Source organism: Duganella sp. BJB476, assembly GCF_003416895.1.
GTDB lineage: Bacteria > Pseudomonadota > Gammaproteobacteria > Burkholderiales > Burkholderiaceae_D > Rugamonas.
In genome coordinates this window covers 57672-111891 of sequence record NZ_QVIO01000006.1, presented here as the reverse complement: position 1 = coordinate 111891, position 54220 = coordinate 57672, and the positions used below count along the sequence as shown (strand labels likewise).

Below are 54220 nucleotides of genomic sequence, written 5' to 3'. Positions count from 1 at the left end.
GTGGCTTGCTTATGGTCCATAGCATTCACAGGTCGCCGCGAAGGCGACCCGCCTCCGTGTGATTAGGAACTGATACGCATGTCCCGCTTGAGCTCCATGACTTGTCCGTGCATATAGCTCACCGCGCCGCGCATCTGCGACGACAGTTGCGGGACGTTGATGCAGACCTGCCTGGCCCGCTCCGAGAGCCGTTCCATTTCGCGCATCAGCTTGTGGATGCGCAGCTGATCCTGGGACAGCAACACTTCCTTCGCCGTATCGGATTGCCGGTCCAATCGCTGGATGCTGTCGCGCAGTTCGCCGGGCACGTGGCGCTCGGCGGAACAGGCTTGCGAGGCCTGCCCTATCGCTTGCTCCAATAAATGAAACCGATGTTGGATATCGTTCGCTTGCAGCATGATCTATCCCTCCTCTGTTTTCTCCGGCACAGACGTGCCAAGGAAGTTCGACAGTGGAGGCCGCCGCCGGTTTCGGCGGACGAAACCCTAACCAAGGGAGCGCTGATGCAGATCAGCGCGCGGTCAAATTTAGCCGCCGCAAACCGGCAGCGACATTGCCTGCAATACCTCACCCTTGTCCGTCTGCACGAAGGCGGTGATGCCCAGCCTGCTGGCCGCCGCACCGGCAGGCAGCGCCAGCGTCCGGCTGACGACCGCGCCACCCGACGTCAACGACATCGGCGCCAGCCACTCGCGCACGACGAAATCATGACGCAACAACCGGCCGCTGTTCTCGCCCGCCTTCACCTGGCTGGTCACGCCGTTCTCGACCAACGCGACGAACAGCTTGCCTTCATGCGCCGACTTGGCCGTCACGCTGACCGCCAGTCCGCCCGCACTGGCCGCATCCAGCGTGATGCCGATATCGGCCTGCGCCGCCAAGCCATTGATACGCTTGACCGTATCGACCACACCGCGCGGCCAGCCGCGCTGCTCCTTGCCGCCGACAAAAATCTCCGGCGTGTAGATGGTGCGCGAGCCGGCCAGGTCGCTCAGCCAGTGCTGGCGGTCGGTGTAGGTCTTGCTGGAAAACGGATCTTTCCAGCCGATGTAGTTCCAGTAGTCGACATGCTCGGACAGCACCACCGCCTGCTGCGCCGTCACGCCGTCCGCGCGCAAGCCGCTGACATAACGGTCGGCCGGCGGACAACTGCTGCAGCCCTCGGAGGTGTACAACTCCAGCAAGGCAATGCGATAGGCCGGACTCTGCGCACTGCAGCCGGCGGCCAGCGCCGGCGGAATATTCAGCGCGGCCGCGGCGGCCAGGCTCAGGATTAAATGCTTCACGGCGTCTCCAATGCGATAAGTGATGCACCTTGGTCGCGCCGCCGACGGCAAACTTACAGGCTTTGTAAGGACTTGTGATAAAACCAATAAATATACAGTTTATAAGTTATCCTCCCGGCATGATCAAACATCGACCACGCCACCTGCCGGGATTGCTCATCACCGGATTGCTGCACATAGCAATCATCTACGCATTCATGCAGCGCCAGCATGCCGCCGACACGCCGCGCGCACCGCGTGAAGCGATGCAATGGCTGCTACCGATGGCGCGGCCCGCAACCAAGAGCCTGCCCAAGCCGCAGGTCAAACCCGAGCCTCAGGCCCGGGTCACGCCGACGCCGACGCCGAAAGCTATTACGCCTCCAACAGCCGCCCCAAGCCCGCCCGCAACCGTGCCAACGCCGGCCAGCATCGCCGACGATCCCTTCGCCCAGGCGCCGGCCGCGCAACGCCCACCCAGCGCGAGCGACATCCTGAACCAGGCCAGGCTGGACGTGGGAAAAATAGACAAGGAATTGCGCGCTGCCTATCCCGAGCGCGCCCCGGTGCCGCCGCCGGACAGCAAGCAAGCCCGCCTGGAACGCGGCATCAACGCCGCGCACGAAGCCGTGCCGCCGAAGTGGTACCAGGCCGCAAAAATGATCGAACTGAGCACGCCAGACGGCGAGAACAAAACACGCACCTACAAAATCATCACCGCTATCGTCACCTACTGCATCAACATCCACCCGGACGGCAGGAGGTCATATACCAACTGCCCGCGTTGACTAGCGCTCGGCCTGCCCCAACGGCGCCAGGCGACGCAGGCGCAGCGCCACCATGAACGCCAGGCCCAGGAAGCCGCTCAACACCAGCACCACGCCGGGCCAACCGCTACGTCCCCACATCACGCCGGTGGCCGAACCGACCACGCTGGAACCTAGGTAATAGAAAAACAGATACAGCGCCGACGCCAGCGCCTTGTTGGTGGTGGCGCGCCGCCCCACCCAGCTGCTGGCCATCGAATGCGAGGCGAAGAAGCCGTAGGTGAACAGCGCCACGCCAACGACAATCAACGGCAGCCAGTTCGACAAGGTCAGCAGCAGACCGGCGATCATGATGGTCATCACTGCCCACAGCACGTGGCGCCGGCCGTAGCGGTCAGCCAGCCGCCCCGCCCACACCGAACTGTAAATCCCCAGCAAATACAGGAAGGACACCGCCCCTACCACGCTCTGGCTCAGCCCGAAGGGTGCGCCCAGCAGGCGATACGCGATGTAGTTGTACAGGCTGACGAAACTACCCATCAGCAGGAACGCCAGCGCAAACAGCCAGGGCAAGCCAGGATCGGACAGATGCAGCTTGAAGCCGGCCGGCAAGGTGCGCCAGCCGCCGCTCGCCGGCACGAAATGGCGCGACGCCGGCAACGAACGCCAGAACTCCAGCGCCGCCAGCACACCGGCCGCGCCCACCGCCGCCATCGCCAGCCGCCACGAGAAATGATCGCTCAACACCGAAGTGACCACTCGCCCCGCCATGCCGCCGAAGGCACTGCCGCTGATGTAGAGCCCCATGGACAAGCCCAGCGAGGCCGGCTCGATCTCCTCGCCCAGATAAGCCATGGCGATGGCCGGCATGCCGCCCAGCGCCACGCCCAGCGCGGCGCGCATCAGCAACAGTTGCGGATAGCTCTGGGCAAACGCGCACAAGATCGTCAGCAACGCCGCGATCGCCATCGCCGCCACCATCAGCGGCTTGCGGCCCAGCCGCTCCGACACCGCGCTCGACGCCACCAGCGACACCGCCAGCGCCCCGGTCGACACCGACAACACCATGCTGCTCTGCGCCGCGCTCAGCGCGAACTCATGCGACAGCAAGGGCATCAGCGGCTGCACGCTGTACAGCAAGGCGAAGGCTGAAAAGCCGCCAAAGAACAGCGCCCGATTGCTGCGCTTGAATTCAGGACTGCCGACGGCAATGCGCGGCACTGGACCGGAAGGCGCGGAGATGGCAGGTAATACGGCGGCGCTCAACGACATGGTGGTGCTCTCTTCAGAGGTACGATGTCTTCATCTTAGGATTGCACCGAACCACTGTCCAATATATATTTAAGCCGTTACTCATACCTTAAAAAGATAACAGAGATGGAACTCCGCCACCTGCGCTACTTCGTCGCCGTCGCCGAGGAGCTCAGTTTCACCCGCGCCGCCGAACGCCTGCACATCGGCCAGCCGCCGCTGAGCCACCAGATCCAGATGCTGGAAGCCGAAGTGGGCGCTCAGCTGCTGGAGCGCAGCAAGCGCTGGGTGCGACTGACCGAAGCGGGCAAGCTGTTCCTGGACGACGCCCGCCGCGTGCTGTCGCTGTCCGAGCAGGCGGTGCAGACCGCGCGCCGGGCCGAGCGCGGCGAAGCCGGCGAACTGCGGGTCGGCTTCACCTTCTCCACCCCGCTGACGCCGCTGTTCGCGACCGTGGTCAACCGCTACCGCCAGCGCTATCCGGGCGTGACGCTGACCTTGCGCGAAATGTCGACGGTGCCGCAGATCGACGCCATCGCCGCGCGGGAACTGGATTTGGGATTGGTGCGTCCGCCGGAAGTGGCGGTGACCGATGCGGTCGAGATGACGGTGCTGCGGCACGATCCGCTGACCTTGGTGCTGCCGCTGGGCCATCCCCTGGCAAAGAAGAAGGCGGTCGCCATCAGCGACCTGCAAGGCCTGCCGTTCGTGATGTATCCGAAGACGGCCGGCACCGGGATTTATCCGCAGATTTTCCGGCTGTGCCGAGCCGCCGGCTTCATGCCGACGATAGCGATGGAAGCGAACGAAGCGTCGACCATCATCGGCCTGGTGGCGGCCGGCTGCGGCATCTCGGTGCTGCCCAGCTCGTTCGACATCATCCACATGGGCGGCGTCTGCTATCGCCCGCTGGCCGATCCGGAGGCCAACACTACGCTGCTGCTGGCGCAGCGCAAAGATGAAAGCTCGCCGCTGGTGGCGGCCTTCGTCGCGGTGGCGACGGAGGCTGCTGCGGCTTAACTTAGTTGCTAGTTGTAGTCGGCGTCCAGCTCGGAGCCGGCGTAGTTTTCCAGTTCCGCGAACAGCGTTTTCATCGCCGTGCGGCCCTTGATGTTCTGGATCACCGTGCAGCTGGTGCGATAACTGGCAATACGATCCAGCAGCACCGGGTGATGCTGCACCGGCACCTTGGCCACCAGCGCCGCCCAGCCCTCTTCGTAATCCGGCTTGGACTTGCGCACCGACTTGACGAAGCGTTCGAACTCCTTCTGCCCGGTGCGCGCCACCACACGGCCGCCGCCTTCGATGGCGAAGATGATGGACAGCGCAATCACACCCTCGGCATTGAGGTCGGTATCGCTGACCGGGCCTTCACTGTTGTGACGACGCAGCCAACCGGCCAAGCGCACCACGGCCTGCACTTCCTTGCGCTGCTTGAGCAGCACTTCGTAGCGCTCCATGCCGTTCCAGTTCTGGTTCGGATCGGTCTGGCACAAATCGATGAACAGGTCGCGCAGGCGGCGTGCAGAATACACCGGATCGGTATCGTACTCGCCGACCAGCGCATCCTCCGGCAAGGCCGACAATTCCTTGACCAGGCGGAAGCCGATCTGGAACGCGTGCTCGGCGCCGTGCTCGATCAGGAAGTCCAGCGCCGCGAGGTCGCCCTCGTGCATCAGCGCGTGGTCCAGGCCCAGCGACACCCCGCCCACCGTCAGCTGCAAGGCTTTCTGGATGCCGTCGGCGGTGCGGTCGTTGGTGAACTTCTCGGCCACCATGGCGGTGATGCCGGTCAGTTCATCGGCCAGCGCGTAGGCGGCCTCGTCGTCCGGGTTGGCCGCCAGTTGCTGGATGGCGCGGGTCAGGCGCGGTAAATTTTCTACGACTATTGCTGGCAGCATGTATCAGGATTCCATCACGAGAAAATGCCGGTGCCCAGGCTGCGGCGCGAACCAGGCTTGGCGGCGCTGCGCGTGGACGGTACCTGCTTGCGCAAGCGGTACAGCAATTCCTTGGTGGAGCGCTGCAGGAAGTTCGGCTCGTCGTCCGGGTCGTCGCTGAATTCGGCGTCGGCCAGGTCGGCGCTGTGGCGGAACTCCGGGAACAGCTCGAACAGCGCGCGGTCCCAGCCATCTTCCGAGGCCTGCGCCAGCAGGATCGCCAGCGGAACCACGTCGTTGTCGGACGAAGTCTGGCCGGTCAGGTACGGGCCCTTGGAGATGATCTCGCCGGCCACTTCCAGGATTTCCTTCGGCGCCATCGAGAACAGGATCGCGAACGCGGTCGAACCATGGTCGGTGGCCGAGGCCGCCGCCAGCAGTTCCTTGCGGCGCTCTTCGTCGTCGGTGGAGAACACCACGCCGTGGATGTGCGCGAACAGCGACTCGGCGATGCGCTCCGGATCGTCCTCGATCTGGTCGTCCGGCCAGGTCGCGGCGAAGAAAGCCAGGCTGTCGGCCCAGGCCTTGGCCGGCACCAGCAGGGTCGCCAGCGACATCTTGCCGCCGTCGAAGCCGGCCAGATGCAGCGCCGTCACTTGCGGCGGAATGTTGTTGAGCACTTCCACCACCGCCAGGTCGCCGAACTGGTCGGCCGCCTCGGCGAAAGCTTGTTCGGCGTGGCCCAGCGAACCGGCCAGCACCAGCTCGGTCACTTGCTTGCTCAGCGCCGGCAGATTACTTTTTTCAGTCATGGTTACTCTCCATCCTGATCGAACATCTGGGCGAAGTCGTCGGTCGCCTGGTCTTCGTCGTCGACATCGTCGCCGTCGTCGTTGGCCGACAGCTGCTCCAGCGACTGGTCGTCGTCGTCCCACTTGCGCGGGTTCTTGTACAGGAACGCGGTGATGATGGCCTGGCGCGCCAGGTCCGGCAGGTTCTCTTCCAGCGCCGCGTACATGCGCGCCGCTTCCTCGCCCTTGCACGACGCCATCGCGAACACGCGGCCGGCGTCGCCGAACTCGTAGTCTTCCGCCTCGGCCAGCAAGCCTTTCGGGTTGTTGAACTCCAGGTGGTCGACCAGCGCGAAGGCCAGCATGTTGACGTCTTCGATGCCGCCGCCGCTGGCGTACTCCGACACCAGCGCGGCTATCATGCGCTGGTAGTTCTTGCGGTCGGGAGGGTCGCCCAGGATGCCCTCGATCTGGCCTTCGAGCTCGCGCGATTGATAGGCGAACTCAGGGTGTACTTTTCTAGACATTGCTTGCTTTCTTTTTCTGGTGTGTGGCCGGCTCAGGCCGGTGGCAGCACGGTGCCATGCAGGTTGAACACCGCACGCCACAACTGGTACGCTTCCGCTTCCGGGTCGATGATGATGCGGTGGTTCACGCTCTGGTTGTATTCCTCGCGCTTGACCGGATCGGACAGGATTTCATAAGCCTTGGTGATGGCCTTGAAGCGCGCCTCCGCGCCGGGCGCCTGGTTACGGTCCGGGTGGAAGCGCATCGCCAGCGAGCGGTAAATCTTCTTGATCTCGTCGTCGGTGGCGTTAGGCGCGATACCCAGCGTGTTGTAATAATTTTCCATTTTGGAAACTCCGGGCCGTGATGCCGAACAATTAAAGACGAATTATACCCGTGTAGGCATTGCAATTTCCTCCGAGGGCCGCCGCAATGCAGCATTTCCGCCGCTGTCATAGAGGGGATACGGTAAAATGCCCTTCACTCGAACTTTTGCAAAGCCAACTTTTCAGATGAGCAACGACAAAAACAGCCCAACGCCCGTCCTGACCTCCAATTTCCTGCGCGCCATCGTCGAATCCGACCTGGCGGCCGGCACCCACGTCCGCGAGGGCATGCCGAGCGTGATCACCCGCTTCCCGCCGGAGCCGAACGGCTACCTGCACATCGGCCACGCCAAATCGATCTGCCTGAACTTCGGCCTGGCGCGCGACTACCAGGGCCGCTGCAACCTGCGCTTCGACGACACCAACCCGGCCAAGGAAGAGCAGGAATACGTCGACACCATCATCGACAGCGTCAAATGGCTGGGCTTTGACTACGACTATCCGGCTGCCAACGGCGGCGTCGAGCACCATCTGCACTACGCGTCCGACTACTTCGAGCAGCTGTACGCGATGGCCGAATACCTGATTGAAAAGGGTTTTGCCTACGTCGACAGCCAGTCGGCCGACGAGATGGCGGCCAACCGCGGCAATTTCAACACCCCGGGCAAGAATTCGCCGTTCCGCGACCGTCCGGCCGCCGAATCGCTGCAGATCTTCCGCGACATGAAGGCCGGCAAATATGCCGACGGCCAGCACATCCTGCGCGCCAAGACCAGCGCAGACGCGATGTCGTCGCCGAACATGAACCTGCGCGACCCGGCCATCTATCGCATCCGCCACGCCCACCACGTGCGCACCGGCGACGCCTGGTGCATCTACCCGATGTACGACTACACGCACCCGATCTCGGACGCGCTGGAAAACATCACCCATTCGATCTGCACGCTGGAATTCCAGGACCACCGTCCGTTCTACGACTGGCTGCTGGAAACCCTGTCGGCGGGCGGCTTCTTCAAGCTGCCGGTGCCGCGCCAGTACGAGTTCTCGCGCCTGAACCTGACCTACGTCGTCACCAGCAAGCGCAAGCTGCGCCAGCTGGTGGAAGAAAAGATCGTCGACGGCTGGGACGACCCGCGCATGCCAACCATCGTCGGCCTGCGCCGCCGCGGCTACACGCCGGAAGCGATCAAGCTGTTCTGCGAACGCATCGGCGTGACCAAGGCCGACGGCTGGATCGACATGAGCACGCTCGAAGGCTGCATCCGCGAAGACCTGGACCCGAAGGCGCCGCGCGCCACCGCCGTGCTGCGTCCGTTGAAGCTGATCATCGACAACTACCCTGAAGGCCTGAGCGAGGAATGCAGCTCGCCGGTCCACCCGCACCACCCGGAAATGGGCGTGCGCAGCTTCCCGATCACGCGCGAGCTGTGGATCGAGGAAGAGGACTTCATGGAAGTGCCGAGCAAGGGCTATTTCCGCTACGCGCCGCCGGTCGACGACAAGCCGGGCAGCCGCGTGCGCCTGCGCCACGGCTACGTGACCGAATGCACCGGCTACGACAAGGACGAGAACGGCAAAGTGGTGGCGGTGCACGTCAACTACTTCCCGGATTCGAAATCGGGCACGCCGGGCTCGGACAACTACAAGGTCAAGGGCAATATCCACTGGGTCTCCGCCGCCACCGCGCTGGAAGCCGAAGTGCGCCTGTACGACCGCCTGTTCACCGACGCCAATCCGGACGCCGGCGGCAAGGACTTCATCTCGCTGCTGAACCCGAACGCCAAGGAAGTCATCACCGCCTACCTGGAGCCGGGCATGAGCGCGGCCCAGCCGGACCAGCGCTTCCAGTTCGAGCGCCACGGCTACTTCGTCGCCGACCGCGTCGATTCCACGCCAGGCAAGCCGGTGTTCAACCGCATCGTCACGCTGAAAGACAGCTGGGTCGCCAAGTAAAGCGCAACCGATACGGCAAGTTGCAGGCCCCCGGGCCGGCGCTCTCTCCATTGGAGGCGCCGGCCTTTTTGCATGGCCGCTCATGACAAAACGTCCAGGACAAGTAGCAAATTCACAAATTTACTTGACTAGCATCGCCAAAGTTTCCTATATTCAGCCTCATCCGGTCCCAGGAGTTGCTTCAAGCATTCGATATGGCAGCGTTACTTGCGCAAAAACAACTATTCTCCCCGAGCAAGCCGGTGTGGTGGGCTGGCGTCTTGCTATCGCTGGGGATTAGTGCGCTGTGCTATGTGCTGGTCTACAAAACCATCGAACACGATGCCGCCGAGCGCTTCACGCAGCAGGCCCGCAACGCCCAATACAACATCACCTCGCGCATCAACGCCTACACCGACGTGCTGCGCGGCACCGCCAGCTTCTTCGATGCCAGCGACCGCGTCGACCGCGCCAGCTTCCACCGCTACGTCAACGGACTGGACCTGGCACAACAGTTTCCTGCGCTGGACAACATCAATTTCACCCAGCACGTGACCGATGCCCAGCGCGACGCCTTCGAGCGCGCCGCGGCCCGCAGCGGCGACAGCCAGCCTGACGGCTACCCCAACTTCACCATCAAGCCCGCCGGCCGGCGCGCCGAGTATTCGGTGCTGACCATGATCGAGCCCATCGCCCCTTACCGCAACCGGCTTGGCGTCGACATCGGCGCCAGGGAGCAGGCGGCGCGCGCCATCGCGCTGGCGCGCGACACAGGCAAGCTGATCACTTCGGGCATGCCGATCGAAAACACCCGCAATTCCCAGGGCTGGGCGCTGGCGATGCGCCTGCCGCTCTACCACAAGGACGTGCCGCTTAACGACGTGGCGCAGCGCCGGGCGGCCTACGTCGGCTCGGTGGGCATAGGCTTTAGCGTGCCGCGCCTGGTGCGCGCGGCCATGGACCAGATGCAGGTGCGCGAAGTGCACCTGATGTTGTACGACGATGGCAAGAACGCCGACGGCAGCGTCTCGCCGCTCACCCTGCTGTACGACAACAGCGCCAGCGCGCGGCACACGGCGCACCGCGACGACAAGTTCGCCATCGTGCTGCCGCTGGACTTCAACGGCCGACTATGGTCGGCCCATTTCAGCGCCCCCAAGACGGTCTGGTACAGCCGCTTCGACGCCTTCCTGCCGTGGCTGGCCATGGCTTGCGGCTTTGTCGGCTCGCTGCTGTTCTACCTGCTGTTCCACACGCTGTCGTCGTCGCGCATGCGCGCCATCAAAATGGCCAAGGCCATGACCAAGGAGCTGCGCGACAGCCAGGCCAAGCTGCAACTGTCGCACCACAAGCTGCGCCAGCTGGCGGCCCACGCCGACCAGATCAAGGAGCAGGAACGCAAGCGCATCGCCCGCGAAATCCACGACGACCTGGGCCAGAACCTGCTGGTGCTGCGCATCGAGGCCGACCTGCTGGCCTCGCGCACCCGGCAAAACCACCCGCGCCTGCACGCGCGCGCGCGCAGCACGCTGACCCAGATCGACAGCACCATCAAGAGCGTGCGCCACATCATCAACGACCTGCGGCCGACGGTGCTGGACCTGGGCCTGAACGCCGCGGTGGAATGGCAGATCGCCCAGTTCCGCCAGCGCTCCGGCATGGTCTGCGAACTGATCGAACACCAGAGCGACATCCGCCTCGACGACCGCTGCGCCACCGCTTTCTTCCGCGTGTTGCAGGAATCGCTGAGCAACATCTTGCAGCACGCGCGCGCCAGCCTGGTGCGGGTCGAGCTGCGCCAGGCCGGCGGCATGCTCAGCATGACCATCAGCGACAACGGCGTCGGCATGCGCGAGAGCAGCCGCAACAAGGTCGGCTCCTTCGGCCTGGTCGGCATCGAGGAGCGCATCAGCCTGCTCGGCGGCCATTGCGCCATCACCGGCGGCCACAACGCCGGCACCACGGTATCGATCTCGGTACCGGTCGAGTACGTTCCGCCCCCGACGGCCGACGACCACCAACTCCCCGCCCGCCTGGCGGCCGACGCGCCGGCGTAAACGGCCGCGTCTGGGTCAGCGCATTCCCAATACCGTAGGACGTTCCTGATAAAGCTTGAGAAAAATCAAAGGCCCTTCGCTTACGCTGGGCAAGAATTGCAATTGTTCTATTTTTTCAACCCGCCTCATCAACGCAAAGGAAATGCCATGAACGTCATCAATGCACTGGACCTGGAACCTATCAAAGTCAAGCTGATGCATAAGGAATCCGGCGAAGGCTGGTCGCTGGAACGCGCCAACGCCATCGAAACCGAATATCGCCGTTTCCTGTTCCTGATGAAGCAGTTCCCGAATGAGCAGACCGCACCGTTGGTCGACGTGGATACCTTCTGGCACTACCACATCCTGGACACGATGAAATACGCCGTCGACTGCGACGCCGTGTTCGGCCATTTCCTGCACCACTTCCCGTACATCGGCCTGCGCGGCGAGGACGACCTGGTGGCGCACGAGCGTCTCGGCCATCGCATGCAGGAATTGTATGAGGCGACTTTCGGCGAATCCTATCTGCGCGGCGCGGCGCATCAGGACGTGGCCTACTCGGCAGCGCCGAGCGCAACGGCTTACTCGGCCGCACCGGGTGTGACGGCTTACTCGGCAGCGCCTGCCGTCGCGGCCAAGACCGCTTACTCGGCTGCTCCTGGCGTCGCGGCCAAAACCGCCTACTCTGCTGCCCCAGGCATTTCCGCTAAAACCGCCTACTCGGCTGCCCCAGGTGTGAGCGCCAAGACCGCGTATTCGGCCGCCCCTGGCGTTTCCGCCAAAACCGCGTACTCGGCCGCCCCAGGCGTGAGCGCCAAGACTGCGTACTCAGCCGCTCCCGGCGTGACAGCCTACTCGGCGGCGCCAGGCAAAGTAGCGGAAGGCTTGCAAACGGCCGCCGACGCCGGCGCGATCATCGACCAGGCCCGCGTCGCCAGCTTCTACAGCGACCGTCCGCGCCTTACGCCGTCGGCCTGAGCACTGGCGTTTGCGCCACACACGGCAACGCGAACAGGCGGGCTGCTCAAATAAGTGGCATACTCTGGGGATATTTATGGATGATGGGAGTTCATCATGGCTGTCAATACCGTAGCTTCCAGTACCGCCGTCGTACCACCGACGCCGCCCCGCCAGCCTGAGCCGGTGAAGGCGGCGGACAAACCCGCCGAACGCGTCACGCCGCCGGCCCCGCCGGTGCCGCCGCAAGTGGCAGCCGCGCCGACCGTCAACACCAGCGGCCAGCGCATCGGCACCACCATCAGCACGTCGGCCTGAGCACCAGGCCAACGGCAAGACGAACCAGGCCGCATAAGACAACGGCGCGTGACCGAGAGGTCCGCGCCGTTTTCTTTACGACTGGCCCGTCATCAGGCCGCCATCAATTCGCGCAGTTCGCGAATGCTGAAATCGCTGATCTCGTGCATGCGGATCAGGATGGTCGCGCCGATAGGCAGCGTGTTGTGGCGGATCTTGCTGATGACCGGTGGCGCTACTTCCAGCGCGCGCGACAGGGCTGCATCATTTTTCAGTTGCAACTTCTCGATGATGGCGTCCAGCACGCGATTTGGGTTGTAGGTCGGCGATGCGGTGATTTCTTTGATAGACATAATGTTTTTTAAGTAGGTTCTGGCCGTCTTTGAAAAAAAACGACACATGGGTAAAAAAAATTTTCAGCTCTATTACCAATGAAGCACTACAAAACACAGTCATTTGTGCCGGTTTTTAGTGCTTAGCCGAGATAATACACGTTTACGTTAACGAACGGCCAACTCATCAGACATTTCGGTGAGATTTAGAGAGATTCTACCCCTATTTCTTGTGCTAGGAAGATATTTGTTGCGAGAAAAGGTATAAATATTGGTAAAGTCAGTTGGAACGGCTGATGCCGGCGGCACGGAAACACCATTCAACGGCCATCAAAGCGGCCAGTTGGGCGATAGAGCCTGGGAAGAGAAGTGTGGAAGAACCGAGGAAGTCGATGTCGTGAGAATTGTAGTACCAGCCCAGCTGGCGGCGGATCTCGTCGGGAGTAGGAGGAGGACGGCGGTCGCACTCACGCTGGTGCATATAGGCGCGAACCTGCTCCTTGCTGGGATGGGAAGTGGCTGTCATACCCATGGCTCCTTCGTGAGATGGCTAACAATATCGTATCATGTGCAGACTTGATTGATATAGCTCATAAAAATTGCGTTGCCATTTTGGCACAAACCTCACGGAAACGACTTGCACTAGTGTAATTTCCGCCCCGTCTTTACTTGTTTTTACATACATCCATGACCTACGAAGAATTTCTCGACGAAGTAACGACGCTGCTCCACGAAATCTATGACCTGGACGACGCCGCCGCCATCAAGCTGGTGGTCGACGCCCAGGACGCCGAATATTTCGTCGCCCACGATGACAATGAGGAAATGCGCACGCCGGAACAGGCCCGCAAGGACGCCGTCGCCCTGTACGAAGCCAAGCAGAACAAAGTGCAGACCCAGAAGAAGCAGCAACAGCGCGTGCAGCAGAAGAAGCGTCCGCCGCGCGCCTGATCACCCCTTCAACATCTGCGCCACGGTGGCGTAGCGCAGCCGCACGCCCAGCTCACGCTTGATGCGGCCGTTGCTCAGCCGGCGCGACTCCGACATAAACGACAGCAAGGCCGGCGTCACCACCTTCTGCAACTCGGCGCGCACCAGGCGCGGCGGGCGCGACAGCTGGAAGGCGTCCGCCACCGCATCGAAATACTCCGCCATCTTCATATCGCTATCGTCCACCGCGTGATACACCCGGTTGGGCAAGGCGCGGAACAGTGCGCGCGCGATGATGGCTGCCAGGTCGTCCGCATGGATGTGGTTGGTGTACACGTCCTCGGCCTCGACCAGCGCCGGCGTGCCCGCCTGCAAGCGCTTCAGCGGCAGGCGCTCGGCGGCATAAATCCCCGGCACCCGCAGGATGGACAATTGCGCGCCGGCGCGCCGCGCCCAGCCCCGCAGCACCTCCTCGGCATCCACCCGGCGCAGGGCGCGCGCGTTGCGCGGCGCCACCGGACGGCTCTCGTCAAACAACGCTCCGCCGCAATCTCCGTAGACGCCGGTGGTGCTGACATAAACCAGACGGGCGTGCTCAGGTAAAATGGCGGTCAGATTGCGCGTGCGGCGGTCCAGCGGCCCCTCGGCGGGCGGCGGCGCCAGATGCACGACATGGCTGGCCAGGCCGGCCAGGCGCCGCAAAGTGGCAGGCTGGTCCAGGTCGACCACCAGCGGCACGGCGCCCAGCGCGCGCAATTCGGCGCAGCGCGACGGCTGACTGGTGGTGGCGAACACGCGAAAATACGGACGCAACAGCGGCAGCAGCCGCATGCCGACGTCGCCGCAGCCCACGATCAACAGGCGCGGCAGCTTGAATTTTTGAATAGTAAGTTTTTTCATTGAAGGATTGTATGACGTTTCAAATTACTGTACAGCCCAGCGGCCATCAATTCAGCTGCGAGCAAGACGAAACCGTGCTGGCCGCGGCCATGCGCGCCGGCGTCGGCCTGCCCTATGGCTGCAAGAATGGCGCGTGCAGTTCCTGCAAGGGCAAAGTCATTTCCGGTTCGGTCACGCACAAGGCGCACCAGGAACGTGCGCTGACCAAGGACGAGGAAGCGGCCGGCCAGGCGCTGTTCTGCTGCGCCACCGCCCACAGCGACCTGGTGATCGAGGCGCGCGAAGTGGCCGGCAGCGACGACTACCCGATCCGCAAGATGCCGTCGCGCGTGGCGACGCTGGAAAAACTGGCGCCCGACGTGATCGTCATGACCCTGCAACTGCCGGCCAACGAAACGCTGAAATTCCGCGCCGGCCAGTATATCGAATTCATGCTGCGCGACGGCAAGCGCCGCAGCTACAGCCTGGCTTCGCCGCCGGACCAGGACCAGCCGCTGAGCCTGCACATCCGCCACATGCCGGGCGGCCTGTTCACCGACCAGGTGTTCAGCACCCTGAAGGAACGCGACATCCTGCGCTTCGAAGGCCCGATGGGCACCTTCTTCGTGCGCGAGGACAGCGACAAGCCGATGGTGCTGCTGGCCTCCGGCACCGGCTTCGCGCCGATCAAGGCCATCATCGAGCACCTGCGCGCGCAGGATTCGCAACGTCCGATGACCTTGTACTGGGGCGGCCGCCGCCCACAGGACCTGTACATGGACGCGCTGTGCCGCCAATGGGAAGCCATCCTGCCGAACTTCACCTACGTGCCGGTGATCTCGGCCGCGCTGCCGGAAGACCACTGGAGCGGCCGCACCGGCTTCGTGCACGCCGCCGTCATGGCCGACCTGCCCGACCTGTCCGGCCACCAGGTGTATGCCTGCGGCGCGCCGATCGTGGTCGATTCGGCCAAGCGCGATTTCGTCGCGCAATGCCGTTTGCCGGAGGATGAATTCTACGCCGATGCCTTCACCACCGAAGCCGACATCCACAAGTCCTAAGCCTAAGCATCCATCTCCACCGGGAGCAGACAGGGATGCGGAGTCCCAAGGCTCTGCTCCCTGAAAGCTCAAATGACCGACAGTACCAGCTCCAGCAACGGCTTCAGCGTCCTGCGCCACCGTAACTTCGCCCTCTACCTTTCCGCCCGCACCCTCGCCACCCTGGCGGTCCAGATGCAAAACGTCGCCATCGGCTGGCAAGTCTATGCGATGACCCACAACCTGTTCGACCTCGGCCTGATCGGGCTGGCGCAGTTCGCGCCCTTCCTGCTGCTGATCCTGATCGCCGGCCACGCCGCCGACCGCTACGACCGCCGCAACCTGATCGCGCTGGCGCTCGGTGCGCAGTTGCTGTGCGGGCTGATGCTGCTGGGCTTCACCATCGCCGGCCTGAGCGCCGTGTGGCCGGTGTTTGCCGTGCTGGTGCTGTTTGGCAGCGCGCGCGCCTTCATGGGGCCGGCCACGCAAGCCATCCTGGTCAACCTGGTGCCGGCCGAGAGCTTCAGCAAGGCCGTCGCGCTGAGCTCGTCGAGCTTCCACGTCGCCGTCATCCTCGGCCCCACCCTGGGCGGCCTGTTCTACCTGGCCGGGCCGAAAACGGTTTATATGATTTCCTCGGCGCTGCTGGTGGCCGCGGTGGTGATGATGTCGCTGGTCAAATCGGTCAAGCAGCCCAGCAACCGCGAACCGGCCACCTGGCACACCGTGCTCGAAGGCTTGCGTTTCGTCTGGTCCAAGCCAGTGGTGCTGGGGGCGATCTCGCTCGACCTGTTTGCCGTGCTGTTCGGCGGCGCCACCGCGCTGCTGCCAGCGCTGGCGCACGACGTGCTGCACGTCGGCCCGACCGGCCTCGGCATGCTGCGCACCGCGCCCGGCGCCGGCGCCGCCCTGTGCTCGATCGCGCTGGCCTTCTTCCCGATCACGCGCCGGGTCGGCCTGTGGATGCTGGGCGGCGTCGGCGTGTTCGGCGTCTGCACGCTGGTGCTGGGCGCCACCTCCACCTTCGTCATCGCGCTGGCGGCGCTGTTCCTGATGGGCGCGGGCGACATGATCAGCGTCTACGTGCGGCACCTGCTGGTGCAGTACGAAACGCCGGACGCGATCCGCGGCCGCGTCAGCGCCGTCAATTCGGTGTTCATCGGCGCCTCGAACGAGCTGGGCGAATTTGAATCCGGCCTGACCGCCGGCTGGATGGGCCTGACGCGCGCGGTGTTGTTCGGCGGCGCCGCCACCTTGGCCGTCACCGGCGCCTGGGCCGTGCTGTTCCCCGTCCTGTCGCGCATGGACCGCTTTCCACACGAGGATCAACCATGACTTTACGCATACGCCTGCCTGGCATCATCCACAGCCGCCCTCACCTGAGCCTGGCGGTCTTGCTGGGCGCCCTGGCCGCCCCGCTGCTGCCGAACGCCTGGCCGCTGCTGTCGCGCCTGCTGACGGCGTGGAATATCACCGTCTGGTCCTATCTGTTGTCGATGTGGTGGATGATGGTGCGCGCCGACCAGCACGACATCCACCGCGCCGCCTGCCGCCAGGATGAAAAAGGGCCGGTGATCCTGACCACGCTGTCGCTGGTAATCATGATCAGCCTGGTGGCCATCATCTCGCAGCTGTCCGCGCTGAAAGACGTGCCGCCGGCCGACATGGCCTACCATTACGGCTTCGTGGTGCTGACCCTGACCGGCTCGTGGTTCATGATCGGCACCATGTTCTGCTCGCACTACGCGCACCTGTACTACATCAAGAAAGACGGCGAGAAACCGCTGCAATTCCCCGACCAGGAACTGACGCCGAACTACTGGGACTTCCTGTATTTCTCGTTCACCATCTCGATGGCGGTGCAGACCTCGGACGTGGCCGTGCGCGGCCGCGCCATGCGCCAGGTGGTGCTGGGGCAGTCGGTGCTGTGTTTCTTCTACAACCTGGCGATCCTGGGTTTGTCGATCAACATTGCCGCTTCGCTCATCAATGGTTAGCGACTTAACGGGAACCTAAGGAGAAAAGGAGTAATATTGTTTTGCAGTTCAACAAACAGGAGCAAGCGTATGCAAATCAATATCAATGCCGACAAAACCATCGACCGCCACGCCGGTCTGGATGAACATGTACAAACGGTCGTGAGCAATGCCCTCCACCGCTTCGGCGAGCAGATCACCCGCGTCGAAGTCCACCTGAGCGATAACCTGGTGCAGAAATCGGCCGATGGCGATAACCGCTGCCTGATGGAAGCCCGCGTCACCGGGTATCAACCGATCGCCGTCAGCGATCACGCCGCCACGCTGCACCAGGCCATCGGCGGTTCGGCGGACAAACTCAAGCGCGCCATCGACAGCGCCCTGGGCCGCCTGCATGACAAAGACAAGCGTCACGCCAACGGCGCCGTGCCGGCCGAAGCCGACGCAGACGACACCGAATAATTCTGAAATGGGCGGAGCTAGCGCTGTGCTAGCTCCCGCAAATACTTCAAGCCTTGCAGCGACCGGCTGCCATACCACGACATCATCTCCCCATCGACCAGCAACACCGGCTTGCCGATCTGTTTTTCCAGCGCATCCGCATGGGCTTCCGTGAAGCGATACGGTTCGCTCGACAACAACACCCCGTCCACCTGAGCGATCAATTCCGACGACCATTCGAAGCGCGGATAACGCACCTCGCCCAGGTCCGGCACGCGCCAGCCGATTTCCTCCAGCATGCGCGCGATGTAGGTATCCGGCGAGATTGTCATCCACGGGTCTTGCCAGATGCAGTACAACATCGTCTGCGGCCGGCCCGGCGGCATGGCGCGCAGCAGCGCATATTCCGCCTCGAACGCCGCGCACCAGTCGGCCGCCGCCTGCTCGCGGCAGAACACCCCGCCCATCAGGCGCGCCAGCTCCAGGTTGTCGCGCGGGCGCAGCGGATGGGTGACGACGATGTTCGGAATGAACTCCGCCAACAGCTCGACGGTCGGCTTTTCGTTCTCGTCGATATTGACCACCAAATGGGTCGGCGCCAGCTTGCGGATCTTGTCGATATTCACATCCTTGGTGCCGCCGACCTTGGGGATGGCTTGCACCACCGCGGCCGGATGGATGCAGAAGCCGGTGCGCCCCACCAGTTGCCCGGCCAGTCCCAGGTCGCACAGCAGCTCGGTAATCGACGGCACCAGCGAGACGATGCGCGCGTTCGGATCGGCCCGGTGTGTAGTGCCGATCGCGTCGGTATATTCCATGTTGTCATCCAGTGTGGGCAATGCGACATTGAAGCATCTGCGGATACAACGTGCAACAACTGCGGGCATGAAATTTACACTGGATACAAGGCAGTTCAGCTATGATTACTGTGCTTGCCCATCAGCATCCTGAAAGACCATTTTGAAACAAATCAGCACATTCGGCGCCTCCCGCTACCAGATCAGCGACTTGCAGCTGCTGCGCAACGCCGATGACGACGCCGCCATAGCCAGACTGCTGGCGCCCTGCCCCGTGATGCAACTGGAAGCCGAGCAGGCGGTCACCGATTCCAGCCGCGCCCGCCTCTACATCGTGTTGCGCGGCGCGCTGTCGGTCGCCACCGACACCCGCACCGGCATGGCCGATGGCACCGTCAGCAAGATACTGCCGGGCGAAAGCGTGGGCGAGCAATCGGTGTTGGACGAGGAAGCCAACCTGTCCAGCATCACCGCGCTGGAGCAGAGCGAAGTGCTGGTGATCGAGGCCGACATCGTCTGGAAGCTGATCGACGAATCGAATGTGCTGGCGCGTAACCTGCTGCGGCTGCTGTCCTTCCGCATCCGCGCCGCCAACGCGCAGCTGCGCCGGCGCCAGAAGCTGGGCGAGTTCTACCGCCAGTTGTCGATGATCGACGGCCTGACGGGCTTGTACAACCGCGCCTGGCTCAACGACCTGCTGCCGACCATGATCGCCACCGCACAAGGCTCGCACGCGCCGCTGGCGCTGATCATGATCGACCTCGACCACTTCAAGAAATTCAACGACAGCCACGGCCACCTGGCCGGCGACCAGGCCTTGCGCACGGCCGCGCACGTGCTCAGCAGCGCGCTGCGGCCGACCGATTTCGCGGTCCGCTACGGTGGCGAGGAAATGATGGTGCTGTTGCCGGACACCAGCGACAAGGTCGCGGTGGCGGTGGCCGAGCGCCTGTGCGAACGCATGCAGCAGGCGGTGGTGTTTGCCGACATGCGCGTGGCGCTGCCGCAGATCACGGCCTCATTCGGCGTGGCGACGCTGCAGGCGGGACAGGACGACCATGCGCTGATCGCCGCCGCCGACGGTGCGCTCTACCGCGCCAAGCACCTGGGCCGCAACCGCGTGGCCCATCACGAGCCTACTGGCCTGGTCCAGCCTTGACCGGCGCTGGGTCGGTCTCTGCCGCCGGCTGCGCCTGGTGCGCGGCGGCGAAGTCGGCATAGCCCTTCTGCACCAGCTCGTAAGTCTTGTCGATATTGCTGGCGACATCGCCATTCAGCACCTTCAGCCCGTCCAGCACGCCGCGCGCCTCCTTGAAGCCCTGGTCCACGCCCTTTTTCAGCGTATCCATGAACTTGTTGAGCACCGCATCGCCCTCCTCGCCGGGGTGCTGCTGCTTGAAGGCTTCATAAAACGCGGTCGACAGCGATACAATGCGGCTCGCGGTGCCTTCCGGCGTATTATCCTGCGATACGGCGTTCTGGATGGCGTTGTCGCCGAAATCGTCCTTGAGCGCCTCGTTAATGCCGGTCAGCGCCGTTTTCAGCACCACCGACAACGGATCGTTGGAAGAATTCAGCGAGACCGTCAAGGAAGCTTGTACGATAGACACGTTGAGCTGCGCCTTGGCCTTGGCCTGGACGTTCACATTGCTATCGTCCTTGGCCTGGACCGGCGTCGCGGCTGTTGAACTGCCGGATGTTGCAGTGACGGGAGTGGCCATGATGTGGCTCCTGTTGGAAGATCCTTTAATTATCGGCAGACTTAAGAATAACTGTAGCCCCCTTGACCGCAACTATGACCACACAGACCTTTCTCTGGCACGACTACGAAACCTTTGGCGCCCAGGCGCGCCGCGACCGCCCGGCGCAATTCGCCGCGATCCGCACCGACGCCGACCTGAACGAGATCGGCGATCCCATCATGTTGTATTGCAAACCGGCCAACGATTTCCTGCCGGACCCGCAATCCTGCCTGATCACCGGCATCACGCCGCAGCAATGCCTGGAATGGGGCGTGCCCGAGCACAAGTTCGCCGCCACCATCGAGCAAGCCTTCTCCAAGCCGGGCACCATCGGCGTCGGCTACAACACCATCCGCTTCGACGACGAGATCACCCGCTTCATGTTCTGGCGCAACCTGATCGACCCGTACGCGCGCGAATGGCAAAACCAGTGCGGCCGCTGGGACTTGCTGGACGTGGTGCGCATGACCTACGCGCTGCGCCCGGAAGGCATCGAGTGGCCCATGCGTGAAGACGGTAAGCCCAGCTTCAAGCTGGAGCACCTGGCCAAGGCCAACGGCCTGCTGCACGAGGCGGCGCACGATGCCTTGTCCGACGTCCGCGCCACCATCGCGCTGGCGCGCCTGATCAAGCAGAAGCAGCCGAAGCTGTTCGACTTCTGCCTGGCGCTGCACAAGAAAGACCGCGTGGCCGACGAGATCGGCATGCATGTGGCGCCGCAGCTGCGCGCGCCGTTCCTGCACGTGTCGGGCATGTTCCCGGCCGAGCGCGGCTGCATCGCGCTGGTGTGGCTGCTGGCCACGCATCCGACCAACAAGAATGAAGTGATCGTCTGGGATTGCACCTACGATCCCACCGAACTGTTCACGCTGGACGCCGACACCATCCGCACCCGCATCTTCAGCCGCGCCGACGCGCTGCCGGAAGGCGTGACGCGCCTGCCGGTCAAGAGCATCCACCTGAACAAGTCGCCGATGCTGGTGTCCAACCTGAAGACGCTGTCGCCGGCGATGGCGGCCAAATGGGGCATCGACCTGGAGCAAGGCAAGGCCAACGCCGCGCTGGCCGCAGCCGGCCGCAACATGGATGTGGAATGGGAGCAGGTATTCCACCGTCCGGCCGGCGACGAGCTGGATGTGGACGAGGATCTGTACAACGGCTTCGTCGGCAAGGACGACCGCCGCATGCTGGACACGCTGCGCAAGGAGACGCCGGCCAAGCTGGCCACGTCATCGCCGTCGTTCAGCGATCCGCGCTTGCTGGAATTGCTGTTCCGCTACCGCGCGCGCAACTTCCCGGAGACGCTGTCCGAGGGCGAGATGGAGCATTGGGAACAGCACCGCGCGGCGCGCTTCTACGAAGGCGCCGGCGGTGCGCGCAGCATCGACCAGTTCTTCGGGGAGATCGACCATCTGCAACAGGATGCCGATGAGCGCGCCGAACACATACTGGCCGAGCTGTACGAGTACGTGGAGCTGATCGCTCCAGCGCACTAGGCTGGCTTAAGCGCGATGCTGGTTGATGGCGTCGCGCGTTTCCTGCGCCACGCGGCGCGCGGCGGCCGCGAAGTCTTCAGCGCCCTGCGGCGCCGCGTACAAAATCGCGCGCGACGAGTTGATCATCATGCCGGTGCCGTTGTAGGTCCGGCCCGACTTGACGGTGGCTTCGATATCGCCGCCCTGCGCGCCAATGCCCGGCACCAGCAGCGGCATGTCGCCGACGATCGCCCGTACCTGCGCCAGTTCTTCCGGGAAGGTGGCGCCCACCACCAGCGCGCATTGGCCGTTGGCGTTCCACTTGTCGGCCACCAGGCGCGCCACGTGCTGATACAGCGGCTTGCCGTCGACGTTCAGGAACTGCAGGTCCGAACCGCCGGCGTTGGAAGTGCGGCACAGGATGATGACGCCGCGGTCGCTCCACTCCATGTACGGCTCCACCGAATCCGAACCCATGTAGGGATTGACGGTCACCGCGTCGGCGCCGTAGCGGTCGAACGCTTCGCGCGCGTACTGGCGCGCGGTGGCGCCGATGTCGCCGCGCTTGGCGTCCAGGATCACCGGGATGTGCGGATAATTGTCGCGCACATAGTGGCAGATTTTCTCCAGCTGGTCTTCCGCGCTCAGCGCCGCGAAGTAGGCGATCTGCGGCTTGAACGAGCACGCCAGGTCGGCGGTCGCGTCGATGATCTCGCGGCAAAAGTGGTAGATGCCTTGCGGGTCGTTCTGGAACTGGGCCGGCAGCTTGGCCATGTCCGGATCCAGGCCCACGCACAGCAGGGAGTCGTTGGCCGCCCAGGCGGCAGATAATTTGTTGATGAAAGTCACGACGCACCCTTCGAATTTGTTGCAAACCCTCTATTGTAACGCCCTCGCAGCAGCCTGTTAAAATTTGGCCCTCATTCCTTAGAAAGCGAATTCCTATGAAACTCACGAATAAAGTCGCGATTGTGACCGGCGCCACCCAAGGCATAGGCTTGGCTTGCGCGCAGCGCCTGGTGGCCGAAGGCGCCAAGGTCATGCTGGTCGACATCAAGCCGGAAGGCGCCTCCGCCGCCGCCACGCTGGGCGAGCAGGCCCGCTTCTTCGCCGCCGACGTCAGCCAGAAATGCGATGTCGACGCCCTGGTGGCCGCCACCCTCGCCGAATTCGGCCGCATCGACATCCTGATCAACAACGCCGGCGTCACCCACGCCGCCGATTTCCTTGACCTGACCGAGGACGATTTCGACCGCGTGCTGCGCATCAACCTCAAATCGATGTTCCTGTGCGGCCAGGCGGTCGCGCGCGAGATGGCCAAGCAGCAGAGCGGCTGCATCATCAACATGTCCAGCGTGAACGCCGAACTGGCGATCCCGAACCAGGTGCCGTATGTGGTGTCCAAGGGCGCGATCAACCAGCTGACCAAGGTCATGTCGCTGAACCTGGTCACGCACGGCATCCGCGTCAACGGCATCGGCCCCGGCACCATCCTGACCGAGCTGGCCAAGCAGGCCGTGATGGCCAGCCCGGAAGCGCGCCACACCATCCTGTCGCGCACGCCGATGGGCCGCTGCGGCGAACCGGAGGAAGTGGCCTCGATTGCCGCCTTCCTCGCCAGCGACGACGCCAGCTACATGACCGGCCAGACGCTGTACGTGGACGGCGGCCGGCTGGCCCTGAACTACACGGTGCCGGTGAAATAAAGAGTTATACGCATTATTGATGTCTGGTATCTGAAACAACAATTAGACACATATCTTTGGCGCCCCCATAATTACACCTGTCTCCACTATTCTCCTCCAAGAAAATAGTTTTAAGCCCGCTTTAACCAGCGGGCTTTTTTTTGCCCATTGTCACTACGGCGTCATATTCGCCCCCTATACTGGTCACATCTTCAGTACATGCAACCGATAGGCATGACGGAAGAAAGGTGCACCGGGGTTCCGGTGCACCACTCCCCCTTTTTTGCGCTGCATGGTATTGTCCGGGTCATGATCAAGCTACTCCTCCTGACCAATTCCCACGCCCGACTACGCTACTGGACCGCCATCGTCCTGTACCTGCTGATCCTGATACTCGGCTCGCTGCCCGGCGCCCGCCAGGACATCGGCCAGGTGGCCTCGGGATTGATACTGCATTCCATCGCCTACGCCGGCCTGACCTTCCTGATTTTCACCGGCGGCACCGGCAGCTTGCGGCTACGCGCCGGCAAGGCCGTACTGACCATCGCCCTGATGGGCGCACTCGACGAATTCGTACAAAGTTTCTTCCCCTACCGTCATGGTGCCGTGTCCGACTGGCTGGTCGACTGCAACGCCGCCGTGCTGACGGCGCTCTTCATGTGGGTCCTGTGGACCCGCTATCGCATCCAGCCGTCAAACTGATACTTGCGGCGCGTTCTCCAGGCGCGCCCATCGCCAGCTCCACGTCCAAACGCATCTGCTGCAATTGCTCCGCCTTGGCCACGCGTACCAATTCGTGCAATGAGTGCGTTAATAAATGCCGGCTGCGAGGGTCCGGCCCGTTTCCACAAGTTGAATTAATTAAATCTTCGATAATAGTGTCTGTCACGCGTGTCAACATATCGATATCCTTTAAAGTGATACCCGACAATTATTGCGTGTGAGTAGCACCGTTCAATTGATGTATATCAACCGCGACAGAATGTGGAGGAACAAAACCGAGCAAACGACCTCTGAATCAAAAGGCTGGCCTTTTTGATGATTCGACCGAGGGGAGAATGAAATGAATATGCCAAGAAATTCTATCGTCGCGCTATTTATCCTGACGCTGGCAGCTTGCGCTTCGGACCGCAGCAGCGAACCCGGCGCGAGCAGCAGCACCGGCAGCTACCCGTCCGACGGCAGCAGTCCCGCCACCACCAGCACCACTACCCAGAGCAGCAGCGCCAACCAGAGCAGCACCACCGGCACCATGAGCAGCAGCGGCATGGCCAGCAGCAGCCCCAGCGCCCAGACTTCCTATGGCGTGGTGCAGGCCATCGACCAGATGCAGCGCCAGGATGCGGGCGTGGGCATGGCAGGCGCGGCGGCGGCCGGCGGCAGCGTTGGCATGCCGACCGACAAGGTCTACCGCGTCACCGTGCGCATGGACGACGGCAGCAACCAGATGGTGGTGGTCGACTCCATGCCCAGCTACAAGATCGGCGACCGCGTGCGCTACAACAACGGCACGCTCACCAGCTACTAGTACAGCTGTTCGACCTGGTAGCCGCGCTTCCTGAGCAGCTGCGGCAAGCCGTCGTCGCCCACCAGGTGCAGCAGGCCGACGCCAACAAAGGCGGTCGGCTCCTGCTGCATGATGCGCTCGATATTGTTGGCCATTTCCGGGTTGCGCTTGCCCAGCAGTACCCGGTTCATGAAGCCGGCGGAGATCGTGTCGCCGCTGGTGGCGGACTGCCACGCCGCGCGGATAGCGGGCGCGTCGGCGGCGTTCCAGGCGTCGATCAACGCGGTGGATTTCTTCAGCGATGCGCCGTCGGCCAGGTCGGCCAGGTTCTCCAGCAGATACTGCTCTTGCTGGCGTTCATCCAGCGTATCGAACAGGCTCAGCTGATAATCGGCGCTTTCCAGCTCGCGCACCGCCTTGTCCTGGCTCTTGGCGGCCGCCAGCAGCGCGTATTCGACCGCCTGGCTGCGCTGGAAGCCGTGCACCTCCATCTCGGCGCCGATCAGCAGGTTGGCGATCAGCCAGGGCTTGTACTGCTGCACCGATTGCAGCGACATGCCGGCCCGCGCCAGCGCCTGCACCGTCAGGCGCAGCGCGGCCGGCGACAGATGGCGCTGCACCGTGTCGCCGTCCGGATAGCGGCCATGGCGCGCCAGCGCCAGCTGGAACGGCGCATCCTGGCGGATGTCGAGCTCGATCACCAGCGCCTTGGAATCGAGCAGCGCGCGCGACGCCACCGGGTCCAGCGGATAGAAACCATCCTTGCCGACATGGATGGTGCCGAACAAATAGCTGGTCTTGCCATCATGCGTAACCCGATACAGCTGGCCTCGGTGCACGACCGAACCAGGCTCGCTCAGCCCGGCGGCAAACAAGGCCTGGCAGCAAGCCAGCAATATCGTAAATAGAATGGCAATTTTCTTTGGCATGAGTTTTCCCCGCGATAGCAGGCATGCCATCGAAAGAATGAAAATTTAATAAGGGAGTAGTAATGCGATGCGCTTTACTGTTTCCTATGGTAAATCAGGAAAATGCGCGGCGAAGTATTTTTTTAAAACTTCCGGCTAAACTTCAGCGGAATAAACACACTAAATGTCAGGTGTTTAATAAAAATACTGTTTAAATGATTAGATATTATTGATTTATTACGCCTAATACCCACACTCAATCCATGGGCTTCATTGATTAATGCGCAAGCGCCCGGATATAGACCTCATGATTCCATTTTCCATCCTCGACCTTTCCCCGATCGCCGAAGGCAGCACGCCCTCCGCATCGTTCCGCAACACGCTGGACCTGGCGCAGCACGGTGAGCGCTGGGGCTACCAGCGCTACTGGCTGGCCGAGCACCACGGCATGCCCGGCATCGCCAGCGCCGCCACCGCCGTGGTCATGGCCCATGTGGCCGGCGGCACCTCGACCATCCGTGTCGGCGCCGGCGGCATCATGCTGCCCAACCACGCGCCGCTGGTGATCGCCGAGCAGTTCGGCACGCTGGAGGCGCTGTTCCCCGGCCGTATCGACCTCGGCCTGGGCCGCGCGCCCGGCTCCGACCAGACCACCGCGCGCGCCCTGCGCCGCAACCTGGACAGCGACGCCGACGCCTTCCCGCAGGACGTGCTCGAATTACAGGATTACATGTCCGACACGCCGCGCCAGCGCGTGCTGGCCGTGCCCGGCCAAGGCGCCAAGGTGCCGCTGTGGATTTTGGGTTCCAGCACTTTCGGCGCGCAGCTGGCCGCGCACATGGGCCTGCCGTTTGCCTTCGCCTCGCATTTCGCGCCGCAGATGATGATGCAGGCGATAGCTCTCTACCGCAGCAACTTCCAGCCATCGGCGCAACTGGCCAAGCCACACGTCATGCTCGGCTTTAACGTGTTCGCCGCCGACAGCGACGAAGAGGCGCATTACCGCGCCACGTCGATGCAGCAAGCCTTCGTCAACCTGCGCAGCGGCCGCCCCGCGCGCCTGCCGCCGCCGCAGGCCGGCTATCTGCAAGCGCTGGGGCCGCAGGAACGGGCGCTGCTCGACTCCGTGCTGTCCTGCTCGGCCATCGGCGCGCCGGACACAGTGCGTCGCCAGTTGCAGGAATTCATCGCCCGCACCGGCGCCGACGAGCTGATGATCACCTCGCAAATCTTCGACCACGCGCAGCGCCTGCGCTCCTACGAAATCACGGCCGAGGTGCGGCAAGACCTGCTGCGCGCGCAAGCCGGCCTGTAGCGAAAACGACCCGTGCTCAGCAGCATTTTGTGATCGCCGGTAAAATTGCGACCTGCAAATTGAAGGAGCACCCGTGAGCCAGTCCCACGCCCAGCAAGACATTTCCCCAGGCATGGTCTGGCTGTTCGCCACCGCGACCGGACTCATCGTTGCCAACCTGTACTACGCGCAAACGCTGATCGGCCCGATCAGCCGCGCCACCGGGCTAGACCCCGGCGCCGCCGGCCTGATCGTCACGCTGACGCAGATCGGCTACTGCCTCGGCCTGCTGTTCATCGTGCCGCTGGGCGACCTGCTGGAAAACCGCCGCCTGATCTTCATCGCCCTGCTGGTCACGGCGGCCGCCCTGCTGGCGGCCTCGTTCACGCGCAGCGCGCCCTTGTTCCTGCTGGCGGCCTTCAGCATCGGCTTGGGTTCGGTGGCGGCGCAGATCGTGGTGCCGTTCGCCGCCCACATGGCGCGGCCGGAAAAGCGCGGCCAGACCGTCGGCAAAGTGATGAGCGGCCTGCTGATGGGCATCATGCTGGCGCGTCCCGTCGCCAGCCTGGTGGCCGACGCGTTGAGCTGGCACGCCATCTTCGTCATCTCCGCCATCGGCACCACGGCGCTGGCCTTCCTGCTGCGCGCGCGGCTGCCGCAGCGCCAGCCCGATTCGGGCCTGCATTATTTCGCGTTGCTGGGTTCGATGTGGCATCTGCTCAAGACCACGCCCATCCTGCGCCGCCGCGCCGCCTACCAGGCGTGCATGTTCGGCGCCTTCAGCCTGTTCTGGACCTGCGTCTCATTGGAATTGACCGGCCCGCGCTTCGAGCTGAGCCAGACCGGCGTCGCCATCTTCGCGCTGGTGGGGGTAGCGGGCGCGATCGCCTCGCCGATCGCCGGCCGCCGCGCCGACCACGGCAAGAGCCGCTCCACCACCGCCGTCGCGCTGACGCTGGGCGCGCTGGCCTTCGCCCTGCCGCTGCTGATCCACTCCAGCCGCGTGGTCGACCTGGGCGTGCTGGTGCTGACCTCGATCGTGCTGGACATGGGCGTCTCGGCCAACCTGGTGACGGGACAACGGGCCATCTTCGCGATGCCGGCGGAAATCCGCAGCCGCCTGAACGGTCTCTACATGGCCTTGTTCTTCATGGGAGGCGCGCTGGGTTCATCGCTGGGTGGCTGGATGTTTGCCGCGCACGGCTGGACCGGCGTCCTGTGGGCCGGCCTCGCCTTCCCCCTGACCGCCCTGTGCATCTTCGCCACCGAATAAATCGGGGTCAAGTCTGACATTCGGACACGGCCTCTGCCGTAGCAGCCGCTACGGCAGAGGCCGTGTCCGAATGTCAGACTTGACCCCGGGTTTAGTGCGACCAGAGCCGGACCTGGCCTTGCAGCGAAACGGTGCCGTTGATGTTGAGGCTGCCTAGGTTGCCGGTGACCGGCGCGTTCGGATCGGTCTGCACGCTCAGCGATTCGAAGCCGAAGTTGGTGTAGCGTACATAGCCGGGCAAGCCGATGGCGATGTAGTCGCCGCCGCCGTCAGGGCGCGTCTGCACGCCCAGGCTGACGGCGAACATGTCCACCATGCCGCGCACATTCTTGAACACGATGTAGCGGTTCTGCCCGTCGCCATTGAAGCCCAGCGACAAACGGCTGTCACTGACCGCCCCCACCAGCGTCGGATCGTTAAGCGAGATATGCGCCGCGAAGCTGATGCCGTCCTGCCCGCTGACCTGCGACAACTCCTTGTCGTCGAGCGCCTGCAACGGCCCACCCTGCGCCACGCCGGCCGCCAACATCAGCGATAGGAACAGGGCGCGCGCCATCAGTGCTTGAACTTTATGTCGAGGTACTGGATCTGGATCGAGCCTATGCGCGACGATCCCAGGTCCACCGGCGCCTGCCCCGGACTGACGAAGGAAATATTGTCGACCACGATGCCGCCGGCCGGCGCCACGCCGCTGCCGTAGCGCGAGTCAGGCCAGTCGATGCCGATGTGCAGGCGCGGCCCGGTCTCGTCGGTCAGCGCATTGATCACCGCCGGCTGCGACGCCACATTGGCCAGCATCCACGGCGTATTGTTGAACACGCCGTTGCCGTCGACGCCGCCGATATGCACGCCGCTCAGCACCATCGCCTCGGTGGCGTCGGTGCGGCCGCGCGGCTGGAACGACAGCTGGCCGATATCCATGCGCAGCGCGGCGCCGAAGGCCACGCCATCGTTGACTTGCGGCGTGGAGAATTGCAAACCGCCGCCGGAGAACACCAGGTCCTTGATCACCACGCTGCCCTGCTCGCGCGTGACGCCGTCCGCCGTCACGCCCCAATCATAGGCGGCCTGCCAGCGCTGGTCGGCATTGATGTTCAAGGGAAAAGCGATATTGACCACATCGGCCAGGCCGGGCGCGCCGGCCACAATGTCGAGCTTGTAGGGATCGGAAAACGGCAACGGATTATCGCTGCGCGACGCGCTGAATTTTTCCACGTACAGGCTGGAACCGATAGGCGTAGTGTAGGTCACGCGCGCATCGCCGCTCATGGCGAAGCCGTTCAGGTCGAAGCTGACGCCGTCGCGTCCGCGCACCGACGACAGCGCCGCATCGGTCAGTGCCTCCATCGCCGGCGCCGGCGCGCACACGGCGACCAGTGCGGCCAGCAAGGAAGCGCGCGCGGCCATCATCACCGACCCTTCGGCAGATTCGGCGGCACCAGGCCGGTGGTGTTGAGCGCTTGCAGCTTGTCGCGCCAGTTCAGCCAGATGCCTGCCTGTGCCGGATCGGAAGCCGGCACTCCGGCCGCGCTAGGGAATTGCACGCCGGTCTTCAACACGGAGATCCAGAAATCGCGGCTCGGTCCGGCGGCATCGCCGGCCGTCACGCCACCCAGCTGCGCCAGCGACAAACAAGGCGCGGTGCAACCGCCGTCCCAGCGCTTGCCGCCCAGCGTATCGGTGTGTGTATCGAGCTGCACGGCGCTGCCGTCGGCCGCCAGGCCGCTCACCTTCATCGAGCCCGACAGGCTGTTGATCTTCAGGCCGATATCGCCGCTGATGCCTTCAAAGCCGAAGCGCATGCCGACCGCCTCGCGCGAGGCGCCGTCGGCCGCGTTCTTGTAGACGAATTCGAAATAGGGATTGCTGATGTGGACCAGGCGCTGCGCCTCGGTGCCATCGCTGCGGCCGAACTGCAGCAGGCCGATATCGAGGTCGGCGCCGGTGCCGTTGCGCGCGGCGTAAGTGTATTCGCCCAGGCGCATATTGCGCAGGTTGGCGCTCAGCGTGATGTCGGCGTCCAGCGCGACCTTGCTGAAGTCGAAGCCGCCCAGGCTGGTGTTGGTCAGCGCGACCAAACCTTGTCCGCGCGTGTTGGACAGCTCTTCTTCGCTCAGCGGCTGCATTTGCGCCGAAGCCGTCAGCGTGCAGCAGGCCAAAGCCGCGCACAGCCACAGCGAACGCAGGAAATAGAGGGGGCTCATGATGTGGGAACGGCAGCCGCGGGCGCGGCTGCCGTTGCTCGACTGATTAGTGAGCGAAGATCCAGACGGTGGTGCCGCGCATGTCGATCTGGTTCATTGCAACCGAACCGAACGATGCTGCGCTGTTGCCCATCTTGATCGCGTCAACCGACACGTTCAGGTAGTGGCCGTCAGCAACCACGCTCGCTGGGATAGCGATCTGTACGACGTCGCCGCCGGTGGCTGGGTTGTAGAAGGTGCCTGGGTTGGTCACGCCGGCGGCGCCAGCAGCGGCCAGGAAGGAGTTTTTCGACAGGATGTCGATGTTAGCGGCGATCAGGCCGTTAACTTTGATGCCGTTGAAGCTGATCGAACCGCCACCCATGCCGTTCGCGTCCAGCGCGTCGGTATCGGTGTAGGTGAACGATGCGATCTTGATGTTCAGGTTGGCAGCGATCGACACGCCGTCTTGGCCGCTGACGGTGCTCAGCTCTGCGTCTTGAATCGGGGTCATGGCCGATGCCGAGAAGGCCAGGGTTGCCAGGGCTGCTGCTGCTGCGGTTTTGATGAATTGCATGTGTTTGTCTCCGTGAGGTTTTGGTCTGGGTATTTGTGTTTTTTTCAATGCTACGTAACCATCTTAGGGCTACGCTGTTGCAAGCGTCTAGCATGCCGCGCTGACTTTTCAGGCCAAGCTACAGACCCTGCGAGCCAGCGCGGACAAGTCTGGATTAGTGCGCGAAGATCCAGACGGTGGTGCCGCGCATGTCGATCTGGTTCATTGCGACCGAACCGAACGAAGCTGCGCTGTTGCCCATTTTGATCGCGTCAACCGACACGTTCAGGTAGTGGCCGTCAGCAACCACGCTCGCTGGGATAGCGATCTGTACGACGTCGCCGCCGGTAGCTGGGTTGTAGAAGGTGCCTGGGTTGGTCACGCCGGCGGCGCCAGCAGCGGCCAGGAAGGAGTTTTTCGACAGGATGTCGATGTTAGCGGCGATCAGGCCGTTAACTTTGATGCCGTTGAAGCTGATCGAACCGCCACCCATGCCGTTGGCGTCGAGTGCGTCGGTGTCGGTGTAGACGAAGGAGTCAATCTTGATGTTCAGATTGGCAGCGATCGACACGCCGTCCTGGCCGCTGACGGTGCTCAGTTCTGCGTCCTGGATCGGGGTCATGGCCGATGCCGAGAAAGCCAGGGTTGCCAGGGCTGCTGCGATTGCGCTTTTAACGATTTGCATTTTTTATCTCCGAGTTGTGTTTGAAATTTTTGGCCGGGCTCACGTCCCGCAGGCTGGTCCTAAGCTCCGGGTAGGAGCTGCGGCGCACTGTCTGGTGCCGTGAAAATCTTAATATTTGACTATTAATTGAGTCCATCATATGAGTCGCTCCCGACGCCGGTCCAGCGTGTCGCGCTGACTTGCAAAGCCAACGACTTGGCCCTGAGAGCCATGCAGAGTGAGGACGCGGAGTGTGGTCGTTGTTGCACGTGTGTTGTCAAATAGTTGCGACAAACGCCCCGCCAAGTAGCATAACTTCGTCCCGGACCGACTAGAGTCACACCTCTAAAAAAACAGATGCTCGGTTTTGCCAAACCATGCGTTAATTAATTACTAGAAAAGAAAGACGTGTTGTCGCCTTAATAAAGCACGACCGTTCTAATATAAATACTGGAGACAAGATGAACCCAACAGCGGGGCGCCCGACGCCTCTGGGCGCAGCCTACGCCCGCAGTTTTTCCCGCCAGTGCCGATGGCATTTTTATCGCGCGCGTATGGGCACGCTCTCGCGCATAGCGCGTGCCGCGCGCGAGGGCTGACGCCATGCTGATGATCCTGCTGACCGTCATTGCCGCCGTCATCGGCGGCGCCGGTGTGATGTCGCGCCACGAACCGCAAGACCGCCCCAAGGACCAGTTCGAGATGCCGCAAGCCCGGCTGGGCGGCGGCGCCTACGTGCAATCAGTGACGATGGAGCCGTTCTCCGAGCTCAAATACAAGCACATCGTGCGCCAGGCCTTCGACTTCAGCTGCGGCTCGGCCGCGCTGGTCACCATCCTCAACTACCACCTGGGCGTGATGGTCAACGAGCAGCAGGCCATGGAAGGCATGCTGGACAAGGGCGAGAAGGAAAAAATCATCGAACGGCGCGGCTTTTCGCTGCTGGACATGAAACGCTACGTCGGCTCGCTGGGCATGTCCGGCGCCGGCTTCAAGGCCGAGATCAAGGACTTGATGACGCTCAACGAACCGGCCATCGTGCCGATCGACTACGCCGGCTCCAAGCACTTCGTGGTGCTGCGCGGCATCCGCGACGGCGTGGTCTTCATCGCCGACCCGTCGGCCGGCAACATCGTGTTCTCGGTCGAGGAGTTCGCGCGCTGGTGGGACAAGAACACCCTGTTCATCATCTCGCCGGCCAAGGATCAACCACCGGTGGCGCACCTGGCGCTGACCGATCAGGAACTGGGCGTGACCGACATGGACCGCGTCACAGGCAAGGGCCGGCAGGACGGCCTGTCCAACTCGGCCCAGCAGTTGCTGCGCGCCGTCAACTCAGGCGCCGCCGGCACCTGGATGCATCGCAATTAAACCTCAGCAGCGCCACTACTCTTCAAGGATGACCAAGATGATTTTCCGTACCCTGCCTATCGCCGCAGCCATTGCCGCCACCCTGCTGGCGCTGCCCGCTGTGGCGCAACAGACACCTCCAGCGGCCACTACCCCGGCCGCTACCCCGGCCGCCGCCCCGGCCAGCGCCGACGCCGCCCGCGACGCCCTGGCCAAGAAGGAAGGCGAAGGCGACCAGAGCGCGCTGCTGAAGCAGACCCTGACCGCCGTCGACAAGCAGTACTCGATGATCCGCCGCAACCAGCTGTCCGTCACCTACGACCTGACCTACGCCTACGTCGGCGAGGAACGCATCGTCACCGACCTGGCCAACGGCAGCACCACCCTGTTCAACATCGAGAACACCAGCTCGCACAGCGTCACCAACACCTTCTCGGCCGACTACGGCCTGCTCGACAACGTCACCGGCAACGTCACCCTGCCGCTGATCTCGCGCTACTCGGACAACAACCTGTCCAACGGCGTCTCCAACTCGCTGGGCGACCTGCTGGTGGGCGCGCGCTGGCAGCCGTTCGAAGCGCGCCGCGACACCCCCAACCTGACCGTGACCAGCAATGTGCGCCTGCCGACCGGCCGCAGCCCGTTCAAGATCATCGCCGGCAGCGGCGAGGCCACCGGCAGCGGCGTCGGCGCCCTCACGGCCGGCCTCAGCGTCAACAAGATCGTCGACCCGGTCGCGCTGTTCGGCTCGCTGAACTACACCGCCAGCCTGCCGGCCAAGCACCTGTGGCAAGTCAACGGCACCCGCATCCTGACCCGCGTGGCGCCGGGCGGCACGCTCGGCTTCGGCATGGGCTTCGCATACGCGCTGTCGTACGGCATTTCCACCACGATCTCCTTCCAGGAAGCGATCTCGGCCGGCTCCAAGCTGCGCTTTGCCGATGGCCTGGAAGCCAAGACCCACATGCAGACCTCCAGCATCCTCAACATGGGCCTGGGCTACCGCATCTCGCCCAAGACCACGGTCAATATGTCGGTCGGCATCGGCCTGACGCCGGACTCGCCGAACATGACGGTGAGCATGAACATCCCGCTGAACTTCTGACGGCGTAACGATCCATGAGCCCGTCCAGTCCAGTCCACGCGCGCCGCCGCGCCACCGCCGCCGCGGCCGCGGCGCTGTGCGCGGCGCTGTGTCCGCTGTCGGCGCAGGCTGCGCTGACCGAGAACCTGACCACCAGCGTGGTCGCCATGTCGCTCGGCAATGCCGTGACCGCCGATCCGCCCGGCGTCGCCTCGATCCACTTCAACCCCGCCGGCCTGGCGCGGCTGACCGGCGACGGCGAGAGCATCCACAACTTCGTGGCCTCGATCCGCACCGCGGCCAGCTTCACGCCGGGGCCGAACTTCGACATCGGCGGCTGGAAGGACGACCCGATCTCCAACACCCGCACCGGCCCGGTGCGCCAGGTGATGTATGTGCCCGGCTACGGCATGCCCGGCTGGCGCCTGCCGGCGGTGGCCGTGCCCGGCATCGGCATGTACTGGAACAAGGCCGGCTCGCCGTGGACCTTCGCCACCGACAGCTATATGTCGCAGGCGATGAGCCTGGACCGCACCACCGATCCCAACGACCCCGGCCAGTACCAGGGCCGGCAGGAACAGATCCAGCGCCTGGTCTACCTGTCGCCCTCGGTCGGCTACAAGTATTCGGACACGCTGCGCTTCGGCGTCGCCATCCCGATCGCCCACGCCGCCTTCGTGGTCGACACCAATATGCGCTTCCCCAACGAGCTGCTGGGCGTGTTCGGCCAGCTGCAAAAGGGCTGGTGCCCGGAAGACGGCGGCAACATCATCGATGTGCTCGGCTTCGGCGTGTGCGGCGGCGGCAAGGACGGCATGGTCAGCCCGTTCAAGAAGGCCGCCAATATGCGGTTGGAACTGACGGCCCCGTTCGACCCGACCATCAACCTCGGCGTGCTGTGGGAACCGCGGCCGTGGCTGGCGCTGGGCGCGGTCTACCAGGGCGGCTCCAAGACCCATTACACCGGCAGCTACCAGTTCGACACCGAGCCGATGCTGCGCAACTTCGTGCGCGGCATGAACGCCTCGCTGCTGGGCCCGATCGCCGGCGCCGTGCTGGGCTTCCCGACCTCGATCCCGGCCACGCAGAAGGGCAATATGAGCGCCATCATCCCCTTCCCTTCGCACCTGCAGGTGGGGATCAAGCTCAAGCCCGTCCGCTACGTCCAGCTCAACGTCGACGCCAGCTACGCCCGCTGGAGCGAATGGGACGCGCTGCGCTTCCAGTTCGACCAGAGCGTCAAGCTGCTGGAGGTGGCGCGGCTGTACGGCATTCCGGATTCGACCAAGCTGGTCATCCCGCGCGGCTACAAGAGCGTGGTCAACCTGGCCTACGGCATGCAACTGTTCCCGATCGAGAAGCTGGCGCTGCGCTTCGGCTTCGAGCCGCGCAAGACCTCTATCCCGAACGACAAGATCGACTTGCTGGCGCCGCTGCCCAACACCAAGCTGCTGAGCGCCGGCCTGAGCTACAAGATCAGCAAGAACATGGAAGTCAGCGTCACCGGCTCCTACTTGAGCGGCAAGTACGAAGTGCCGGCCAACACCGACTGCAATCTGAACTGCAGCAACTTCCTCAACATCATCTACAACCCGTATGCCGGACAGAACGTCAAGGGCGACATCCACGTGCGCTATTTTGGTTTTGAAATCAACAAGCGTTTCTGATTTTTTAAGGAGCACATTATGACGACACCCATCACTACCCATTGCAAGCGCGGCTTGCTGCTGCTGGCGCTGGCCTCGGCCTGCGCCGGCGCGTACGCCGCCGCGCCGGTGCCGCCGGCCAAGCAGGCGCTGGTCGACAAGGTGCTGAAGCTGTGGAACCCGGACAACATCGGCCAGCAGATGCTGCAGGCGCCGGTGGCGGACGCGGTGCAACAGGCGCGCGCCATGCTGCAAGGGCGCGCCGTGCCGGAGAAGCGCGACGCCGCCATGAACGACATCGTCGGCGAAGCCAAGCAGTTCATGGCCGAGGCCACGCCGATCACCAAGGGCAGCGCCGACAAGCTGATCCCGACCACCATCGCCCCGCTGCTGGCCGAGCGCTACACCGAGGAAGAACTGAAGCAGCTGATCGCCATCCTCGAATCGCCGGTCAAGAAAAAATTCGAAGCGATGCTGCCGGAAATGCAGAAGACCCTGGGCGAAGGCGTGGCCGCCGACACCCGCGCCGTCATCGACCCGAAACTGCAAGGCCTGAAGGAAAAAATCGGCCTGCGTCTGCGCACCGCGGTCACGCCATGACTTACTCCTCCGCCCTGCATCTGGTGCGCGGCGTCAAATCGCGCCTGACCCATTCCGGCGTGGAAGCGGAAGCGCTGTTCGCTGAAGCCGGTCTGGACGAAGGGGACGGCCTCGCCTGCGACGCCCTCACGCTGTCCGACAAACTGAGCCACCTGTGGGAACTGGTGGTGGAAAAATCCGGCGATCCGCTGATCGGCCTGAAGATCTCCTCGCCGCACCGGCTCGGCTGGCTGGGCGTGATGGGCCACATCATGCTGGTGTCGCCGACGGTGCAGAGTTCGATCGAGCGCTGCCACGGCCACACCCGCGTCGGCCTGCTGCTGCCCGGCGCGCGCCGCGACGTGCCGCAGCAACGCTACGACTTCGTCTGGTGCGTGCTGCTGCGTTCGCTGCGCTGCGCCGCCGGCCGCGACGACATCGCGCCGGTGGTGGTCGAATACACCTTCCCGAAGCCGGCCAACGCCCACGTGTATGAAGAGACCTTCGGCTGCCCGGTCAAGTTCTCGATGCCGCACAACGTCATGGAGTTTTCCGACACCGACCTGGTGATGGCGCTGCCGGCCAATCCTCCGCTGGTGCCCGGCAGCGGCGAACGCGTGCTGGCCACGCTGGCGCGCGCCGAGCCGCCGACCTTCAGCGCCAAGGTGCAGGGGCTGCTGGCCAGCCTGCTGCCGAAAGGCCCGCCGCACCGCGACGACGTCGCCAACCAGCTGATGATGAGCGAGCGCACCCTGCAGCGCCGGCTGGCCGAGGAAGGCACCAGCTTCACCAACCTGGTCGACGACACCCGGCGCGAGCTGGCGCGGCAATCGCTCAGCTGCGGCGAACTGTCGCTGAAGATGCTCAGCTTCCAGCTGGGCTTTTCGGAACCGAGCGCGTTCTACCGGGCCTGCAAGCGCTGGTTCGGCATGGCGCCGTCGGACATCGTGCACATGGCGCATCAGCCGGGCCCCGAGCCCGAGTCGATGAACGCCACCACGCCGCGCAAATCGGCATAACAACAAAAAGGAGACGGGGCGATGGGATGGTTATCGAATAATCAAAGCAAGTCGATGCTGGGTCAGCTGCTGGTTAAACAGAAGCTGATTACCGAAGAACAACTGGCCAACGCGATCGAGCTGCAACGCACGACCGGCCAGCGGCTGGGTGACATCTTCGCCGAGCTGAACCTGATCACGCATCAGCACATCGAAGAAGCGCTGCGCAAACAGCGCCGCCTGCGGATGGCGGCGGCCATCGCCACCTCCCTGCTGGCGCCGATGGAAACCTATGCCGCGCAGGCCCTGCCGTCGCTGGCGGTGGGCACGCCGGTGGTGCTCAGCAAGGACCAGCGCGGCTTGCAGATCAAGGAACGTCCGGGCCTGCAAGCCCTGAGCGAAGAGGAACTGGGCGACACCTCGGCGCAAGGCCTCAGCGACGAGCTGCTGCAAATCGTCAAGCAGACCAAGAACAACGGCTTGGAAGTGGTGGGCGACATGGCCAAGCTGCTCAATCCGGTGCTGGGTTTCCTGGAAGCCGACACCAGCATGAAGAACGTGGTCTACGATCCGAGCAAGGCCACCGCCACCATCAACAAGGACGGCTCATTGACCCTGAACCTGCCCTCGTCGATCGGCGAGCTCAACTTCAACAACATCCGCGTCAAGGGCACCGAGGGCGCCAGCTTCGGCAGCATCTCGATCAAGGGCATCGACCTGACCGGCACCTCGATCACGATGGCCTTCCATCACTGACGCCGGTCGGGAATTTTTACAGAGAGTTTGCGCTGTTTGCTGGTCCTCCTGCGAATTCTGCAGTGGCACGAAGTATGCGAGGTCCCAAGTGATTTGGGACTGCCACATTCCGTGGAATCACCAGGAGGAGAAATCCATGAACACCGCAAATACTTTGTGCTTGCTGACGGCTGCCTTGTTGGCGGGATCGATCGTAACAACACCGGCACTGGCTGGCTCGGGCGGGGATATTCCTTGCGGGTCCAAGGCCGGCTTTGTCAGGGAACGTTCTATTAACCCTGCCAATTTCCAGGTTCGCATCACGGGGCCGGACGGCAAAGTCCTGGTGCCGCAGCCGCCCAAATTTCCCGTTTTCGCCAAAGGGGTGGCGCTGGCCGGTGGTGGCTTTGGCGTCGACGTGGACATCCCGGCCTTCCCGTTCACCTGCGACGTCAAAAACAGAACCATTCCTTTACCGAAGAAAAAGGACGGCCCCCTTGCTGCCGGCCCGATCACAGAGGGCGGCGAAATGGCGGACCTCAGCCTGGAGGCAATTCAGTTCGATAGCGTGAGCGGCACTTATTCTCTGGAAGGTCTGTTCGGGCGCTTGCAAGTCGAGCTTGGCAACGGCGTTTTCCTGAGCATACCCGACCTCTACGCCGATACCAATGGAGACGGCGTGATCGGTGACGGCGACCTCCTCTACAGCATGGTCGATATCAACACCTACCTGAAGGCGCCGCCCAGCTTCAACCTTGGCGACACGTTTGACATCGTGAATGGCAGCGTCGCCGGCCTGCCCGGAATGAAGTTCAGTACAACGCCCTTCGATTTCGATCCTGCCACCGGCTTTAGCAACGGAACGCCCTTTACCGGCGTGGGCGATGTTGAAAGTTTGCACGATGTGGCTTCGGTATCCGAGCCCGGCACCGTCTTTCTTTTCTGCGCCGCCCTGGCGGGCCTGGCAGTTTCTCGCCGCCGGCAAGAAAACCTCAGTCGCTCCTGACCGGCGCATTCCAGACAGGCGCTGAGCCCATCACTGAATCAGGGCGCTGGCCTTCAGTTGCGCCAGCATGGAATCGGCCAGTTCGCGGCTGACCGATTCGGCCGAGCTGAAGGGGCTGGCCTGGATGTGGATGATGCGCGACCAGCCCTGCTTGGCGTTGCCGCGCGCGCCGTAGGAAACGGTCACGACGATATCGGCCGAGCCGTCGGTGTCGGCCATGATGCGGTTGATTTCCACCGTCAGCGCGTTGCGGAAATCCTTGTCGGAGCTGGCCAGGTAAGGCGCCAGCGGGGTGCGCGACATCAGCGGCAGATTCTTGACGATGCCGTTGCCGAATTCCTTGCAGCGGGCCGATGTGGCGAGTTTTTCCTCGTCGGTGATCATCGGCTGCTGCAAGCCGGTGCCGCGTTGATGCTTGGTCCAGCCGGTGCTGGTCTTGCCGCTGAAAACAATCGCCAGCGATTTTTTCTCAATCGCCTGCTGCGCGCCCTCGCCCTGCACCACCACCACCTGCGGCCCGCCGCACCCCGCCAAGGCCAGGCACAGCATCAATAAAAATCGCTTCATGAACACGGCATCCCAAGAAATAAAGAATAGCATCATGGCATGAAAAATCAGCAATAAGAACTTACCATTTCGTAATAAAAAATTCACCGTCGCATCAAAAAAAAAGCAGCCCACAGGCTGCTTTTACTACGTGATCGCCACGGCTTACTTGGCGTTGCGCGGCTTGGCGAAGGCGTCGCCGGCTTTCCATTCCGGCAGCTTGGCGCCGTTGGCGATCAGGCGGCCCAGGTTCAGCGTGTATTGCGCCGTCTGCACCATGCCCGACAAGTCCCAGCTCGCATCGTACTCATCGCTCACCTGATGGTAACGCTTGTCGTACGCGGCGGCCTTGGCTTTCGAGCCGGCCGGATCCTTGATGTACTCGCGGCCCGATTCGATCGAGAACGCCGGCACGCCGTTCTTGGCGAAGTTGAAATGGTCGCTGCGGAAGTAGCCGCCCGCCAGATCAGGTTCCGCTTCGGCGATGTGCATGCCCATCGCCTTGGCCGCCGTCTCCGCCAGCTTGCCCAGCTCGGTACGCTCGCTGCCTTGCGTGCCGATGTCGCGCGTGGCGCCGACGAAGTTCAGGCTGTCCAGGTTCAGGTTGGCGGCGGTCTTCGCCAGCGGCCACAACGGCGACGACGCATAGGCCGCGCTGCCCAGCAAGCCCTGCTCTTCAGCCGCCACCCACAGGAACATCTGGCTGCGCTTGGCCGGTGCGCGCACCGCCTCCTGCGCCATCGCCAGCAGGGCCGCCGAGCCGGAAGCGTTGTCGACCGCGCCGTTGAAAATCGTATCCCCAGTGTCGCCCTGCTTGCCGAGGTGATCCCAATGCGCGCTGTAGATCACCACTTCATCCTTCAGCTTGGGATCGGTGCCCGGCACCACGGCCGACACATTGAATTGCTCGACCTTGCGCACGGCCGCTTTCATTTCGCCGTTCAGCTTGGCGGCCAACGGGACCGGCTTGAAATCCTTGCGTTCCGCCGCGGTGCGCAGCGCATCGATATCCTGGCCTGCCGCCTTGAACAGCGCGCGGGCGGTGTCGTCGGTCATCCAGCCTTGCAGCTGCGTGCCCAGCGTACCGGCCGCCAGCTGGAAGCGTTCCACGCCCGACCAGCTGTTCTGGATCACGCTCCAGCCATACGACGCGGTCGGCGTGGTGTGGATCAGCAGCACGCCGGCGGCGCCCTGGCGCTGGGCTTCTTCAAACTTGTAGGTCCAGCGGCCGTAGTAAGTCAGGCCCTTGCCGTTGAAACGGTTGGGCTGCTCGGCGGTCGGCTGCGGGTCGTTGACCATCATGACCAGGATCTTGCCCTTCAAGTCCACGCCCTTGTAATCGTTCCACTGCTCATCCGGCGCGGTGATGCCATAGCCGACAAACACCAGGTCCGCATTGAAGCTGTGCGACGCGGTCGCATCGCCCGGCGCGAATACCCAGTCCTTGCCAAAGCTGATCGGCAGCGCCTGGCCGCCCGCTTCCAGCTTCAGCGTGCTCTCGGCCGGCTGCGTCTTGACGCCGGCGATCTGCACCGACTGGCGATAGCTGTCGCCATTGCCCGGCTTCAGGCCCAGCGCCAGCGCCTGCGTTTCCAGATAGGCAACGGTCAGGTCGGCGCCGCGCTGGCCGGTGCCGCGGCCTTCCAGCACATCGCTGGCAAGGAAGGCCAGGTGGGCGCGCAGCGGAGCTTCCTTCACGGCGGCGTTTTTGACGCTGTCGGCGTGGGCCGGGAATGCCAATGCCAGGCTGATGGCCAGGGCGGAGGCAACATAGGAGGTGGTCATTTTTTGCATGATGTCCTGGTGCGTAAGGGGGTCTGTCGTCAGGCGCGGCAAAGAGCCGCGCGCCAGCATTGTATGACAACTGCGACCGTTACAGGGGCGGGAAAATTTGCTGATGCACAGTGACATTTCGATAGTTTGTGCGCCGTTCGGCTCGCCTATAGTGGCGTCCTGACAATCTGTACAAATAAGCCACACGCATCAATGGTGGCAGCCCAACCTTCCAGGAAAATATGAAACAGTTTCTAACTCCCATCCTTTTATGCACCGGCCTCGGCTTCGCAATGCAGGCGCAGGCCGGCCACAACGCGCAGTACGTCTCCCAATCGGTGATGGACAGCACGGCAGCCAGCGCCAGCTACACCGTCTCGGTCACCTTCAAAAACACCGGCACGACCACCTGGACCGCCGGCTCGTTCCGTCTCGGCGAACCGGCCAACACCTGGAACTGGCACACCACCCGGGTCGACCTGGCCCCCGGCGAGACGGTGCCGCCCGGAGCGACCAGGACCTTCACCTTCCCGGTCAACGGCCCCTACACCGCCGCCAGCAAGCTGCAGCCGTTTAACTTCCAATGGCAGATGTTGAAGGAAGGCGAAGCCTGGTTCGGCGACAAGTCGCCCAATGTGGTGGTCTATTCCATCGCCACGCCCGAAATCCGCACCAATTTCGCCCCGACCCTGCCGCCCGCGCCGGTCACCGCCTCGGACTTCGACTTCGACCACTTCCGCGGCGCCAACGTGCTGGAAAGCGCGACCACCCGTCCGGACGGCGTGCTGGGCTGGATTCCCACCGAGGCCCAGATGGCCACCATCTCCAAGTCCGCGCAGGACATGAACCTGAACGCGCTGCGTATGGCGGTCGCGATTCCCCTCAACGGCAGCGACACCAGCGCGCTGTACACGGCCGTCAAAAAAGACCTGGACATCGCCATGAGCTACGGCCTGCGCGTGATCCTGGCGATCGGAGGCTACGACAAATATAACGGCGCCTGCAGCTGGGAACAGGGCTACATCCAGGTGGACCAGAGCGCGGCCAGCTTCATCCGCACGATGTACTCCCATCCCGCCGTCATGGCGTGGGACCTGAACAACGAGCCGCTGTGGTTCGCATCGACGTCGGACTGCCTGCCCAACACTTCCGATTACCAGAACGTGGTCGATGGCGTGCACGCGATGTACAACCTGGTGCGCGCCAACGATCCGTCCAACAAGCCGACCACGGTGGGCGATTCGCCGCTGCCGTTCATGCACTACTGGACGGATATCGAATCCTTCGCCTCGCCGCATCTGTACCAGACCAACATGCCGCAGATGGCCTACACCACCGAGGGCACGATGCGCCTGGCAAAGGCCGAGAGCGGCTCTATGCCGATGATCGTCGGCGAGTTCGGCTACAACGTGCCGGACCATGTCCCCGACGAGGCCGCGCAGGCGGCCGCCTACCGGGCCTACTTCAACGAACTGCAGCGTCAGAACGTGGGCAGCGCCTTCTGGAGCCTGTCGTTGAGCGACGATCAGCATCCGATGTCGCTGATCAACCAGGACGGCAGCCTGCGGCCCGCCGCCTACGTGGTCAAGTCGTATCATGAAATCGCCCGCAATTCGCACTTCGTGACCCAGAACGTGCCCAGCGTGATGAAGGCGGGACAATCGTACAACGTCAGCATCACGTTCAACAACACCGGCAGCAACAACTGGGCGTTGGTGAACTACAAACTGGGCACGCTGAATCCTGACAACAACCTGTGGGGACCGAACCGCATCGCACTCAACAGCGCGCCGGCGGAACTGGTCAAGCCCGGCCAGCAGAAGCAATTCAACTTCACCGTCACGGCGCCGGCCAAGCCCGGCGTGTATAACTTCCAATGGCAAATGCTGCAGGATAACGTGGCCTGGTTCGGCGAACAAAGCCCGAACGTGGCGGTCAAGGTGCAGTAAACATCTGCGTGCGGCGAGCGGGCGGCGGTTCGCTTCGTTTACAATCTGGTCGATGAAGAATTCAGTTCCCTACCTCGGCCGCTTCGCCCCCTCACCCACCGGCCCACTGCATATCGGCTCGCTGGTGGCCGCCATGGCCAGCTACCTGGACGCCAAAGTGCACCAAGGACTATGGCTGGTGCGCATCGAAGACGTTGACGGCGACCGCAACGTGGCCGGCGCCGACGAACACATCCTGGCCTCGCTGCAACGCTGCGGCATGCGCTGGGACGGTGACGTCACCTGGCAAAGCCGTCGCACCGACCTGTACCAGCAAGCCTTGCGGCAGCTGGGCGACCTGGTCTACCCCTGCGGCTGCTCGCGCAAGGAAATCGCCGATTCGCAGCTGAGCCTGACCGGCCGCCAGGCGCAGGCGCTGATCTACCCCGGCACCTGCCGCCACGGCCTCGCCGCCGGCAAGAGCGCCCGCGCCCTGCGGCTCAAAGTGCCGCAAGCGCCACACTGCGTGCTGCGCTTCGACGACCGCTGGGCCGGCCCGGTCAGCCAGGACCTGACCGACGACGTCGGCGACTTCGTCATCAAGCGCGCCGACGGCTTCTGGGCCTACCAGCTGGCCGTGGTGGTCGACGACGGCGCCCAGGGCATCACCGACATCGTTCGCGGCGCCGACCTGCTCGACTCCACGCCGCGCCAGCTCTACCTGCAACAAGTACTGGGACTGCCGCAACCGAGCTACCTGCACGTGCCGGTGGTGACCAACGAACTGGGCGAGAAACTATCCAAGCAGACCGGCGCCATGGCCTTCGACAACGGCGCCGCCCCGCAACAGCTGTTGCAGGACGCCATGCTGCCCGCCGCCCGCTTCCTTGGCATGGACCTGCAGGCCGACAACATCGACGCCTTCTGGCGCGCCGCCGTGCCCGCGTGGGCGCAAGTTCTGCGGAATCTGCCGAATCCACGCTAGTCTCGATATCGATCAACACCGGCACTGGCGTGCGCGATGCACGCCGGCTTTTCCTCTACACTGAAGCAATGGAAGTCGAACTCAAACTACTGCTCTCGCCCGCCGACAACGACCAGCTGCTGCAACACCCGCTGATCGCCGCCCACGCGCGCGCGCCGGTGCGCTCGCAGCCACTGTCGGCTCGCTACTTCGACACGCCGGACCTGCACCTGCTGCGCCACGGCGCCGGCCTGCGCGTCCGCAAGATCGACGGCACCTGGATGCAAACCATGAAGGCCGGCGGCAGCGTGCAAAGCGGCCTGCATCGGCGTAATGAATGGGAAGGCCCGGTCGACCGTCCATGGCCGCGCCTGGGCAAGCTGCGCAAGCTGATCGGCGACCAGCAGCAATGGCTGGACGTGCTGGACGGCGACGACCTGAAAGCCCGGCTGGAACCGCTGTTCGTGGTCACGGTGCAGCGCCACAGCTGGGACCTGGACGTCGACGGCAACCACATCGAACTGGTGCTCGACCACGGCCACATCGAGCGCCACGGCCATCAGGTGCCGGTCAACGAAATCGAACTGGAACTGAAAGACGGCGACCCGGCCAGCCTGTTCGCCTTCGCCTTGCAGCTGCAGGAGCAGATCCCCATGCGCCTCAGCAACACCAACAAGGCCGAGCGCGGCTACATGCTGTGCCGCCAGACCGGCACCGTGCCGCACCGCGCGCAAAGCCTGTCGCTGGCGCCGGACGCCACTGCTGCCGACGCGCGGCTGGCCATCCTCAACAACTGCCTGCAGCACATCCAGCGCAACGAAAACGCCGTCATCGAAGGCGACGACGCGGAAACGCTGCACCAGATGCGCGTGGGCGTGCGCCGCCTGCGCTCGGCGCTGAAGCTGTTCGAAGCAGCCGCGCCCTGCCCGCCCGCCTTGCAGGAAGACATCATCTGGCTGGGCACAGAACTGGGCGCGGCGCGCGATTGGGATGTGCTGCTGGCGTCCACGCTGACGCATATCCAGGCCAATCCCGGCGGCCGCAACAGCGTGCTGGACCTGCAAGCGCTGGCGCTCAAGACCGCCCACGCCAAGCGGCGCGAAGCGGCGCAAGCCCTGCTCTCGCAACGCTACACGCGCCTGCTGCTGACGATGGGCTTATGGATGCAGCTGCCGGCCGAGGGCATGGACGAGCCGGCAATCGACTTCGCCAACCGCACCATGAAGCGCCTGCACAAGAAGCTGATGAGACGCTCGCAACGCATGGACGACGACGCGCCGGACAGCATCCACCGCACACGCATCGCCGCCAAGCGAGCCCGTTACGCGCTGGAGTTCTTCCATTCCCTGCACAGCGGCAAGGCGCTGCGGACGTATCTGAAAACCCTGTCCGCCACGCAAGAGGAATTGGGCCGCCACAACGACCTGGTGGTCGCCGACCGGCTGTTGCGGGAGCTGGGCCAGCAGCACGACGCGGCCGGTGCAACCGTCCAGTTCGCGCGCGGCTACCTGCAGGCGCTGCAAGCCACGCAGCCGGCCGACCTGGCGACGATCTGCGCCAACCTGCACGCACTGCGGCTGCCGTAACGCCACAGAGGCTTGTGGTAAATTGGTACAACTTTGAACAATCGGCATCCGCCCCTACTATCACTCATGAAACCCCGTTCATCACCGCACGGCACGCAGGCCTGGCTGTCGGCTGTCCGCGCCTACAATCTGTGCGAAACCGTGGTCAGCCACCGGCTGGCCGATATCCAGCTGCGGGTCGGTGACCTGGAAGTGCTGGCCACGCTGGCCACCACACCGGGACTGAGCCAGCGCGAGCTGGCGGCGCGCTGCTTCATCACCAAAAGCGGCGTGAGCATGTTGCTGTCGCAAATGGAGGAGCGCGGCCTGGTCACCCGCACCGCCGACGCCAGCGATGCCCGTTCCAAGCGCCTGGCCCTGACCGGCGACGGCATGAAACTGGCGGCCCAGGCCATGAAGATCCAGTCCGACGTGGTGAGCGTCATGGTGGCCGGGGCCTCGGAACGAGAACTGGCCGATATCCAGCGCGTGATGGACCGCGTTTCCGCTCAGCTGGAAACGCTGCTGTAGACGCGCGACTGGCCGCTGGTCAGCGCGCGGCCTGCAGCGCGGCAATCACCGTCTCCGGCGCGATCACGCCCTGCTTGCTGAGGAGCAGGCCCTTGGACGTGCCTTCCGCGATGAGCTTGTCGCCGACCGAGAAACGATGCGTCATGAAGAAATGCCGTTCGTCCCAATGGGTCAGGTGCATGGTGGCGGTGAAACGCTGGAACACACCCAGCTGCTTGCGGTAAGTCATCGTGTGCTCGGTGATGACGGGCATCCAGCCATGCCGCCGCATCTGCTTCACCAGGCCGGAGCGGATGAACAGGTCTACCCGGTTCAAATCGCACAGCGTCAGGTAACGCCCGTTGTTCACGTGCAGATTGATGTCCAGGTCGTTGGGAAAGGTCAGCAGCGACAGTTCGCTGGTGGCCGCCCCGACCGGCAGCCGGGGCCGGAACAGCGAGGCGACCAGCACATACAACAGGCGAAAGATGAGATTCATGGATAGGCTCCTGACGGCGTCACGCTGGTAAATGGTTCAATTTTGAACAGCATAGTTCAAAATTGAACCATTTACCAGCGGAATATCAGAAGCGCTAGCGGACCGCCTGGCGCACCTTGGACTCCACCGTCCAGGTCAGCGTTGCGGGGCACTTGGCCTGCTGTATCGCCTCCAGCGCGGCGTCGGCGTCGATGTCGGCCTGCGGATACTGCTTGGCGCCAACGATCTTGAAATGCAGCGCCGGCGCGCTGGAGCTGGCCGTCTTGGACAGCAACGGATAGAAGCCGCGCTCGGCCAGCACCCTGCGGCACGGCTCGATGTCCTTCAACTGGTCCGACTCCACCTCTACCCTGAACTCCCAGCTGACGGCGATGCCGCGCGCGGCTTGCTCCGGCACCGGCCGCATCAAATCCGACGGCAAGGTGGCGGCGGCAGCCATCAGCGGAGTACTCAACAACAAGGCGGTAGCAATCAGACGCAACATCGAAAATCCTCGGAAGACGTTAAAAGGTCATGTTATCAGGATCGGATACAAGCTGGCGACCAGCAGCAAGGCCATCGCCACATTGAAGATACGCACCGAACGCGCATCCTGCAGCACACGCCGCATCGCCACGCCGAACACCGCCCACGAGCCGACGCAGAATACTCCGATCACGCCGAACACCCCCGCCAGCAGCGCCACATCCAGCACCCTGAAACCAGGCGGCAGATACGTGGTGAGTGCGCCTATCGCCATCACCCAGGCCTTGGGATTGATCCACTGGAAGGCCGCCGCGCCGGCAAAGCTCATCGGCTTGGACCGCCCGGCCTGCTCCGCGCTCATCGGCGCCGCATGCGCCAGCTTCCAAGCCAGCCACAACATGTAGAGCGCACCGGCGTACTTCAGGATCAGCTGCAACATCGGCACCTGCTCGAACACCGCGTGCAAGCCCAGGCCGGTGGCGAAGATCATGAACGTGAAGCCGCAGCAGATGCCGAACAAATGCGGCAGTGAGCGCGTAAAGCCATGATTCAAGCCCGAGGCCAGCATCATGGCGTTATTCGGGCCGGGCGTGATGGTCGTGATGGCGGCAAAGGTACAAAGAGGAAATAACAGATCGGGCGACATGGGCGTATCCGGTAGCAGGCAAGAACACCCATTGTAGGGAAAGTGTGCTTAACTGTACCAGTACACTTATGCAAACAGTACGCACAGGTGTATCGGTCATTCCACCTATACGACTCAGCCCCGCTTGCGCTGCCGCCCCAGCAGCTTGTAGAAACTTTCCAGCTCGCGCCGCACCAGGTCCTGGCCGTTCTCGATGACGAAATCCTGGAACGCGGCCGCCACCTTGGGGATGGGCTGGCCGGTCAGGTGCATGATGTGCCAGTCCGCCTCCACCGGATTCTCCTGCATCGGCAGGATCGCCAGCAGGCCGGCCTCGAACTCCAGGCCGCAGGCGTGCACCGACAGGAAGCCCAGCCCCAGCCCGGCCGACACCATCCGTTTGATAGCCTCGTTGCTCGATACTTCGGAACCGAACTCCAGCGGATGCCCGGCATCGCGCAGCAGCCGCTCCACCGCCGTGCGCGTACCCGAACCGCGTTCGCGCACCATCAGGTTGGCCGCCATCACGTCGTTCAGCGTGATCTTTTTCTTCTTCATCAGCGGATGCGTGGGGCTGGCGACAAACGCCATCGGATGCCGCGCAAACTTGGCGGCATTGGTGCGCAGCTCACGTGGCGGCGTGCCCATGATGGCCAGCTCGATCTCGTGGCGCGCCAGCATCTGCACGATCTCCGCCCGGTTCCCCACCTGCAGCTTGAGCCGCACGTCCGGCCGCTCGATCGTGAACGGCACCAGCAACGGCGGCAGCAAGTGCTCCGCCGTGGTCACCGCGCCGATGCGCAAGGTACCGCTGGTGACGCCCTGCAGCGCCGCCAGCTCGTCGCCGGCCTGCTCCCACAGCCGCAGGATGCGTTCGGAGAATTCCACCATCACCTCGCCGGCCGCCGTCAGCTGGATGTTGCGGCCGACCTTGCGCGTCAGCGGAATCCCGGCAATCTCCTCCAGTGTGCGGATTTGCAACGAAACTGCAGGCTGCGTCACATGCAGCGCGTCCGCCGCGCGCGACACGCTCTCGTGGCGCGCTACCAATACCAGCGACTGTAGCTGGCGAAAGCTGGCGTGATACATAAGTCGTTCCTTATCGATTATTCAAAATGTTTAATTTTTCTTTTGTTCATTGTACCCGTATATTCATAATCATCTGACATCGTTTTAAGCGAGACCGACATGAGCATCGACGTAATCTTCCTGGGCCTGGACGGCGTACTGTTCGACACCGAAGCACTGCACCTTGCAGCATGCAACGCGGCGTTTGCCAACGCCGGCCTGTCGGTACGCTGGACCTTGCCGGCGCTGCGCGCAGCCGCCGCCACCCACGGCTATGCCCGCGCCATCGGTTCCGCCATCGCCTGCGAGCTGCTCTCGCGCGACAAGGCCCGCGTGGCCGAACTGTTCGCCGACAAGCACCGCCAGTTCCATCAGGCAATCAGCGCCCAGCCGCCCAAGGCCTTGCCGGCCGCGCTGGCCCTGATCGACGACGCGCTCAACGCCGGCTGCAAGATCTGCGTGCTGACCGACCTGCCGGCGCCCGCCACCTCGGCGCTGCTGAGCGGCTGCTTCGGCGCCGATGTCAACAGCCTGTTCACCGTGGTCACCGGCGGCGCCAGTTTCGACGGCCCTTCCGGCACCGGCCCTTACGCCCGCGCGCTGAACGCCATGGGCGTTGCGCCGCAGGACGCCATCGCCATCGACACCGCGGTGCCGGGCTTGCGCGCCGCCGAGGAAGCCGGCCTGTGGACCGTCTCCGTCGCCCCGTACGGCAACGAGGTGGTACGTCCACGCCAGTTCATCACATTCGACGCGCTGCGCGAGCTGCGCTCAAGCCCCTACACGCCGGACCAGCGCGCAAAGCACGAGCTGGCGGCATAGCATCACGCGGCATCGTGGCCGCGGCACAGATTTTTTTACTTATCTGGAGGCGCAACATGGAAACCATCGTCATCGTAGGAGGCGGTGCGGGCGGACTCGAGCTCGCAACCCGGTTGGGCGACACCCTCGGCGCCAGCAAGCGCGCCCGCGTGCTGCTGGTGGACCGCAACCCAGGCCACTTCTGGAAGCCCTTGCTGCACACAGTCGCTTCCGGCAAATGCGATCCCCGCGTGGAAGAACTGTCCTTCCCCGCCCAGGCCGTCGAGCATGATTTCGAATTCGTGCAAGGCGAAGTGCTGTGCGTGGACCGCGCCCACCAAACCATCACCCTGGCCCCACGCAAGGGCAGCGGCACCGATGGCGTCTGCCGCACCGTCGCCTACGACAAGCTGGTGCTGGCACTGGGCGCAGTGACGAACTTCTACAACGTGCCCGGCGCCTCCAAACACGCCCTCACGCTCGACAGCGTGGACGAAGCCGAAGCCTTCCGCCGCCGCTTCATCGAAGCCTGCATCAAGGCCGGCGAACAGAAGACCGGCGTCGACGTGGTCATCGTCGGCGGCGGCGCCACCGGCGTCGAGCTGGCGGCGGAGTTGAGCAACAGCGCCCGCGCCTTGGCCGCCTACCGCGTGCACACGCTGAACCCGGAAACCGATATCCGCATCAGCATCCTCGAACGCGGTCAGCACCTGCTGCCGCAGCTGCATCCGCAGCAGGCCAACCGCGCGGCGCGCGAGCTGCGCGCGCTCGGCATCGATGTACTGACCAGCACCGTCGTCGCCGAGGTACAGAAAGACGCCGTGATCGATGGCGCCGGCAACACCCACTGCGCCGACCTGACCTTGTGGGCGGCAGGCGTCGAAGCGCCGCAGCTGTGCGCGACGTTTGGCCTGACCGTCAACCATCTGCGCCAGATCGTGGTGGACTCCAGCCTGTGCTCCGCCAACGACAGCCAGATCTACGCGCTGGGCGATTGCGCCAGCTACGTCTGCCCGATCAAGGGTGCGGCGCCGCCGCGCGCGCAGGTAGCGCACCAGCAGGCGATGTTCCTGGCCGACCTGCTGGCCCGCCGCACCGGCACGCCGCGTCCGGACTTCCGCTATCACGACTACGGCTCGCTGGTTTCGCTGGGACCGCAGGCTGCGGTGGGTGTGCTGACCGGCGCCATCACCGGCAAGAGCATCCGCGTGGGCGGCGCCACGGCGAGCCTGTTGTATCAGCTGCTGTACCAGAAGCACCTGCTCAGTTTGCACGGCACGGCGCGCGTGGTCACCCAGGCGCTGGTCGACTGGCTACGTGCGAAGATACTGCCGCCGGTGAAGCTGCACTGAAGGGATCTCGCCGTATAATAAGGTTATGACAACCTTAACCCCGTTAAGCAAAAGCAGTCCACCCACGTCTCCGCCCGCCACGGCGGAGACGTCCGGCATTTCGTCCACCGCTGCCGACGGCATCGCGCCGCTCGCCACGCCCGCCTCTGTGGTAACGCTCAGCGCTGCCGACGCACAGGCGGTGGATGGCGCTCCGCGCGCGCCGCTGGTCTGGGAGCGCAACAACAAGGACGCCATCTCCGCACTGGTCGCGCGCAACTACAGCTACCTGCCTGCCGCCAGCCGCTTCAAGAACCTGGGCGCCGCGCTGCTGGAACGCTTCAAGACCGATAGCTCGGACTACTCGCAATCGGTGCAGCAGCCGTCCCAGGATCCGCGCACCGGCACCTACGATGCGTTGCTGTACGCGCAGCTGCCGCCGCTGCATCGCGTCGGCGACGACCAGGCCGGCCTGACCATCACCACCAGGAGCGGCGTCAAAGTCAGCCTGGCGCTGGACAGCTCGGACAACGGCGTCGCGGTGCAGGTGAAAAGCAGCGGAAAACTCAGCGACGACGAGCGCGCGGCGCTGGCCAAACTCTCCGGCGCCTTTCAACAAGCGATCGACGGCCTGGCCGCCGTGCCGCCGAAAATCGACCTGTCCGGCCTGACCGGATTCGACGCCTCCATGCTGTCGTCGGTGGACCTGCACTCGCACATCAAACTGAACGCAACCGATACGCAGCAACTGGACTTCCACGCCGACGCCAAACAACGCTCGGTGCGTTTCAACGGCCCGACCGGAGAAGCGAAGATCAGCGTCGACCTGAGCCAGCCCGTAGCCTGGGGCAGCAAGGAACAGCAGGCCAAGGCACTGGCCAACTACCTGCACCAGTTCGACCAGGCCGCCTCGCGCGGCCACGGCGACGCCGAGCTGACAGGCCTGTTCAAGGACGCCTTCACCGAGATGCACAGCAACTACGGCCAGCAGCCCGCCGCGCCGCAGCAGCGGGTCACGCTGGAGGACCAGGACCACGCCATCCTCACCGGCCTGGCCGATTTCAGCGCCTCCATCACGCAGACCGAAACATCGCCCAATCCGCTGCGTCTCAGCGAGCATGACAGCTTCGATTACCAGGCCTCGCAAAGCACCAGCGTGCAAGGCCACAGCCAGTTGGACCGCTCGGTCGCGCAGCAACAGCAATCGCAGCTCAAGGCCAGCTACCACGCGCCCAGCAAGGCGGACGGCATACTGGCCCTGACGCTCGACCGCGCATCGCAGAACTACAACTACGTGCTGGTCGACGACAACGCCAGCAGCAATGCCGCGCTGGCGTACGAAGACGGCGCGCTGGCCAAGGCCACGCTGGATCAATCGGCCAGCCAATCGACACGCACCGTCAAGTACCTGCTGGACAAGCTGGTCGAGGACCTTACCGTTCCATCCAGCGCGGCCCACACCCGCGACCTGCTCGACATGCTGGCGCCGAAAAAGAAAATCGACGAACATGAAGGCCGCAACAGGCTGAACGCGGCCAACCAAATGATCTTCCTGCAACCAGAACCAGGCGCGCTCCCAAAATGACACCAGAATCCACCGTCCTGATGGCGGCCTACAACGCCTCCATGAACCAGAAGCTGTACGCCGCCGCAGCGAAGCTGCCGCACGGCGAACTGGCCGCCGACCGCAAGGCCTTCTTCGGTTCCCTGCTCGGCACCATGAACCACCTGCTGGCCGGCGACACCATCTGGCTGCGCCGCTTCGCCACCCATCCGGCCAGATTCAGCGCGCTGGAATGCATGCGGGACCTGCCCGCCCCGTCCGGACTGACGCACAGCTTCGGCGAAGACCTGCCACCGCTGCTGGCCTACCGCCAGCAACTGGACGCCATCATCACGCAATGGGCGGCACAGGTCAGCGCGGCCGACCTGGCGCACGCCTTCGAATACAGCAACACCAAGGGCGACCGGTTTTGCAAGTCCTTCGGCGGCGTGGTGCAGCACTTCTTCAACCACCAGACCCACCATCGCGGCCAGGCCAGCACCTTGCTGTCGCAAGCAGGCGTCGACATCGGCGTGACCGATTTGCTGGTCATCGTTCCCGACATCGAAGCGCCATGAAGATCGCCGTCTACAGCGCCCAGCCCTACGACCGCCGCTTCCTCGACGAAGCACGCCAACAGCATGCGGTCGACGCGGTCTACTTCTCCGATCCGCTGACGCTGGACACCGTGCCGCTGGCGCAAGGCTGCACCGCCATCTGCGTATTCGTCAACGACCAGCTGGACGCCGCCGTGCTGCAAGCCTTGCACGCGCTGGGCGTGCGCGCCGTGCTGCTGCGCTGCGCCGGCTTCAACCACGTCGACCTGAACGCCGCCGCGCGCCTCGGCCTGTTCATGGCGCGGGTGCCGGCCTACGCGCCGGAAGCGGTGGCCGAGCACGCGCTGGCATTGGTGATGACGCTCAACCGCCACACGCACCGCGCCTACGCGCGCGTCCGCGAAGGCAACTTCGCGCTGGACGGCTTGCTGGGCATGACGCTGCACGGCAAGACCGTCGGCATCGTCGGCGCCGGCCAGATCGGCACGGCGGCGGCGCGCATCTTCAAGGGACTGGGTTGCACGGTGCTGGTCAGCGATCCGGCGCCGGCGCCGCAGCTGGACGGCGTGGTCACCCGCGTCACCCTGGACCAGCTGCTGGCCGCATCGGACATCGTCTCCCTGCATTGCCCGCTGATGGAAGCCACGCGCCACATGATCGACGCCGCCAGCCTGGCGCGCATGAAGCCGGGCGCGATGCTGGTCAACACCTCGCGCGGCGCACTGATCGACACCGCCGCCGTGATCGAAGCGCTCAAGTCGCGCCAACTGGGCGCGCTGGCGATCGACGTCTACGAACAGGAGGCCAGCCTGTTCTTCCACGACCACTCCAGCGACATCATCGCCGACGACGTGTTCCAGCGCCTGATGACCTTCCCCAATGTGCTGGTCACCGGCCACCAGGGCTTCTTCACGATCGAAGCGATGCGCGAGATCGCCGCCGTCACCTTCGCC

General features: G+C 63.8%; 59 protein-coding genes (1 of these 59 running past the window's edge). 34 read left to right on the top strand and 25 right to left on the bottom strand.

Annotated features, from left to right (window positions below; all coding sequences use genetic code 11):
* Window positions 1-62 precede the first annotated feature (62 nt).
* On the bottom strand, window positions 63-398 hold the full coding sequence (locus D0T21_RS22465) for a hypothetical protein (protein WP_116993522.1): 336 nt from the start codon (window positions 396-398) through the stop codon (window positions 63-65).
* A 129-nt stretch (window positions 399-527) separates the two neighbouring features.
* Entirely contained in the window at window positions 528-1286 is a 759-nt protein-coding gene (locus tag D0T21_RS22460) for a thioredoxin family protein (RefSeq protein WP_229211601.1), read from the bottom strand.
* Window positions 1287-1405: 119 nt separating this feature from the next.
* Between D0T21_RS22460 and D0T21_RS22455 the strand changes: the two genes are divergently transcribed.
* Complete coding sequence (locus D0T21_RS22455; RefSeq protein ID WP_147328159.1) at window positions 1406-2053, top strand: hypothetical protein; 648 nt, start codon at window positions 1406-1408, stop codon at window positions 2051-2053.
* On the opposite strand, the gene D0T21_RS22450 is transcribed toward D0T21_RS22455, so the two are convergent.
* On the bottom strand, window positions 2054-3304 hold the full coding sequence (locus D0T21_RS22450; protein ID WP_116993524.1) for an MFS transporter: 1251 nt from the start codon (window positions 3302-3304) through the stop codon (window positions 2054-2056). It abuts the gene before it with no gap.
* A 105-nt stretch (window positions 3305-3409) separates the two neighbouring features.
* Here D0T21_RS22450 and D0T21_RS22445 point away from each other — a divergent pair, with 105 nt between their 5' ends.
* Window positions 3410-4303, top strand: a complete 894-nt coding sequence (locus D0T21_RS22445; protein ID WP_116993525.1) for a LysR family transcriptional regulator — start codon at window positions 3410-3412, stop codon at window positions 4301-4303.
* An 8-nt stretch (window positions 4304-4311) separates the two neighbouring features.
* Here the strand turns inward: D0T21_RS22445 and D0T21_RS22440 are convergent, their stop codons facing one another.
* Genes D0T21_RS22440 through D0T21_RS22425 form a run of 4 tightly spaced genes read right to left on the bottom strand, consistent with a single transcriptional unit; the run spans window position 4312 to window position 6807 of the window.
* Window positions 4312-5184 (bottom strand): hypothetical protein, encoded by an 873-nt coding sequence (locus D0T21_RS22440; RefSeq protein ID WP_116993526.1) that lies wholly within the window; start codon window positions 5182-5184, stop codon window positions 4312-4314.
* A gap of 14 nt (window positions 5185-5198) precedes the next feature.
* Entirely contained in the window at window positions 5199-5975 is a 777-nt protein-coding gene (locus D0T21_RS22435) for a hypothetical protein (RefSeq protein ID WP_116993527.1), read from the bottom strand.
* Between the two features lie 2 nt (window positions 5976-5977).
* On the bottom strand, window positions 5978-6481 hold the full coding sequence (locus tag D0T21_RS22430) for a hypothetical protein (protein ID WP_116993528.1): 504 nt from the start codon (window positions 6479-6481) through the stop codon (window positions 5978-5980).
* Between the two features lie 32 nt (window positions 6482-6513).
* Entirely contained in the window at window positions 6514-6807 is a 294-nt protein-coding gene (locus tag D0T21_RS22425) for a DnaJ domain-containing protein (RefSeq protein ID WP_116993529.1), read from the bottom strand.
* 166 nt (window positions 6808-6973) lie between these two features.
* Here D0T21_RS22425 and D0T21_RS22420 point away from each other — a divergent pair, with 166 nt between their 5' ends.
* From D0T21_RS22420 to D0T21_RS31810, 4 genes are all read left to right on the top strand, one after another.
* Entirely contained in the window at window positions 6974-8740 is a 1767-nt protein-coding gene (locus D0T21_RS22420; protein ID WP_116993530.1) for a glutamine--tRNA ligase/YqeY domain fusion protein, read from the top strand.
* A gap of 194 nt (window positions 8741-8934) precedes the next feature.
* Window positions 8935-10776 carry a CHASE domain-containing protein gene (locus D0T21_RS22415; RefSeq protein WP_229211600.1) on the top strand — a complete coding sequence of 614 codons (1842 nt, stop codon included), beginning with the start codon at window positions 8935-8937 and terminating at the stop codon, window positions 10774-10776.
* A 147-nt stretch (window positions 10777-10923) separates the two neighbouring features.
* Complete coding sequence (locus D0T21_RS22410; RefSeq protein ID WP_116993531.1) at window positions 10924-11736, top strand: hypothetical protein; 813 nt, start codon at window positions 10924-10926, stop codon at window positions 11734-11736.
* 96 nt (window positions 11737-11832) lie between these two features.
* Window positions 11833-12033, top strand: coding sequence for a hypothetical protein (locus tag D0T21_RS31810; RefSeq protein ID WP_147328158.1), 201 nt, complete (start codon window positions 11833-11835; stop codon window positions 12031-12033).
* 92 nt (window positions 12034-12125) lie between these two features.
* On the opposite strand, the gene D0T21_RS22405 is transcribed toward D0T21_RS31810, so the two are convergent.
* Complete coding sequence (locus D0T21_RS22405) at window positions 12126-12365, bottom strand: hypothetical protein (protein WP_008445950.1); 240 nt, start codon at window positions 12363-12365, stop codon at window positions 12126-12128.
* A gap of 259 nt (window positions 12366-12624) precedes the next feature.
* Window positions 12625-12870: a hypothetical protein gene (locus D0T21_RS22400; RefSeq protein WP_229211599.1), complete on the bottom strand. Its 246-nt coding sequence runs from the start codon at window positions 12868-12870 to the stop codon at window positions 12625-12627.
* Window positions 12871-13031: 161 nt separating this feature from the next.
* On the opposite strand from D0T21_RS22400, the gene D0T21_RS22395 reads away from it, so the two are divergent.
* The gene (locus tag D0T21_RS22395; protein WP_116993533.1) at window positions 13032-13295 is read left to right on the top strand and encodes a hypothetical protein; all 264 of its coding nucleotides are present in this window, start codon (window positions 13032-13034) and stop codon (window positions 13293-13295) included.
* Here the strand turns inward: D0T21_RS22395 and D0T21_RS22390 are convergent, their stop codons facing one another.
* Window positions 13296-14174, bottom strand: coding sequence for an SDR family oxidoreductase (locus D0T21_RS22390; RefSeq protein ID WP_116993534.1), 879 nt, complete (start codon window positions 14172-14174; stop codon window positions 13296-13298). It lies immediately after the preceding gene.
* A gap of 11 nt (window positions 14175-14185) precedes the next feature.
* Between D0T21_RS22390 and D0T21_RS22385 the strand changes: the two genes are divergently transcribed.
* From D0T21_RS22385 to D0T21_RS22370, 4 genes are all read left to right on the top strand, one after another.
* Window positions 14186-15214 (top strand): CDP-6-deoxy-delta-3,4-glucoseen reductase, encoded by a 1029-nt coding sequence (locus D0T21_RS22385; RefSeq protein WP_116993535.1) that lies wholly within the window; start codon window positions 14186-14188, stop codon window positions 15212-15214.
* 72 nt (window positions 15215-15286) lie between these two features.
* On the top strand, window positions 15287-16528 hold the full coding sequence (locus tag D0T21_RS22380; protein WP_116993536.1) for an MFS transporter: 1242 nt from the start codon (window positions 15287-15289) through the stop codon (window positions 16526-16528).
* Window positions 16525-17190 (top strand): DUF1345 domain-containing protein, encoded by a 666-nt coding sequence (locus D0T21_RS22375; protein ID WP_116993537.1) that lies wholly within the window; start codon window positions 16525-16527, stop codon window positions 17188-17190. Before D0T21_RS22380 ends, D0T21_RS22375 begins: the two co-directional genes overlap by 4 nt.
* 69 nt (window positions 17191-17259) lie before the next feature.
* Window positions 17260-17631, top strand: a complete 372-nt coding sequence (locus tag D0T21_RS22370; protein WP_116993538.1) for an HPF/RaiA family ribosome-associated protein — start codon at window positions 17260-17262, stop codon at window positions 17629-17631.
* A gap of 17 nt (window positions 17632-17648) precedes the next feature.
* Here D0T21_RS22370 and D0T21_RS22365 read toward each other — a convergent pair whose 3' ends face one another.
* Window positions 17649-18428, bottom strand: a complete 780-nt coding sequence (locus D0T21_RS22365; protein WP_116993539.1) for a helical backbone metal receptor — start codon at window positions 18426-18428, stop codon at window positions 17649-17651.
* 142 nt (window positions 18429-18570) lie between these two features.
* On the opposite strand from D0T21_RS22365, the gene D0T21_RS22360 reads away from it, so the two are divergent.
* Complete coding sequence (locus tag D0T21_RS22360) at window positions 18571-19566, top strand: GGDEF domain-containing protein (protein ID WP_116993540.1); 996 nt, start codon at window positions 18571-18573, stop codon at window positions 19564-19566.
* On the opposite strand, the gene D0T21_RS22355 is transcribed toward D0T21_RS22360, so the two are convergent.
* The gene (locus D0T21_RS22355) at window positions 19544-20128 is read right to left on the bottom strand and encodes a DUF5610 domain-containing protein (RefSeq protein WP_116993541.1); all 585 of its coding nucleotides are present in this window, start codon (window positions 20126-20128) and stop codon (window positions 19544-19546) included. The two genes, D0T21_RS22360 and D0T21_RS22355, sit on opposite strands and share 23 nt — an antisense overlap.
* A 74-nt stretch (window positions 20129-20202) precedes the next feature.
* Here D0T21_RS22355 and sbcB point away from each other — a divergent pair, with 74 nt between their 5' ends.
* The gene (sbcB, locus tag D0T21_RS22350; RefSeq protein WP_116993542.1) at window positions 20203-21645 is read left to right on the top strand and encodes an exodeoxyribonuclease I; all 1443 of its coding nucleotides are present in this window, start codon (window positions 20203-20205) and stop codon (window positions 21643-21645) included.
* 6 nt (window positions 21646-21651) lie between these two features.
* On the opposite strand, the gene pyrF is transcribed toward sbcB, so the two are convergent.
* Complete coding sequence (gene pyrF / locus D0T21_RS22345; RefSeq protein WP_116993543.1) at window positions 21652-22473, bottom strand: orotidine-5'-phosphate decarboxylase; 822 nt, start codon at window positions 22471-22473, stop codon at window positions 21652-21654.
* Window positions 22474-22568: 95 nt separating this feature from the next.
* On the opposite strand from pyrF, the gene D0T21_RS22340 reads away from it, so the two are divergent.
* The 3 genes from D0T21_RS22340 (at window position 22569) to D0T21_RS22330 (ending at window position 24837) form a co-directional block, all read left to right on the top strand.
* Entirely contained in the window at window positions 22569-23330 is a 762-nt protein-coding gene (locus tag D0T21_RS22340) for an SDR family NAD(P)-dependent oxidoreductase (protein WP_116993544.1), read from the top strand.
* 288 nt (window positions 23331-23618) lie between these two features.
* The gene (locus D0T21_RS22335) at window positions 23619-24011 is read left to right on the top strand and encodes a VanZ family protein (RefSeq protein ID WP_116993545.1); all 393 of its coding nucleotides are present in this window, start codon (window positions 23619-23621) and stop codon (window positions 24009-24011) included.
* Between the two features lie 367 nt (window positions 24012-24378).
* On the top strand, window positions 24379-24837 hold the full coding sequence (locus D0T21_RS22330) for a hypothetical protein (protein ID WP_229211598.1): 459 nt from the start codon (window positions 24379-24381) through the stop codon (window positions 24835-24837).
* On the opposite strand, the gene D0T21_RS22325 is transcribed toward D0T21_RS22330, so the two are convergent.
* Window positions 24834-25745 (bottom strand): TraB/GumN family protein, encoded by a 912-nt coding sequence (locus D0T21_RS22325; RefSeq protein ID WP_116993547.1) that lies wholly within the window; start codon window positions 25743-25745, stop codon window positions 24834-24836. The two genes, D0T21_RS22330 and D0T21_RS22325, sit on opposite strands and share 4 nt — an antisense overlap.
* 286 nt (window positions 25746-26031) lie before the next feature.
* On the opposite strand from D0T21_RS22325, the gene D0T21_RS22320 reads away from it, so the two are divergent.
* Together D0T21_RS22320 and D0T21_RS22315 are read left to right on the top strand one after the other, a co-directional pair.
* On the top strand, window positions 26032-27039 hold the full coding sequence (locus D0T21_RS22320; RefSeq protein WP_116993548.1) for an LLM class flavin-dependent oxidoreductase: 1008 nt from the start codon (window positions 26032-26034) through the stop codon (window positions 27037-27039).
* 112 nt (window positions 27040-27151) lie between these two features.
* A complete protein-coding gene (locus tag D0T21_RS22315) occupies window positions 27152-28291 on the top strand; it encodes an MFS transporter (RefSeq protein ID WP_116993549.1) in 1140 nt (379 codons plus the stop codon).
* Between the two features lie 91 nt (window positions 28292-28382).
* Here D0T21_RS22315 and D0T21_RS22310 read toward each other — a convergent pair whose 3' ends face one another.
* The 5 genes from D0T21_RS22310 to D0T21_RS22290 all read right to left on the bottom strand — a co-directional run bounded on the left by D0T21_RS22310 (window position 28383) and on the right by D0T21_RS22290 (window position 31715).
* Window positions 28383-28847 carry a hypothetical protein gene (locus D0T21_RS22310; RefSeq protein ID WP_116993550.1) on the bottom strand — a complete coding sequence of 155 codons (465 nt, stop codon included), beginning with the start codon at window positions 28845-28847 and terminating at the stop codon, window positions 28383-28385.
* Complete coding sequence (locus D0T21_RS22305; protein WP_116993551.1) at window positions 28847-29701, bottom strand: DUF6160 family protein; 855 nt, start codon at window positions 29699-29701, stop codon at window positions 28847-28849. The genes D0T21_RS22310 and D0T21_RS22305 overlap by 1 nt, the downstream gene beginning before the upstream one ends.
* Window positions 29701-30495, bottom strand: a complete 795-nt coding sequence (locus tag D0T21_RS22300) for a hypothetical protein (protein ID WP_116993552.1) — start codon at window positions 30493-30495, stop codon at window positions 29701-29703. Before D0T21_RS22300 ends, D0T21_RS22305 begins: the two co-directional genes overlap by 1 nt.
* Before the next feature lie 46 nt (window positions 30496-30541).
* Window positions 30542-31051, bottom strand: a complete 510-nt coding sequence (locus tag D0T21_RS22295) for a DUF6160 family protein (protein WP_116993553.1) — start codon at window positions 31049-31051, stop codon at window positions 30542-30544.
* Window positions 31052-31205: 154 nt separating this feature from the next.
* Window positions 31206-31715, bottom strand: a complete 510-nt coding sequence (locus tag D0T21_RS22290) for a DUF6160 family protein (RefSeq protein WP_116993554.1) — start codon at window positions 31713-31715, stop codon at window positions 31206-31208.
* Between the two features lie 582 nt (window positions 31716-32297).
* Here D0T21_RS22290 and D0T21_RS22285 point away from each other — a divergent pair.
* From D0T21_RS22285 to D0T21_RS22255, 7 genes are all read left to right on the top strand, one after another.
* A complete protein-coding gene (locus D0T21_RS22285) occupies window positions 32298-33065 on the top strand; it encodes a C39 family peptidase (RefSeq protein WP_116993555.1) in 768 nt (255 codons plus the stop codon).
* Between the two features lie 37 nt (window positions 33066-33102).
* Window positions 33103-34149, top strand: a complete 1047-nt coding sequence (locus D0T21_RS22280) for a transporter (RefSeq protein WP_116993605.1) — start codon at window positions 33103-33105, stop codon at window positions 34147-34149.
* Window positions 34150-34163: 14 nt separating this feature from the next.
* A complete protein-coding gene (locus D0T21_RS22275; protein WP_116993556.1) occupies window positions 34164-35795 on the top strand; it encodes an OmpP1/FadL family transporter in 1632 nt (543 codons plus the stop codon).
* Window positions 35796-35813: 18 nt separating this feature from the next.
* Entirely contained in the window at window positions 35814-36374 is a 561-nt protein-coding gene (locus tag D0T21_RS22270; protein ID WP_116993557.1) for a DUF2059 domain-containing protein, read from the top strand.
* Window positions 36371-37372: an AraC family transcriptional regulator gene (locus D0T21_RS22265; protein WP_116993558.1), complete on the top strand. Its 1002-nt coding sequence runs from the start codon at window positions 36371-36373 to the stop codon at window positions 37370-37372. Before D0T21_RS22270 ends, D0T21_RS22265 begins: the two co-directional genes overlap by 4 nt.
* Window positions 37373-37393: 21 nt before the next feature.
* Entirely contained in the window at window positions 37394-38107 is a 714-nt protein-coding gene (locus D0T21_RS22260; RefSeq protein WP_116993559.1) for a hypothetical protein, read from the top strand.
* A 136-nt stretch (window positions 38108-38243) separates the two neighbouring features.
* The gene (locus D0T21_RS22255) at window positions 38244-39092 is read left to right on the top strand and encodes a PEP-CTERM sorting domain-containing protein (protein WP_116993560.1); all 849 of its coding nucleotides are present in this window, start codon (window positions 38244-38246) and stop codon (window positions 39090-39092) included.
* Window positions 39093-39122: 30 nt separating this feature from the next.
* Here D0T21_RS22255 and D0T21_RS22250 read toward each other — a convergent pair whose 3' ends face one another.
* Both D0T21_RS22250 and D0T21_RS22245 read right to left on the bottom strand, forming a co-directional pair.
* On the bottom strand, window positions 39123-39659 hold the full coding sequence (locus D0T21_RS22250) for a hypothetical protein (protein WP_147328157.1): 537 nt from the start codon (window positions 39657-39659) through the stop codon (window positions 39123-39125).
* 144 nt (window positions 39660-39803) lie between these two features.
* Window positions 39804-41432: a M28 family peptidase gene (locus D0T21_RS22245; protein WP_116993606.1), complete on the bottom strand. Its 1629-nt coding sequence runs from the start codon at window positions 41430-41432 to the stop codon at window positions 39804-39806.
* Window positions 41433-41653: 221 nt separating this feature from the next.
* On the opposite strand from D0T21_RS22245, the gene D0T21_RS22240 reads away from it, so the two are divergent.
* From D0T21_RS22240 to D0T21_RS22225, 4 genes are all read left to right on the top strand, one after another.
* Window positions 41654-43360: an NBR1-Ig-like domain-containing protein gene (locus tag D0T21_RS22240; RefSeq protein ID WP_147328156.1), complete on the top strand. Its 1707-nt coding sequence runs from the start codon at window positions 41654-41656 to the stop codon at window positions 43358-43360.
* 52 nt (window positions 43361-43412) lie between these two features.
* Window positions 43413-44324 carry a tRNA glutamyl-Q(34) synthetase GluQRS gene (gene gluQRS / locus D0T21_RS22235; protein ID WP_116993563.1) on the top strand — a complete coding sequence of 304 codons (912 nt, stop codon included), beginning with the start codon at window positions 43413-43415 and terminating at the stop codon, window positions 44322-44324.
* A 68-nt stretch (window positions 44325-44392) separates the two neighbouring features.
* Entirely contained in the window at window positions 44393-45889 is a 1497-nt protein-coding gene (locus D0T21_RS22230) for a CYTH and CHAD domain-containing protein (protein WP_116993564.1), read from the top strand.
* 66 nt (window positions 45890-45955) lie between these two features.
* A complete protein-coding gene (locus D0T21_RS22225) occupies window positions 45956-46399 on the top strand; it encodes a MarR family winged helix-turn-helix transcriptional regulator (RefSeq protein WP_116993565.1) in 444 nt (147 codons plus the stop codon).
* Window positions 46400-46418: 19 nt separating this feature from the next.
* On the opposite strand, the gene D0T21_RS22220 is transcribed toward D0T21_RS22225, so the two are convergent.
* From D0T21_RS22220 to D0T21_RS22205, 4 genes are all read right to left on the bottom strand, one after another.
* The gene (locus tag D0T21_RS22220) at window positions 46419-46877 is read right to left on the bottom strand and encodes a thioesterase family protein (protein WP_116993566.1); all 459 of its coding nucleotides are present in this window, start codon (window positions 46875-46877) and stop codon (window positions 46419-46421) included.
* Between the two features lie 94 nt (window positions 46878-46971).
* Window positions 46972-47361, bottom strand: coding sequence for a hypothetical protein (locus D0T21_RS22215; RefSeq protein WP_116993567.1), 390 nt, complete (start codon window positions 47359-47361; stop codon window positions 46972-46974).
* A 27-nt stretch (window positions 47362-47388) separates the two neighbouring features.
* The gene (locus D0T21_RS22210; protein ID WP_116993568.1) at window positions 47389-47988 is read right to left on the bottom strand and encodes a LysE family translocator; all 600 of its coding nucleotides are present in this window, start codon (window positions 47986-47988) and stop codon (window positions 47389-47391) included.
* A 114-nt stretch (window positions 47989-48102) separates the two neighbouring features.
* Complete coding sequence (locus D0T21_RS22205; RefSeq protein WP_116993569.1) at window positions 48103-49056, bottom strand: LysR family transcriptional regulator; 954 nt, start codon at window positions 49054-49056, stop codon at window positions 48103-48105.
* Between the two features lie 99 nt (window positions 49057-49155).
* Here D0T21_RS22205 and D0T21_RS22200 point away from each other — a divergent pair, with 99 nt between their 5' ends.
* The 5 genes in view from D0T21_RS22200 to D0T21_RS22180 are tightly spaced (at most 56 nt apart) and all read left to right on the top strand, a layout consistent with a single transcriptional unit that may run on beyond the window.
* Window positions 49156-49857, top strand: a complete 702-nt coding sequence (locus tag D0T21_RS22200) for an HAD family hydrolase (protein WP_116993570.1) — start codon at window positions 49156-49158, stop codon at window positions 49855-49857.
* 56 nt (window positions 49858-49913) lie between these two features.
* On the top strand, window positions 49914-51188 hold the full coding sequence (locus D0T21_RS22195) for an NAD(P)/FAD-dependent oxidoreductase (RefSeq protein ID WP_116993571.1): 1275 nt from the start codon (window positions 49914-49916) through the stop codon (window positions 51186-51188).
* A 25-nt stretch (window positions 51189-51213) separates the two neighbouring features.
* The gene (locus D0T21_RS22190) at window positions 51214-52752 is read left to right on the top strand and encodes a hypothetical protein (protein WP_229211597.1); all 1539 of its coding nucleotides are present in this window, start codon (window positions 51214-51216) and stop codon (window positions 52750-52752) included.
* Window positions 52749-53288 (top strand): DinB family protein, encoded by a 540-nt coding sequence (locus D0T21_RS22185; protein WP_229211596.1) that lies wholly within the window; start codon window positions 52749-52751, stop codon window positions 53286-53288. Before D0T21_RS22190 ends, D0T21_RS22185 begins: the two co-directional genes overlap by 4 nt.
* Window positions 53285-54220: the 5' portion of a 2-hydroxyacid dehydrogenase gene (locus tag D0T21_RS22180; protein ID WP_116993572.1), read on the top strand. The gene runs 60 nt beyond the window's last position; the window shows 936 of its 996 coding nt (coding positions 1-936); its start codon is at window positions 53285-53287; its stop codon lies off the right edge, out of view. The genes D0T21_RS22185 and D0T21_RS22180 overlap by 4 nt, the downstream gene beginning before the upstream one ends.

Excerpts from the sequence above, each read along its gene's own strand:
- D0T21_RS22185 (WP_229211596.1), top strand. The coding sequence starts at position 52,749 with ATGACACCAGAATCCACCGTCCTGATGGCGGCCTACAACGCCTCCATG.
- D0T21_RS22230 (WP_116993564.1), top strand. The coding sequence starts at position 44,393 with ATGGAAGTCGAACTCAAACTACTGCTCTCGCCCGCCGACAACGACCAG.
- D0T21_RS22280 (WP_116993605.1), top strand. The coding sequence starts at position 33,103 with ATGATTTTCCGTACCCTGCCTATCGCCGCAGCCATTGCCGCCACCCTG.
- D0T21_RS22305 (WP_116993551.1), bottom strand. The coding sequence starts at position 29,701 with ATGATGGCCGCGCGCGCTTCCTTGCTGGCCGCACTGGTCGCCGTGTGC.
- D0T21_RS22430 (WP_116993528.1), bottom strand. The coding sequence starts at position 6,481 with ATGTCTAGAAAAGTACACCCTGAGTTCGCCTATCAATCGCGCGAGCTC.
- D0T21_RS22320 (WP_116993548.1), top strand. The coding sequence starts at position 26,032 with ATGATTCCATTTTCCATCCTCGACCTTTCCCCGATCGCCGAAGGCAGC.
- D0T21_RS22190 (WP_229211597.1), top strand. The coding sequence starts at position 51,214 with ATGACAACCTTAACCCCGTTAAGCAAAAGCAGTCCACCCACGTCTCCG.
- D0T21_RS22400 (WP_229211599.1), bottom strand. The coding sequence starts at position 12,870 with ATGACAGCCACTTCCCATCCCAGCAAGGAGCAGGTTCGCGCCTATATG.
- D0T21_RS22340 (WP_116993544.1), top strand. The coding sequence starts at position 22,569 with ATGAAACTCACGAATAAAGTCGCGATTGTGACCGGCGCCACCCAAGGC.
- D0T21_RS22250 (WP_147328157.1), bottom strand. The coding sequence starts at position 39,659 with ATGAAGCGATTTTTATTGATGCTGTGCCTGGCCTTGGCGGGGTGCGGC.
- D0T21_RS22415 (WP_229211600.1), top strand. The coding sequence starts at position 8,935 with ATGGCAGCGTTACTTGCGCAAAAACAACTATTCTCCCCGAGCAAGCCG.
- D0T21_RS22265 (WP_116993558.1), top strand. The coding sequence starts at position 36,371 with ATGACTTACTCCTCCGCCCTGCATCTGGTGCGCGGCGTCAAATCGCGC.
- D0T21_RS22445 (WP_116993525.1), top strand. The coding sequence starts at position 3,410 with ATGGAACTCCGCCACCTGCGCTACTTCGTCGCCGTCGCCGAGGAGCTC.
- D0T21_RS22300 (WP_116993552.1), bottom strand. The coding sequence starts at position 30,495 with ATGAGCCCCCTCTATTTCCTGCGTTCGCTGTGGCTGTGCGCGGCTTTG.
- gluQRS (WP_116993563.1), top strand. The coding sequence starts at position 43,413 with ATGAAGAATTCAGTTCCCTACCTCGGCCGCTTCGCCCCCTCACCCACC.
- D0T21_RS22195 (WP_116993571.1), top strand. The coding sequence starts at position 49,914 with ATGGAAACCATCGTCATCGTAGGAGGCGGTGCGGGCGGACTCGAGCTC.
- D0T21_RS22255 (WP_116993560.1), top strand. The coding sequence starts at position 38,244 with ATGAACACCGCAAATACTTTGTGCTTGCTGACGGCTGCCTTGTTGGCG.
- D0T21_RS22365 (WP_116993539.1), bottom strand. The coding sequence starts at position 18,428 with ATGGAATATACCGACGCGATCGGCACTACACACCGGGCCGATCCGAAC.
- D0T21_RS22295 (WP_116993553.1), bottom strand. The coding sequence starts at position 31,051 with ATGCAATTCATCAAAACCGCAGCAGCAGCAGCCCTGGCAACCCTGGCC.
- D0T21_RS22465 (WP_116993522.1), bottom strand. The coding sequence starts at position 398 with ATGCTGCAAGCGAACGATATCCAACATCGGTTTCATTTATTGGAGCAA.
- D0T21_RS22325 (WP_116993547.1), bottom strand. The coding sequence starts at position 25,745 with ATGCCAAAGAAAATTGCCATTCTATTTACGATATTGCTGGCTTGCTGC.
- D0T21_RS22285 (WP_116993555.1), top strand. The coding sequence starts at position 32,298 with ATGCTGATGATCCTGCTGACCGTCATTGCCGCCGTCATCGGCGGCGCC.
- D0T21_RS22405 (WP_008445950.1), bottom strand. The coding sequence starts at position 12,365 with ATGTCTATCAAAGAAATCACCGCATCGCCGACCTACAACCCAAATCGC.
- D0T21_RS22435 (WP_116993527.1), bottom strand. The coding sequence starts at position 5,975 with ATGACTGAAAAAAGTAATCTGCCGGCGCTGAGCAAGCAAGTGACCGAG.
- D0T21_RS22260 (WP_116993559.1), top strand. The coding sequence starts at position 37,394 with ATGGGATGGTTATCGAATAATCAAAGCAAGTCGATGCTGGGTCAGCTG.
- D0T21_RS22390 (WP_116993534.1), bottom strand. The coding sequence starts at position 14,174 with ATGAAAAAACTTACTATTCAAAAATTCAAGCTGCCGCGCCTGTTGATC.
- D0T21_RS22370 (WP_116993538.1), top strand. The coding sequence starts at position 17,260 with ATGCAAATCAATATCAATGCCGACAAAACCATCGACCGCCACGCCGGT.
- D0T21_RS22290 (WP_116993554.1), bottom strand. The coding sequence starts at position 31,715 with ATGCAAATCGTTAAAAGCGCAATCGCAGCAGCCCTGGCAACCCTGGCT.
- D0T21_RS22450 (WP_116993524.1), bottom strand. The coding sequence starts at position 3,304 with ATGTCGTTGAGCGCCGCCGTATTACCTGCCATCTCCGCGCCTTCCGGT.
- D0T21_RS22385 (WP_116993535.1), top strand. The coding sequence starts at position 14,186 with ATGACGTTTCAAATTACTGTACAGCCCAGCGGCCATCAATTCAGCTGC.
- D0T21_RS22215 (WP_116993567.1), bottom strand. The coding sequence starts at position 47,361 with ATGTTGCGTCTGATTGCTACCGCCTTGTTGTTGAGTACTCCGCTGATG.
- D0T21_RS22220 (WP_116993566.1), bottom strand. The coding sequence starts at position 46,877 with ATGAATCTCATCTTTCGCCTGTTGTATGTGCTGGTCGCCTCGCTGTTC.
- D0T21_RS22315 (WP_116993549.1), top strand. The coding sequence starts at position 27,152 with ATGGTCTGGCTGTTCGCCACCGCGACCGGACTCATCGTTGCCAACCTG.
- D0T21_RS22270 (WP_116993557.1), top strand. The coding sequence starts at position 35,814 with ATGACGACACCCATCACTACCCATTGCAAGCGCGGCTTGCTGCTGCTG.
- D0T21_RS22455 (WP_147328159.1), top strand. The coding sequence starts at position 1,406 with ATGATCAAACATCGACCACGCCACCTGCCGGGATTGCTCATCACCGGA.
- D0T21_RS22410 (WP_116993531.1), top strand. The coding sequence starts at position 10,924 with ATGAACGTCATCAATGCACTGGACCTGGAACCTATCAAAGTCAAGCTG.
- D0T21_RS22310 (WP_116993550.1), bottom strand. The coding sequence starts at position 28,847 with ATGGCGCGCGCCCTGTTCCTATCGCTGATGTTGGCGGCCGGCGTGGCG.
- D0T21_RS22395 (WP_116993533.1), top strand. The coding sequence starts at position 13,032 with ATGACCTACGAAGAATTTCTCGACGAAGTAACGACGCTGCTCCACGAA.
- D0T21_RS22205 (WP_116993569.1), bottom strand. The coding sequence starts at position 49,056 with ATGTATCACGCCAGCTTTCGCCAGCTACAGTCGCTGGTATTGGTAGCG.
- D0T21_RS22420 (WP_116993530.1), top strand. The coding sequence starts at position 6,974 with ATGAGCAACGACAAAAACAGCCCAACGCCCGTCCTGACCTCCAATTTC.
- D0T21_RS22225 (WP_116993565.1), top strand. The coding sequence starts at position 45,956 with ATGAAACCCCGTTCATCACCGCACGGCACGCAGGCCTGGCTGTCGGCT.
- D0T21_RS22335 (WP_116993545.1), top strand. The coding sequence starts at position 23,619 with ATGATCAAGCTACTCCTCCTGACCAATTCCCACGCCCGACTACGCTAC.
- D0T21_RS22355 (WP_116993541.1), bottom strand. The coding sequence starts at position 20,128 with ATGGCCACTCCCGTCACTGCAACATCCGGCAGTTCAACAGCCGCGACG.
- D0T21_RS31810 (WP_147328158.1), top strand. The coding sequence starts at position 11,833 with ATGGCTGTCAATACCGTAGCTTCCAGTACCGCCGTCGTACCACCGACG.
- D0T21_RS22200 (WP_116993570.1), top strand. The coding sequence starts at position 49,156 with ATGAGCATCGACGTAATCTTCCTGGGCCTGGACGGCGTACTGTTCGAC.
- D0T21_RS22380 (WP_116993536.1), top strand. The coding sequence starts at position 15,287 with ATGACCGACAGTACCAGCTCCAGCAACGGCTTCAGCGTCCTGCGCCAC.
- D0T21_RS22375 (WP_116993537.1), top strand. The coding sequence starts at position 16,525 with ATGACTTTACGCATACGCCTGCCTGGCATCATCCACAGCCGCCCTCAC.
- D0T21_RS22245 (WP_116993606.1), bottom strand. The coding sequence starts at position 41,432 with ATGCAAAAAATGACCACCTCCTATGTTGCCTCCGCCCTGGCCATCAGC.
- D0T21_RS22440 (WP_116993526.1), bottom strand. The coding sequence starts at position 5,184 with ATGCTGCCAGCAATAGTCGTAGAAAATTTACCGCGCCTGACCCGCGCC.
- D0T21_RS22425 (WP_116993529.1), bottom strand. The coding sequence starts at position 6,807 with ATGGAAAATTATTACAACACGCTGGGTATCGCGCCTAACGCCACCGAC.
- sbcB (WP_116993542.1), top strand. The coding sequence starts at position 20,203 with ATGACCACACAGACCTTTCTCTGGCACGACTACGAAACCTTTGGCGCC.
- D0T21_RS22275 (WP_116993556.1), top strand. The coding sequence starts at position 34,164 with ATGAGCCCGTCCAGTCCAGTCCACGCGCGCCGCCGCGCCACCGCCGCC.
- D0T21_RS22240 (WP_147328156.1), top strand. The coding sequence starts at position 41,654 with ATGAAACAGTTTCTAACTCCCATCCTTTTATGCACCGGCCTCGGCTTC.
- D0T21_RS22210 (WP_116993568.1), bottom strand. The coding sequence starts at position 47,988 with ATGTCGCCCGATCTGTTATTTCCTCTTTGTACCTTTGCCGCCATCACG.
- D0T21_RS22330 (WP_229211598.1), top strand. The coding sequence starts at position 24,379 with ATGCCAAGAAATTCTATCGTCGCGCTATTTATCCTGACGCTGGCAGCT.